Origin of the sequence: Mesorhizobium sp. LHD-90, assembly GCF_030929505.1 — a bacterium.
In the GTDB taxonomy this organism is placed as follows: domain Bacteria; phylum Pseudomonadota; class Alphaproteobacteria; order Rhizobiales; family Rhizobiaceae; genus Kumtagia.
Map to the genome: position 1 here is coordinate 111,864 of NZ_JAVFVV010000012.1, position 55,166 is coordinate 167,029.

The 55,166-nt window shown below is 65.0% G+C and carries 59 protein-coding genes and 1 tRNA gene (2 of these 60 cut by a window edge); 25 read left to right on the forward strand and 35 right to left on the reverse strand.

Annotation, left to right across the window (positions count from 1 at the left end; translation table 11 throughout):
- The 4 genes from RB623_RS18250 to mddA form a co-directional block, all read right to left on the reverse strand.
- On the reverse strand, positions 1–347 hold the 5' portion of the coding sequence (locus RB623_RS18250) for a histidine phosphatase family protein (RefSeq protein ID WP_308058336.1). Its footprint begins 241 nt before the window's first position; only the first 347 of its 588 coding nucleotides appear in the window; its start codon is at positions 345–347; its stop codon lies beyond the left edge, outside the window.
- A gap of 28 nt (positions 348–375) precedes the next feature.
- A complete protein-coding gene (fabI, locus tag RB623_RS18255; protein ID WP_308058337.1) occupies positions 376–1,194 on the reverse strand; it encodes an enoyl-ACP reductase FabI in 819 nt (272 codons plus the stop codon).
- A 128-nt stretch (positions 1,195–1,322) separates the two neighbouring features.
- Positions 1,323–2,126, reverse strand: coding sequence for a class I SAM-dependent methyltransferase (locus RB623_RS18260; protein ID WP_308058338.1), 804 nt, complete (start codon positions 2,124–2,126; stop codon positions 1,323–1,325).
- 95 nt (positions 2,127–2,221) lie between these two features.
- Positions 2,222–2,953, reverse strand: a complete 732-nt coding sequence (gene mddA / locus RB623_RS18265) for a methanethiol S-methyltransferase (RefSeq protein ID WP_308058339.1) — start codon at positions 2,951–2,953, stop codon at positions 2,222–2,224.
- 336 nt (positions 2,954–3,289) lie between these two features.
- Between mddA and RB623_RS18270 the strand changes: the two genes are divergently transcribed.
- Entirely contained in the window at positions 3,290–3,949 is a 660-nt protein-coding gene (locus tag RB623_RS18270) for a TetR/AcrR family transcriptional regulator (protein WP_308058340.1), read from the forward strand.
- 46 nt (positions 3,950–3,995) lie between these two features.
- Here RB623_RS18270 and RB623_RS18275 read toward each other — a convergent pair whose 3' ends face one another.
- Both RB623_RS18275 and RB623_RS18280 read right to left on the reverse strand, forming a co-directional pair.
- A complete protein-coding gene (locus RB623_RS18275) occupies positions 3,996–4,925 on the reverse strand; it encodes a DnaJ C-terminal domain-containing protein (RefSeq protein WP_308058341.1) in 930 nt (309 codons plus the stop codon).
- Between the two features lie 111 nt (positions 4,926–5,036).
- Positions 5,037–5,486, reverse strand: coding sequence for an RT0821/Lpp0805 family surface protein (locus RB623_RS18280; RefSeq protein ID WP_308058342.1), 450 nt, complete (start codon positions 5,484–5,486; stop codon positions 5,037–5,039).
- A 50-nt stretch (positions 5,487–5,536) separates the two neighbouring features.
- On the opposite strand from RB623_RS18280, the gene pdxH reads away from it, so the two are divergent.
- Complete coding sequence (gene pdxH / locus RB623_RS18285) at positions 5,537–6,151, forward strand: pyridoxamine 5'-phosphate oxidase (RefSeq protein ID WP_308058343.1); 615 nt, start codon at positions 5,537–5,539, stop codon at positions 6,149–6,151.
- Between the two features lie 52 nt (positions 6,152–6,203).
- Here pdxH and RB623_RS18290 read toward each other — a convergent pair whose 3' ends face one another.
- The 3 genes from RB623_RS18290 to RB623_RS18300 all read right to left on the reverse strand — a co-directional run bounded on the left by RB623_RS18290 (position 6,204) and on the right by RB623_RS18300 (position 9,844).
- Positions 6,204–7,145: an adenylate/guanylate cyclase domain-containing protein gene (locus RB623_RS18290; RefSeq protein WP_308058345.1), complete on the reverse strand. Its 942-nt coding sequence runs from the start codon at positions 7,143–7,145 to the stop codon at positions 6,204–6,206.
- 154 nt (positions 7,146–7,299) lie between these two features.
- A complete protein-coding gene (locus RB623_RS18295) occupies positions 7,300–8,055 on the reverse strand; it encodes a crotonase/enoyl-CoA hydratase family protein (RefSeq protein ID WP_308058346.1) in 756 nt (251 codons plus the stop codon).
- Between the two features lie 16 nt (positions 8,056–8,071).
- Entirely contained in the window at positions 8,072–9,844 is a 1,773-nt protein-coding gene (locus RB623_RS18300) for an acyl-CoA dehydrogenase (RefSeq protein ID WP_308058347.1), read from the reverse strand.
- Positions 9,845–9,991: 147 nt separating this feature from the next.
- On the opposite strand from RB623_RS18300, the gene RB623_RS18305 reads away from it, so the two are divergent.
- Positions 9,992–10,216, forward strand: coding sequence for a hypothetical protein (locus RB623_RS18305; protein WP_308058348.1), 225 nt, complete (start codon positions 9,992–9,994; stop codon positions 10,214–10,216).
- Positions 10,217–10,235: 19 nt separating this feature from the next.
- Here RB623_RS18305 and purD read toward each other — a convergent pair whose 3' ends face one another.
- Entirely contained in the window at positions 10,236–11,510 is a 1,275-nt protein-coding gene (gene purD, locus RB623_RS18310) for a phosphoribosylamine--glycine ligase (protein ID WP_308058349.1), read from the reverse strand.
- Positions 11,511–11,771: 261 nt separating this feature from the next.
- On the opposite strand from purD, the gene ubiA reads away from it, so the two are divergent.
- Entirely contained in the window at positions 11,772–12,764 is a 993-nt protein-coding gene (gene ubiA / locus RB623_RS18315; protein WP_308058350.1) for a 4-hydroxybenzoate octaprenyltransferase, read from the forward strand.
- A gap of 341 nt (positions 12,765–13,105) precedes the next feature.
- On the opposite strand, the gene RB623_RS18320 is transcribed toward ubiA, so the two are convergent.
- From RB623_RS18320 to RB623_RS18330, 3 genes are all read right to left on the reverse strand, one after another.
- A complete protein-coding gene (locus tag RB623_RS18320) occupies positions 13,106–13,672 on the reverse strand; it encodes a DUF6101 family protein (protein ID WP_308058351.1) in 567 nt (188 codons plus the stop codon).
- Positions 13,673–14,058: 386 nt separating this feature from the next.
- Positions 14,059–15,483: an FAD-binding oxidoreductase gene (locus RB623_RS18325; protein WP_308058352.1), complete on the reverse strand. Its 1,425-nt coding sequence runs from the start codon at positions 15,481–15,483 to the stop codon at positions 14,059–14,061.
- 4 nt (positions 15,484–15,487) lie between these two features.
- Positions 15,488–16,456 (reverse strand): L-threonylcarbamoyladenylate synthase, encoded by a 969-nt coding sequence (locus RB623_RS18330; protein ID WP_308058353.1) that lies wholly within the window; start codon positions 16,454–16,456, stop codon positions 15,488–15,490.
- 151 nt (positions 16,457–16,607) lie between these two features.
- Here RB623_RS18330 and RB623_RS18335 point away from each other — a divergent pair, with 151 nt between their 5' ends.
- Entirely contained in the window at positions 16,608–17,102 is a 495-nt protein-coding gene (locus tag RB623_RS18335; RefSeq protein WP_308058354.1) for a hypothetical protein, read from the forward strand.
- A gap of 93 nt (positions 17,103–17,195) precedes the next feature.
- On the opposite strand, the gene RB623_RS18340 is transcribed toward RB623_RS18335, so the two are convergent.
- The 5 genes from RB623_RS18340 to RB623_RS18360 all read right to left on the reverse strand — a co-directional run bounded on the left by RB623_RS18340 (position 17,196) and on the right by RB623_RS18360 (position 22,597).
- Complete coding sequence (locus tag RB623_RS18340; protein ID WP_308058355.1) at positions 17,196–20,075, reverse strand: glycine--tRNA ligase subunit beta; 2,880 nt, start codon at positions 20,073–20,075, stop codon at positions 17,196–17,198.
- 10 nt (positions 20,076–20,085) lie between these two features.
- Positions 20,086–20,517 (reverse strand): endonuclease domain-containing protein, encoded by a 432-nt coding sequence (locus RB623_RS18345; protein ID WP_308058356.1) that lies wholly within the window; start codon positions 20,515–20,517, stop codon positions 20,086–20,088.
- The gene (locus tag RB623_RS18350) at positions 20,517–21,587 is read right to left on the reverse strand and encodes a glycine--tRNA ligase subunit alpha (protein ID WP_374121704.1); all 1,071 of its coding nucleotides are present in this window, start codon (positions 21,585–21,587) and stop codon (positions 20,517–20,519) included. The genes RB623_RS18345 and RB623_RS18350 overlap by 1 nt, the downstream gene beginning before the upstream one ends.
- 105 nt (positions 21,588–21,692) lie before the next feature.
- Positions 21,693–22,154, reverse strand: a complete 462-nt coding sequence (locus tag RB623_RS18355; protein ID WP_308058358.1) for an RES family NAD+ phosphorylase — start codon at positions 22,152–22,154, stop codon at positions 21,693–21,695.
- Complete coding sequence (locus RB623_RS18360) at positions 22,154–22,597, reverse strand: antitoxin Xre-like helix-turn-helix domain-containing protein (RefSeq protein WP_308058359.1); 444 nt, start codon at positions 22,595–22,597, stop codon at positions 22,154–22,156. Before RB623_RS18360 ends, RB623_RS18355 begins: the two co-directional genes overlap by 1 nt.
- Positions 22,598–22,721: 124 nt before the next feature.
- Between RB623_RS18360 and RB623_RS18365 the strand changes: the two genes are divergently transcribed.
- Positions 22,722–22,797 (forward strand) — tRNA-Cys (locus RB623_RS18365).
- Between the two features lie 157 nt (positions 22,798–22,954).
- Here RB623_RS18365 and RB623_RS18370 read toward each other — a convergent pair.
- Both RB623_RS18370 and RB623_RS18375 read right to left on the reverse strand, forming a co-directional pair.
- The gene (locus tag RB623_RS18370; RefSeq protein ID WP_308058360.1) at positions 22,955–24,733 is read right to left on the reverse strand and encodes a tetratricopeptide repeat protein; all 1,779 of its coding nucleotides are present in this window, start codon (positions 24,731–24,733) and stop codon (positions 22,955–22,957) included.
- A gap of 124 nt (positions 24,734–24,857) precedes the next feature.
- Positions 24,858–25,871 carry a polyprenyl synthetase family protein gene (locus RB623_RS18375; RefSeq protein ID WP_308058361.1) on the reverse strand — a complete coding sequence of 338 codons (1,014 nt, stop codon included), beginning with the start codon at positions 25,869–25,871 and terminating at the stop codon, positions 24,858–24,860.
- Between the two features lie 239 nt (positions 25,872–26,110).
- On the opposite strand from RB623_RS18375, the gene RB623_RS18380 reads away from it, so the two are divergent.
- The 10 genes from RB623_RS18380 to moaB all read left to right on the forward strand — a co-directional run bounded on the left by RB623_RS18380 (position 26,111) and on the right by moaB (position 34,830).
- Complete coding sequence (locus tag RB623_RS18380; protein ID WP_308058362.1) at positions 26,111–27,085, forward strand: C4-dicarboxylate TRAP transporter substrate-binding protein; 975 nt, start codon at positions 26,111–26,113, stop codon at positions 27,083–27,085.
- 103 nt (positions 27,086–27,188) lie between these two features.
- On the forward strand, positions 27,189–27,701 hold the full coding sequence (locus tag RB623_RS18385) for a TRAP transporter small permease (protein WP_308058363.1): 513 nt from the start codon (positions 27,189–27,191) through the stop codon (positions 27,699–27,701).
- A complete protein-coding gene (locus RB623_RS18390) occupies positions 27,698–29,011 on the forward strand; it encodes a TRAP transporter large permease (RefSeq protein WP_308058364.1) in 1,314 nt (437 codons plus the stop codon). The genes RB623_RS18385 and RB623_RS18390 overlap by 4 nt, the downstream gene beginning before the upstream one ends.
- Positions 29,012–29,161: 150 nt before the next feature.
- Positions 29,162–30,802 (forward strand): alpha/beta-hydrolase family protein, encoded by a 1,641-nt coding sequence (locus tag RB623_RS18395; protein ID WP_308058365.1) that lies wholly within the window; start codon positions 29,162–29,164, stop codon positions 30,800–30,802.
- A 62-nt stretch (positions 30,803–30,864) separates the two neighbouring features.
- On the forward strand, positions 30,865–31,089 hold the full coding sequence (locus RB623_RS18400; RefSeq protein ID WP_308058366.1) for a DUF2007 domain-containing protein: 225 nt from the start codon (positions 30,865–30,867) through the stop codon (positions 31,087–31,089).
- A gap of 26 nt (positions 31,090–31,115) precedes the next feature.
- On the forward strand, positions 31,116–31,934 hold the full coding sequence (locus RB623_RS18405; RefSeq protein WP_374121699.1) for a tRNA1(Val) (adenine(37)-N6)-methyltransferase: 819 nt from the start codon (positions 31,116–31,118) through the stop codon (positions 31,932–31,934).
- A gap of 75 nt (positions 31,935–32,009) precedes the next feature.
- Positions 32,010–32,879: a S49 family peptidase gene (locus RB623_RS18410; RefSeq protein ID WP_308058367.1), complete on the forward strand. Its 870-nt coding sequence runs from the start codon at positions 32,010–32,012 to the stop codon at positions 32,877–32,879.
- 81 nt (positions 32,880–32,960) lie between these two features.
- Positions 32,961–33,146 (forward strand): hypothetical protein, encoded by a 186-nt coding sequence (locus RB623_RS18415; RefSeq protein WP_308058368.1) that lies wholly within the window; start codon positions 32,961–32,963, stop codon positions 33,144–33,146.
- A gap of 9 nt (positions 33,147–33,155) precedes the next feature.
- A complete protein-coding gene (locus RB623_RS18420) occupies positions 33,156–34,055 on the forward strand; it encodes a 4-(cytidine 5'-diphospho)-2-C-methyl-D-erythritol kinase (protein WP_308058369.1) in 900 nt (299 codons plus the stop codon).
- Between the two features lie 229 nt (positions 34,056–34,284).
- Complete coding sequence (gene moaB / locus RB623_RS18425; protein WP_308058370.1) at positions 34,285–34,830, forward strand: molybdenum cofactor biosynthesis protein B; 546 nt, start codon at positions 34,285–34,287, stop codon at positions 34,828–34,830.
- A gap of 24 nt (positions 34,831–34,854) precedes the next feature.
- On the opposite strand, the gene RB623_RS18430 is transcribed toward moaB, so the two are convergent.
- Positions 34,855–36,255, reverse strand: coding sequence for an alpha/beta fold hydrolase (locus RB623_RS18430; protein ID WP_308058371.1), 1,401 nt, complete (start codon positions 36,253–36,255; stop codon positions 34,855–34,857).
- A gap of 134 nt (positions 36,256–36,389) precedes the next feature.
- Positions 36,390–36,902: a glycosyltransferase gene (locus RB623_RS18435; RefSeq protein ID WP_308058372.1), complete on the reverse strand. Its 513-nt coding sequence runs from the start codon at positions 36,900–36,902 to the stop codon at positions 36,390–36,392.
- A 251-nt stretch (positions 36,903–37,153) separates the two neighbouring features.
- Between RB623_RS18435 and RB623_RS18440 the strand changes: the two genes are divergently transcribed.
- Positions 37,154–38,308, forward strand: coding sequence for a PA0069 family radical SAM protein (locus tag RB623_RS18440; RefSeq protein ID WP_308058373.1), 1,155 nt, complete (start codon positions 37,154–37,156; stop codon positions 38,306–38,308).
- A 216-nt stretch (positions 38,309–38,524) separates the two neighbouring features.
- Entirely contained in the window at positions 38,525–39,211 is a 687-nt protein-coding gene (locus RB623_RS18445; RefSeq protein WP_308058374.1) for a ribonuclease HII, read from the forward strand.
- 130 nt (positions 39,212–39,341) lie between these two features.
- Here RB623_RS18445 and RB623_RS18450 read toward each other — a convergent pair whose 3' ends face one another.
- From RB623_RS18450 to RB623_RS18475, 6 genes are all read right to left on the reverse strand, one after another.
- Positions 39,342–39,821 carry a F0F1 ATP synthase subunit B gene (locus RB623_RS18450; RefSeq protein ID WP_308058375.1) on the reverse strand — a complete coding sequence of 160 codons (480 nt, stop codon included), beginning with the start codon at positions 39,819–39,821 and terminating at the stop codon, positions 39,342–39,344.
- A 10-nt stretch (positions 39,822–39,831) separates the two neighbouring features.
- Complete coding sequence (locus RB623_RS18455; RefSeq protein ID WP_308058377.1) at positions 39,832–40,473, reverse strand: F0F1 ATP synthase subunit B; 642 nt, start codon at positions 40,471–40,473, stop codon at positions 39,832–39,834.
- A gap of 88 nt (positions 40,474–40,561) precedes the next feature.
- Positions 40,562–40,786, reverse strand: a complete 225-nt coding sequence (locus RB623_RS18460; RefSeq protein WP_091918644.1) for a F0F1 ATP synthase subunit C — start codon at positions 40,784–40,786, stop codon at positions 40,562–40,564.
- Between the two features lie 71 nt (positions 40,787–40,857).
- Positions 40,858–41,607 (reverse strand): F0F1 ATP synthase subunit A, encoded by a 750-nt coding sequence (locus RB623_RS18465; protein WP_308058378.1) that lies wholly within the window; start codon positions 41,605–41,607, stop codon positions 40,858–40,860.
- A gap of 39 nt (positions 41,608–41,646) precedes the next feature.
- On the reverse strand, positions 41,647–42,054 hold the full coding sequence (locus RB623_RS18470) for an AtpZ/AtpI family protein (RefSeq protein WP_308058379.1): 408 nt from the start codon (positions 42,052–42,054) through the stop codon (positions 41,647–41,649).
- A gap of 235 nt (positions 42,055–42,289) precedes the next feature.
- Positions 42,290–43,384 carry a cell wall hydrolase gene (locus RB623_RS18475; protein WP_308058452.1) on the reverse strand — a complete coding sequence of 365 codons (1,095 nt, stop codon included), beginning with the start codon at positions 43,382–43,384 and terminating at the stop codon, positions 42,290–42,292.
- A gap of 388 nt (positions 43,385–43,772) precedes the next feature.
- Here RB623_RS18475 and RB623_RS18480 point away from each other — a divergent pair, with 388 nt between their 5' ends.
- On the forward strand, positions 43,773–44,096 hold the full coding sequence (locus RB623_RS18480) for a type II toxin-antitoxin system RelE/ParE family toxin (RefSeq protein ID WP_308058380.1): 324 nt from the start codon (positions 43,773–43,775) through the stop codon (positions 44,094–44,096).
- Positions 44,089–44,391, forward strand: coding sequence for a helix-turn-helix domain-containing protein (locus RB623_RS18485; RefSeq protein ID WP_308058381.1), 303 nt, complete (start codon positions 44,089–44,091; stop codon positions 44,389–44,391). Before RB623_RS18480 ends, RB623_RS18485 begins: the two co-directional genes overlap by 8 nt.
- A 76-nt stretch (positions 44,392–44,467) precedes the next feature.
- On the opposite strand, the gene der is transcribed toward RB623_RS18485, so the two are convergent.
- A complete protein-coding gene (gene der / locus RB623_RS18490) occupies positions 44,468–45,901 on the reverse strand; it encodes a ribosome biogenesis GTPase Der (RefSeq protein ID WP_308058382.1) in 1,434 nt (477 codons plus the stop codon).
- A 2-nt stretch (positions 45,902–45,903) separates the two neighbouring features.
- A complete protein-coding gene (locus RB623_RS18495; protein ID WP_308058384.1) occupies positions 45,904–46,569 on the reverse strand; it encodes a tetratricopeptide repeat protein in 666 nt (221 codons plus the stop codon).
- 197 nt (positions 46,570–46,766) lie between these two features.
- Between RB623_RS18495 and RB623_RS18500 the strand changes: the two genes are divergently transcribed.
- Positions 46,767–47,774 (forward strand): polysaccharide deacetylase, encoded by a 1,008-nt coding sequence (locus tag RB623_RS18500; RefSeq protein ID WP_308058385.1) that lies wholly within the window; start codon positions 46,767–46,769, stop codon positions 47,772–47,774.
- A 39-nt stretch (positions 47,775–47,813) separates the two neighbouring features.
- On the opposite strand, the gene sbmA is transcribed toward RB623_RS18500, so the two are convergent.
- A complete protein-coding gene (gene sbmA, locus RB623_RS18505) occupies positions 47,814–49,088 on the reverse strand; it encodes a peptide antibiotic transporter SbmA (protein WP_308058387.1) in 1,275 nt (424 codons plus the stop codon).
- Between the two features lie 214 nt (positions 49,089–49,302).
- The gene (locus tag RB623_RS18510; protein WP_308058388.1) at positions 49,303–49,506 is read right to left on the reverse strand and encodes a hypothetical protein; all 204 of its coding nucleotides are present in this window, start codon (positions 49,504–49,506) and stop codon (positions 49,303–49,305) included.
- Positions 49,507–49,606: 100 nt separating this feature from the next.
- On the opposite strand from RB623_RS18510, the gene RB623_RS18515 reads away from it, so the two are divergent.
- Both RB623_RS18515 and RB623_RS18520 read left to right on the forward strand, forming a co-directional pair.
- Complete coding sequence (locus RB623_RS18515) at positions 49,607–50,518, forward strand: LysR substrate-binding domain-containing protein (protein WP_308058389.1); 912 nt, start codon at positions 49,607–49,609, stop codon at positions 50,516–50,518.
- A 292-nt stretch (positions 50,519–50,810) separates the two neighbouring features.
- Positions 50,811–52,067, forward strand: a complete 1,257-nt coding sequence (locus RB623_RS18520) for an aminopeptidase (RefSeq protein ID WP_308058390.1) — start codon at positions 50,811–50,813, stop codon at positions 52,065–52,067.
- Positions 52,068–52,145: 78 nt separating this feature from the next.
- Here the strand turns inward: RB623_RS18520 and RB623_RS18525 are convergent, their stop codons facing one another.
- From RB623_RS18525 to RB623_RS18535, 3 genes are all read right to left on the reverse strand, one after another.
- On the reverse strand, positions 52,146–52,640 hold the full coding sequence (locus RB623_RS18525; protein ID WP_308058391.1) for a GNAT family N-acetyltransferase: 495 nt from the start codon (positions 52,638–52,640) through the stop codon (positions 52,146–52,148).
- Positions 52,640–52,924 carry a DUF1778 domain-containing protein gene (locus tag RB623_RS18530; protein ID WP_308058392.1) on the reverse strand — a complete coding sequence of 95 codons (285 nt, stop codon included), beginning with the start codon at positions 52,922–52,924 and terminating at the stop codon, positions 52,640–52,642. The genes RB623_RS18525 and RB623_RS18530 overlap by 1 nt, the downstream gene beginning before the upstream one ends.
- A 183-nt stretch (positions 52,925–53,107) precedes the next feature.
- Complete coding sequence (locus RB623_RS18535) at positions 53,108–53,596, reverse strand: winged helix DNA-binding protein (RefSeq protein ID WP_308058393.1); 489 nt, start codon at positions 53,594–53,596, stop codon at positions 53,108–53,110.
- A 46-nt stretch (positions 53,597–53,642) separates the two neighbouring features.
- Between RB623_RS18535 and RB623_RS18540 the strand changes: the two genes are divergently transcribed.
- A complete protein-coding gene (locus RB623_RS18540; RefSeq protein ID WP_308058394.1) occupies positions 53,643–54,929 on the forward strand; it encodes a nucleotide disphospho-sugar-binding domain-containing protein in 1,287 nt (428 codons plus the stop codon).
- 34 nt (positions 54,930–54,963) lie between these two features.
- Positions 54,964–55,166 carry the start of a guanitoxin biosynthesis pre-guanitoxin forming N-methyltransferase GntF gene (gntF, locus tag RB623_RS18545; RefSeq protein WP_308058395.1) on the forward strand. The gene runs 1,117 nt beyond the window's last position, so the window shows 203 of its 1,320 coding nt (coding positions 1–203); it begins with the start codon at positions 54,964–54,966; the stop codon falls past the right edge of the window.

The following is a 55,166-nucleotide window of genomic DNA, read 5'->3' on the forward strand; positions in this document are numbered from 1 at the left end:
TTCCGTGCGGCGGTGACGCCAGGCTCGACGGCTTCCAGCTCGAGGAAGGTATAACCCTGCCAGTCGCCGAAACTGACCTCGACCAGGCGCGGGTCGGTGCGGTAGCCGCCGGCGGGCAAGCCCATGGCGACGCGCACGCGCTCCATGGTCTCGCGGGTGCGGCGCATCGGGCTGGCGACGAAATCGAAATCCGAGGGCTCGGCAATCAGCTCACGCAGCTTTTCGCCGTTGCGGTCGGCCTGCCGGCGCCCGGTCTCGGTGATGTCGTTCTCGGCCTGCCCCTGAAGGCGGCCTTCGCGGTTCCAGGCGGTCTGTCCGTGCCGGACGAAATAGATCAGCGGATACATGCAGGAAGCCGCGACTGGCAGTTGCCGCTCACTCCTTGACGACGCTGATGTCGGGGGCGTCGACGGCCTTCATACCGACGACGTGGTAGCCGGAATCGACGTGGTGCACCTCGCCGGTGACGCCACGCGACAGGTCGGACAGGAAATAGAGGCCTGAATCGCCGACTTCCTCGGGAGTCACCGTGCGCTTCAGCGGCGCGTTATACTCGTTCCACTTCAAGATGTAGCGGAAGTCGCCGATGCCGGACGCGGCGAGCGTCTTGATCGGCCCGGCGGAGATGGCGTTGACGCGAATATTCTTGCCGCCGAGATCGACGGCGAGATAACGCACGCTGGCCTCGAGCGCCGCCTTGGCGACGCCCATGACGTTATAATGCGGCATCACCTTTTCGGCGCCGTAATAGGTCAGCGTCAGCAGCGAGCCGCCGTCCGGCATCATGGCCTCGGCGCGCTTGGCGACATCGGTGAAGGAGAACACCGAGATTTCCATGGTGCGGCCGAAATTGGCGCGCGTGGTGTCGACGTAACGGCCGTCGAGTTCTTCCTTGTCGGAGAAGGCGATGGCGTGGACGACGAAGTCGATCTTGCCCCACAGTTTCGCCACCTCGGCGAAGACGGCGTCGAGCGTCGCCGGCTCGGTCACGTCGCAATGGCCCACCACATGCGCGCCGAGTTCCTGGGCCAGCGGCTCGACGCGCTTCTTGAAGGCGTCGCCCTGATAGGTGAGCGCGATCTCGGCGCCCTGGTCGGCGCAGGCCTTGGCGATGCCATAGGCGATCGAGCGATTGTTGGCGACGCCCATGATCAGGCCGCGCTTGCCGGCCATCAGGCCCTGTCCACCCGCCATCGAAGACACTCCGAAATGGTTGTGTCCGCCCTATCGCACAGGCAAAACGCCGCATCAAGCGCGGAGGAATGGCGGGTTCGATTTAGCCACCGGCTGCTTATCGCCGAGGAATTCGCGTCTTCAGGCTGTCATTCGGGCCAGCGCGCCTTTACCGCCCATGCCCGTGCAACCAGGCTAATGGGACGATCCGTTCCGAGCATTTGCGCCAGTTGTTGCTTCAGCGCGGCTTGCCGCTCCGGCGGCTGGCTGGTGCAATAGCCCGGCGCCGGTCCGGCGCCCAGCGTGAACGGCAGCCAGAACGCCTCGAAATCGGGGAACACCGTCTCGATCTCCAGCGAATCAATGACCGGTGAAACCAGACCCGCCGCTTGACATATCCCCGCTAGCCCGTCGGGGGTGCAGAAAGGAAAACGCCTGCCCTCGTCCAGCGCGCCGGCACTTTCGTCGACCGCGGCCGCCGCTTTCCAGAAAGCGTCGATGAAACCCATCCCTCCGCCGGGATAGTCCCAGACGTAGAAAGCCAGCAACCCACCCGGCTTCAAGACCCGGCGCATCTCTGCCAATGCCGCCTGCATGTCAGGTACGAAATTCAGGACCAGCGCCGAGGCGGCAACATCGAAGCTCGCGTCGCCGGCGGGGAGATCCTGCGCGCTCGCCTTCTCGAAGCGGACGCGCTCGTCGCGGACCACCGCGCGCGCATGCGCCAAAAAACCTTCCGACGGGTCGACCGACAGTATCGATCGCGGCGCGCATCGGGCGAGGATCGCGGTCGTTAGCGCGCCTGTGCCGCAGCCCAGGTCGAGCCAGGCTGCATGGCGCGGCGGCGCCAGCCAATCGAGAAAATTGTCGGCGATCTGCCGGCTCCAGCGACCCATATAGAAGTCGTAGTTCTGTCCGATGCTCCACGTGTCGAATTCAGCGGACTTGTTCATCTCTTTCTCCTCGACAGCCCGGGCCGGCTGCGACGGACACCGAGGCGATCCCAAGCATCTGGTGAAGGATCGTATCGTGTCCGGGTCGTTTGGAATCAGGCTGCTCTGCGCCAGGGGATGAGCATCCCCACCTGTTTGCGATAGGCGCGATACTGATCGCCGAACAGGGCGAGGAGATCCCGCTCCTCGAGGAAGATGCCGAGCAGGATGTAGCTGGTGGTGGCGACCGAGAACAGAAGATGGCCCCGTGTCATCGACGGCGTCGCCCAGAACGCGAGCAGAAAGCCGACATAGAGCGGGTGCCGGACCCATCTGTAGAAAAGCGGCGTCCTGAAAACCGGAGCCGGCAACTCCTTCCTGCGCAGGCCGGCAAAAACCTGTCGCAACCCGAACAGTTCGAAATGGTTGATCAGAAAGGTGCTGACCAGCAGAATTGCCCAGCCCAGCCAGAACACGCCGCTGATGACCGTGACCCAGAACGGGTCCTCGACCGTCCAGACCGGTTCCGGCATCGGTCGCCATTGCCAGTAAAGCAGCAGCAGGACGAGGCTGGCCAGCAGCACATAGGTGCTGCGTTCCGCCGCCTCCGGCACAAGCCGCGTCCACCACCGCTTGAACGCCGGCCGCGCCATGATGCTGTGTTGTGCGGCGAAGAGACTGAGCAGCAGCACGTTGACGATCAGCGACTCGATTGGACTTCCCACAGCGCCGGAATCGATCGACTTCGGCACGACCAGATTGCCGACGAAACCGATCGCGTAGAGGAACGAACCCAGAAAGATGAAGTACGCAGCAACGCCGTAGACGAGGGTAAACACGCCAGCCATTGTCTTCTCCAACATATGGATTTCGGTCGATCGACCGATTTGTGTTAAAAACCACATCCATGTGGAAGAGTCAACTTTGTCGATTGTTTGACGGACCTGTGGGCCGAAGAGCGGGGCAACGGCTCGACTGGCGGTGCGCCGATGGAAAAGTGCGCCTCGCGCTCGGGCGAGGTGCTTGCTTCATCCCAACCCTCGTGGATCGCCTCGCCGAACGAGGACCAGAATGGACACATGGTCGATGGGAAATGCTCTGGCTATGGTGGCAAATCTCGAGTCGTCGACAGGAGATGTCATGACCCGCCGACAGCGTGTCCGACCGCGCAACGGTGACACCGCATGAAAGACGATCCGCGCGAATCCCCCGCCGAGCCTGTGTCCAGGGCAAGACGGGACACCCGCGCCGACCTGCTGGCGGCGGCGGAGACTTGCCTGCGGCGGGACGGTTATGCGGAACTGTCGACGCGCCGCGTCGCCGAGGAAGCCGGCGTTGCGCTCAGCCAGATCCACTATCATTTCGGTTCGAAGGAACGCCTGATCCTGTCCCTGCTCGACTATCTGAACGAGCGGCTGCTGAAGCGCCAGGCTGCGGCCTTCGCTGCGCAGATGCCGCTGTGGCGACGTTGGGAGCGCGCCTGCGATTTTCTGGACGAGGATCTTGCGTCCGGCTACGTCCGTGTCCTGCACGAGATGATCGCGGCAAGCTGGTCGAGCCCGGAAATCGCCAAGGCGGTGCGCCGCGACCTGCGCGGCTGGTTCGAGTTGCTGGCGGGCTTGGCCGAGGAAGCGGCCGAGCGTTTCGGCAGCCTTGGCCAGTTTTCTCCAGCCGAAGTGGCCAGCCTCGTCAGCGCGGCGTTCCTTGGCAGCGAGACGATGATTTTGCTGGATATCGAGAGCCGGCACGTGCCCGTAAGGCAAGCGCTTCGTCGATTCGGCGAGACGATCCGGCAGATGGAGGAGGCCGCCATTGTGCAGGCCTCCTCAACGATGAGGACCTGAGCTTCGCCCTGCCCACCAGACCTGACCGAAGCTCGAACTCGCCGGGTCAGCTCCGGCGCTTGCGCGCAAAAGCCTCCAGTTCGGGATCCGGCGTTTCGGGAAGCATGACGCGCAGGTGCACATAGAGATCGGCGTGGCCGCCGGTCTTGACCGGCAGCCCCCTGCCCTTCAGCCGCAGCACCTTGTCCGAACTCGACCAGGGCGGCACGGTTACAGCGACCTTGCCGGTCGGCGTCTCCACCGCGACCTTCTCGCCCAGCACAGCGTCCTCCAGCGGCACGGGCTGGTCGACATGCAGGTCGCGGCCTTCGATGCGGTAACGCGGGTGTTTTCGGATATGGATCTTGACCAGCGCGTCGCCGGCGCCACCCGGCCCCTGCGCGCCCTGGCCCTTGAGCCGGATCGTCTGCCCCTCCTCGACATAGGCCGGCATCTTCACCGCCAGCTTGCGGCCGTCGGGGAAGATGGCGCTCACCTTGGCAGCCGTGGCGATCTCCTCGACGCTGACGTCGAGCGCGGCGTTCAAATCCTCGCCGGCCGGGGGCTGGCGCATGCCGGCGCGGCCACCGCCGGGAAAACCCTGTCCGCCGCCCGGAAAACCGCCCTGGCCGAAAATCTCGCTGAAGATGTCGGCGGCGTCGCCGCCGCCAGTACGGAACTCGAAACGCGAGCCGCCCGGTCCCTGCTGGCCACCGCGCCGGAAGCCCGCGAACGGATCTCCGCCGGCGTGTCCTTCAAATCCCTGGAACTTCGGCTTGCCTTCGGCGTCGATCTCGCCGCGGTCGTAGGCCGCGCGATTCTTCTCGTCGCCGACGATGTCGTAGGCCTGGGTCGCTGCGTTGAAACGCTCCTTGGCCTTCGGATCGTCGGGATTCTGATCCGGATGGTATTTCTTGGCCAGCTTCCGATAAGCCGACTTTATGTCCTTGGCCGTCGCGGTTTTCGCAACGCCCAGCACCTCGTAGGGATCGCGCATTCTTGACTGTCCGCGGCATGGGGTCGATGTTCGCCCCTTATATGCGCCGCACTAGGAACAAATTCCAGAGGGCGCGACAAAAGAAGAGACCAGATGGAATGGCCCCGGCCGTCAGGGCGCGCCGAACCGCTCCATGCGCCAGACGCCCGGCGCCACCATGCAGGCCTGGCCGTCATAGAGCGCGACGCCGTCGAAACTTTCGCGCGACGTTGTGAAGCGCCGGCAGAGCACGCCCGCCGCCTTCTCCTCGACCAGGCTGGAGATCGCCCCGCGCGAGCCGGTGTCGGCATTGGCCCAGGGCAGCGGCGCGCCCTGCAGCGATTCGAGATCGGCCGAGGACACCGCGTTGCGGATCGTCGCCTCGTCGGAAATCTGCTCGCCGGTTCCGGCAACGGGAGCGGCATCGCCGACCGAGCCGGTGAGAATCGTCGGATCGGTCTCGGCCTTGGACAGGCTGAAACCGCCCGCCCCGCAGCCAGCGAGCAACAGACCGGCAACGATGGCCGCAAGCCAGCCGGCGCCATGCGCCGGACACGAAGAGATGACGACTGAGGCTTGCACGCCTCTCAACAATCGGCAATCTCCCTGCCGGCATGGAATGGAGGCGCACAATGAGCCAGGACCAGTTAAGAAGCGGTGACTTCACCGAAAGCACCGAACCGTTCCGGCTGTTCGCCGAATGGCTGGAGGACGCGACCAAGAGCGAGGTCAACGACCCCAACGGCGTGGCGCTGGCCACCGTCGACGCCGACGGCATGCCGGATGTGCGCATGGTGCTGCTGAAGGGTTTTGATGAGCGTGGCTTCGTCTTCTACACCAATTTCGAGAGCGCCAAGGGCCGCGAGATCCTTGGCAGCATGAAGGCGGCGATGTGTTTCCACTGGAAGTCGCTGCGCCGGCAGGTCCGCGTTCGCGGCCCGGTCGAGATCGTGACCGATGCGGAAGCCGACGAGTATTACGCCACCCGCCCGCGCGGCAGCCGCATCGGCGCGTGGGCGTCAAAACAGTCGCGGCCGCTGGAAGGCCGCTTCGCGCTGGAAAAGGCGGTGGCCGAATACACGGCAAAGTATGCGATCGGGAACATACCCCGTCCGAAATACTGGTCGGGGTTCCGCATCTTGCCGGCATCGATCGAATTCTGGCACGACCGGCCGTTCCGACTGCACGACCGGGTGGTTTTTTCCCGCGACGGCGAGGGATGGGCGAAGACCCGGCTCTATCCGTGAAAGCGCCGCCCGTTCGTGGGGCGGCGCGGCGGTCGATCCGGTCCCGGAGGGGCTATGCGCTTCTGCGCATCAGCCAGCGCGCGGCGGCGGCGATGGCGAAAGCCAGCAGCGGCCAGATCGCCCAGAACTCGCCCTCCCACGACGCAAGGTTTATGCCGGTGATGAACAGGCCCATGACAAGCAGGACGGCATGGGTGCGGCCGAAACGCGTGGTGCGGCGGGCCCAGTCGAGGCCGGCGATCAACGCGAAGACCAGAAGCGGCCAGCGCGCCCAGAACACCTGCGGCGAGGCGATAAGGTTGATCGCGACCAACGCGGCGCCGATCAGCACCAGCGTTGCCTGCTTGCGGTCGAGGTGAAACCCCAGCACGCTCAATCCCGACCCGCGAACAGGCTCTGCCATGGCGGCCATCGGCCGCGCCGCATCTTCGGCCGCCTGCCGGCCCCAGTTCGCCGCCTGCGCGGCGGCCGGTTCACCGATGCGCACGGCATAGCTCGGGATCGCCTCGTCGATGTTCTTGACCGACAGGTTGCCGAGGAATTCGAAGCCGACCGGCATCTTGTTGCGCACCTGGTCGTAGACGGTGTTGGAGATCAGGATGCCGCCGGGTTTTGCCTCGGCCTGCAGGCGCGCGGCGATGTTGACGCCGTCGCCGTAGATGTCGCTGCCGTCGACGATGACGTCGCCGAGATTGATGCCTATGCGGAAGAACATGCGCGCGCCGTCGGGACGCTCGGCATTGTGGGTGGCGAGTTCGTTCTGGACATCGACCGCCGCCCTGACCGCCGCGACCACGCTCGCGAACTCGGCGATGACGCCGTCGCCCCAGGTGTTGACCACGCGGCCGCCATGCGAGGCGATAAGCCGCGCCATGGCGTCGCGATAGGTTTTCAGGGTCGCGAAGGTGCCTTCCTCGTCGGCCTCCATCAGCCGCGAAAAGCCCTGCACGTCTGCGGAAAAGACGGTGGTCAGCTTGCGGTTGGCGGTCTCCATCGCCTCTTTTCCCTCTACCGGCATCGACAACGCCCCATCCGACACTCCGCACAGCCCCTACCAAGGTAGGCGTTGACGCAGCGTCATTCAACGGTTGTCCGACAGTTCGGCATTTCGCGCGAAGCCTGTGCACCTACCCCAGGGAATACGGCGGTCAGGCCGGCTTCTTGCGCGACAGGAAAGCGGCGAAGGCGTTGCGCGCCTCGTCCGATTTCAGCCGGGCGCGAAAATGCTCGCCCTCCTCGCGGATGCGGGCGACGACCGCGTCGCGCGGCCCGCGCATCAGGTCGCGCGCGATCTTCAGCGCCTCCGGCGGCTTTGCGGCGATCTTTTCCGCCATGCCGAGCGTCTCGGCCTCGAGCCGATCCTCCGGCACGACCGCGTGGATCAGCCCCGCGGCGAGCGCGCGTTCGGCAGGCAGCGGTTCGCCCAGCCCAAGCAGGGCGAAGGCGCGCTGGTGGCCGAGCAGTTCCGGCGCAAGCAGGCTGGACGCGGCTTCCGGCACCAGCCCAAGGTCGACGAAGGGCGTATGAAAGGCGGTGCGGGCCGTTGCAATCGTAATGTCGCAATGCAGGTTCAGCGTCGCGCCGATGCCGACGGCGATGCCATCGACGCCGGAAACCATCGGTTTTTGCACCTGTGCCAGGGCGAGCAGGAAATCCCAGACCTCCGTGCCGCCCTCGCCGCCCATCGCCACCGCCATGAAGTCGGCGAGGTCGTTGCCGGCCGAGAACGCGCCGGGCACGCCGAGGAAGACATGGACCCGCACCGCCGGATCGGCGTCGCCCGCGGCCAATGCCGCCGCCATGGCCGCGTACATGGCGCGGGTGATGGCGTTCTTCTTGTCGGGCCGGTTCATGCGGATGATCTGCACCGCGCCGCGCCGCTCGATCAGGATATGGTCGCTCATCAAAATTTCCTCCGACTCAGGCGAAAAGCGCTTCTGCGGCGGCCGCGAGACTGTCGCCGCCGTCGACTGTGCGCTCGCGCAGCGCGCCGGTCTCGTCCGCCAGGTTTTCCGCGAAGAAACGGCAGAGCGCGACGCGCTCGGGCGCGGCGGAAGCGACCGCCGCGCGGGCCAGGAAGGTACCGCCCGAGGCCAGCGCGAACAGTCTCAGGTAGGGCGTCGCGCCGGCCAGCGCCGACTGCGCGCGGCCGTCCGTCTGCATTGCAAGCAGGGCTTCCGTCGCATCGGCGAGGGCGTCGATGGCCGCGTCGAGTTTTTCGGCGCTGCGGCCCAGCCCGGACAGATTGGATTTTCGCAGCGCTTCGACATCCTCGCGCAACTCGGCAATGTAGGCTTGCACATGCTCGCCGCCGGACTGCGGCAGCTTTCGCGTCACCAGGTCGATGGCCTGGATGCCGTTGGTGCCTTCATAAATCGGCGCGATGCGGGCGTCGCGCAGCAGCGCCGCCGCACCCGTCTCTTCGATGAAACCCATGCCGCCATGCACCTGCACGCCGATCGAGGCGACATCGACCCCGATGTCGGTGGAAAACGCCTTCGCCACCGGCGTCAGCAGATTGGCGCGCTCCTGCCAGAAGGCGATCTTGTCGCCGCCGGCCCGCGCCATGTCGATGGCATGGGCGCAGGAATAGCTGATGGCGCGGGCGACGCGGGTAAGCGCCTGCATGGTCAAGAGATTGCGCTGCACGTCGGGATGGTGGACGATCGGCGCCATGCCCTCGCCCTGGTAGGATGGCGCCTTGCCCTGCCGGCGTTCGTTGGCATAGGCCAGCGCCTTCTGGAACGCGGCCTCGGCGATGGCGACGCCCTGCATGCCGACGGCGAGGCGGGCGTTGTTCATCATGGTGAACATGCAGGCGAGGCCCTTGTTCTCCTCGCCGACCAGCCAACCGATAGCGCCCGCCGGCTGTCCCTCGACGAAACCGTCGCCGAAGATCATGGTGCAGGTCGGCGAACCGTGGATGCCGAGCTTGTGTTCGATCGAGGAACAGAACACGTCGTTGCGCGCGCCCAGCGACCCGTCCCCGTTCACCAAAAACTTCGGCACCAGAAACAGCGAGATGCCGCGCGTGCCGGCCGGCGCGTCGGGCAGCCGCGCCAGCACGAGGTGCACGATGTTGTCGGTGAAATCGTGCTCGCCATAGGTGATGAAGATCTTCTGGCCGAAGATGCGGTAGGTGCCGTCGCCGGCGCGCTCGCCGCGGGCGCGCAGGGCGGCAAGGTCCGAGCCGGCCTGCGGCTCGGTGAGGTTCATCGTCCCCATCCACTCGCCCGACACCAGCTTTTCCAGGTATTTGGCCTGCAACTCGGCCGAGGCATGCTTGTGCAGCGCCTCGACGGCGCCCATGGTGAGCGTCGGGCCGATGCCGAAGGCCAGCGAGCCGGAATTCCACATCTCGATCGCCGCGACCGCCAGCATCGCCGGCAGCCCCTGCCCGCCGAACTCGGCCGGTCCCGACAGCGCGTTCCACCCGCCGTCGATCCAACGGCGGTAAAGATTCTTCCAGCCATCGGGCATGCGCACCGAAGAGCCTTCCAGCACCGCGCCCTGGCGGTCGCCGACGGTGCGCAGCGGCGCGACCTCATCCGTCGCGAAACGGCCGGCTTCGGTCAGCACGGCGTCGGTGAGATCTTCTGTAAGGTCGCCCAAAGCGCCTGTTTCGAGCGCCGCCTTCAGGCCGGCAACGTGCTTCAGGGTGAATGCGATTTCCTCGACCGGCGCACGGTACATGGGCGGTTCCTCCTTGCGGGATGCACTGTGCGCTCCCGCGCCTTCCGATAGGTTCTCTTGACGTACACGTCAATTATGGTGTCTCGGCAGGATCGACATTCCGCGCTAAGAAGACCTCACGCCGATTGTCCAACGAGGCCGCGAAAAATGCTTGCCAGACCCGAGACCCGCCGCTGCATCGAATGCGGTCTGCCTTACAACATGCCCGGCTTCAGCTATTACCATGGCGATGTCGAGAACGGCGCGGCCTACTGGTCGGACCGCGGCATATTGTGCTCGCCGGCATGCTCGCTGACGCATTTCAAGCGGCGCGAGGCCGAGGGGACGTTGCCGTCAGCGCCGGCGGCGAGCCCGTTGGAGTTCGGGCGGTAGTGCGCCAAGCGAGTGACGCTCACGCCCCCTTCTCCCGCTCGACGGCGCGAAAACCGATGTCGCGGCGGCAAAATCCTTGCGGCCAGTCGATCGCGTCTACGCCGGCATAGGCGCGCGCCTGCGCCTCGGTGACTGTCTTGCCGGTCGCGGTGACGTTGAGCACGCGGCCGCCGTTGGCGACGAGTTTCCCATCCTTCTCGGCGGTGCCCGCGTGAAATATCTCGACGCCTTCCGGCACACGGTCCAGTCCGGAAATCGCGCTGCCGCGCTCCGGCATGCCGGGATAGCCATTCGCCGCCATCACCACCGTCAGGGCGGCGTCGTCGCGCCAGCGGGCCGACATGTGCGAAAGCTGGCCGTCCGCCGCTGCGGACAAAAGGACGAGCAGATCGTCCTTCAGCCGCATCATCAGCACCTGGCATTCCGGATCACCGAAACGGACATTGTATTCGATCAGCTTCGGCCCCTCGGCGGTGATCATCAGGCCGGCGAACAGCACGCCGGAAAACGGCGCGCCGAGTTCGGCCATGCCGCGCATGGTCGGCTCGACGATCTCGCGCATGGTGCGCTCAATCATTTCCGGCGTCATCACCGGCGCCGGCGAATAGGCGCCCATGCCGCCGGTGTTCGGCCCGGTGTCGCCCTCGCCGACGCGCTTGTGATCCTGCGCCGTGCCGAACGGCAGGGCGGTCACGCCGTCGCAAAGGCAGAAAAAGCTTGCTTCCTCGCCGGTCAAAAACTCCTCGACGACGACCTCGGCGCCCGCGGCGCCAAAACTGCCGTCAAAGCAGGCGGCCACCGCTTCAAGAGCCTCCTCGACCGTCATCGCCACCGTCACACCCTTGCCGGCGGCGAGCCCGTCGGCCTTGACGACGATGGGCGCGCCCTGTTTTCGCACATAGGCGGCTGCTTGCGCGGCGTCGGTGAAGCGGCCGTACGCAGCGGTCGGGATGTTTTTCCGCGCGCACAGATCCTTGGTGAAGCCTTTCGAGCCCTCCAGCCGCGCCGCCGCTTGCGACGGGCCGAAGACACGGATGCCAGCGGCGCGCAGGTCGTCGGCGAGCCCGACGACCAGCGGCGCTTCCGGCCCGACGACGACGAGATCAATGGCCTTGTCCTTGCTGAAGGCGGCAACCGCGGCGTGGTCGCCAATGTCGAGCGGCACGATCTCGGCTTCTTTCGCGATGCCTGGATTGCCCGGCGCTGCATAAAGTCTCGTCAGCATCGGCGAGGCGGCGAGCTTCCACGCCAGCGCATGCTCGCGGCCGCCGGAGCCTATCAAAAGAACGTTCATGCGCGAGGTTCCCGATTTCCGTTCGTCGGAACCCGCTAACGCCTCGGGATGGGCGCGGCAAGGCGTCAAATTGTGCTACATGCCGACCGTCACTATGAAATCGAAGCGAGGATAGGCCATGGCGCATGTCAGGAAGGGGCACCTCGTGCCCTCGCCGGAATGGTGGAAACACCTGCGCCGGGTCAAACGCCGGTTCTGGAAGGCGCACCGACGCGCCGAAAGGGGCCTGGCGGCGCGGGACACGGGAGCTTGAGGAAAAGCATGGAAACCATCCAGTCCCGTTCCGGCCAGGGCCGGGTCGCCGATGCGCCGAGCCGCCATTGGGTCTACCGGCTGCTGCCGCGCGGGCTTTGGCCCTACGCGCAACTGGCGCGCTGGGACCGGCCGATCGGCTGGCAGTTGCTGCTCTGGCCGTGCTGGTGGTCGGCCGCACTCGCGGCCAGCGCCTATGCGCGGCCGGGCGACACGCTCTTGAGCCTGCTGCCGTCGCCCTGGGTGCTGTTGCTGTTCCTGGCCGGGGCGATCGCCATGCGCGGCGCCGGCTGCACCTACAACGATATCGCAGACGAGGACATCGACGCCAAGGTCGAGCGCACGCGCTCAAGGCCGCTGCCGTCCGGCCAGGTCAGCCGCAAGCAGGCGTGGATTTTCCTCGTAATACAGGCGCTTGTCGGACTAGCCGTGCTGCTGCAGTTCGACGGTTTCGCCGTCCTGGTCGGGCTCTGCTCACTGGTGGTGGTGGTCGCCTACCCGTTCATGAAAAGAATCACCGACTGGCCGCAACTCGTTCTGGGGCTTGCGTTTTCCTGGGGCGCGCTGATGGGCTGGGCGGCCGAGTTCGGCGACCTGGACGGCCCAGCGGTCATGCTCTACATCGGCTCGATAATGTGGGTGATCGGCTACGACACGATCTACGCCCACCAGGACAAGGAGGACGACGCGCTGGTCGGCGTGCGCTCCACCGCGCGGCTTTTCGGAGACAATACAAAGGCTTGGCTGACCGGCCTCTATGCCGGGGCACTGGCCTGTTTTGCGCTGGCCTTCGCCGCGGCCGAAGCGCCGCTGCCTGCATTGGCCGGGCTGGTCGCCGCCGGCGCGCACATGGCGCGGCAGGTAAAAGTGCTCGACATAAACGATCCCACCCAGTGCCTGGCGCTGTTCAAGTCGAACAACATCGTCGGCTTGCTGATCTTCCTCGGCCTGATCGGCGGCGGGGTGTGGATCGCGCTCAAACCGGCGGTGGCACCGTATTGAATTATCGCGACTATTCAATTACTTAACGGAATGCGCGAGGCTGTGGACGGCGGCATTGCGGCTGCCGGCGCGGCGTGCCGATGGACATCCGCAGGCGACGCTTCTGCATTCCGTGAAGTCCGGAAGATTCAGCCATTTCATGGGGTTGGCACGCACCCGCCGCGAAAATCGCGCAACGGGCTTCACGCGAAGCCCCAAAAGTGCGGCGAGACCAGCCTTTCGCGGCGTTTTCACGTCGCGACGGGTCGTTTTGCCTTCGCGGGCTTCACGCAATTGCGATGCCCGCGCGGCCGCAACCGGCGGGCTCCCGGAATTGTACATTGTCCGCTGGTCTCGTCCGTTCAGAACGGGGCGATGATCTCTTCGCCCTCGACCACCAGCCGCAGGCCCAGATTGCCGGTGCGGCGGCGCATGAGGAAGCGCGGGCGGCGCTGGTTGGTCGCGCGGCCCTGGCGGCGGGTCTGCGGCGGCATCGGCCGGATGGCCTTGCCGAGCGAATCCTCCAGCGAACGCGCCACGCCGTCGGCCTCGACCAGCAGCATGGGCAGGCCGTAGGCTTCCGACCACGAGCGCCAGTCGGCGGCGACGTCGTCCAGGTCGTCGGCCACCAGCAACGGCACCGACAGCATCGGGTCGTTGTGCATCAGTTCAAGGGTCACGGTGACGTTGCCGCGGTCGTCCTCGATGGCGCGCGCCGCCACCCCGCGGAAAGCGCGCGCCGGCAGGGCGACCGTCACCGGAAGGCCGCTCCTGTCGAGGATCCGGCGCAGCACCGCGCCGCGATGGTCGATCGTGAAGGTGACATCGCCGAAGTCGTCGCGTGTCGCATAACTCACCACCTGCGGCAGGCGGGAAGGGTCGAGGCGCATGTTGCGTCCCGCCCAGACTGGCTTCAGCCCGGTGCTCATCGATTGCCGTCTCCTGTTACTCCCGAGAGCCGGTGTTCCGGTCTCCCTGTCCCGGTTTGCCCGGGTTCTTTATGGGAGCGACAATAGCGCGGCGGGTTTACCTGCCCGCTTAAGGAATTCGGTTAAATTTTGCTGATCTTTTCGATGGTTAGCGGAATGCAACCGGGTGTAACGAAGCGAATACTAGTCTGTACCGAAGGTTAAGCCCGGGGCGGAACCCGCCCCCGCGCAAGACGTTGTGGCGCAGAGGAGGATTTGCCATGCGCTCGATGCCGCCCCGCCCGTTTCCGGACCCCGACCCCGCGCCCGATCCGGCGCCGTCGCCCGTCCCTCCGACCGGGCCGATCCCGGTGCCGCCGGTCAGGTAAAGCCGCGTTGCGGAAGGTTCAAATGACCTTGCCGGGGTTCATGATGCCGGCCGGGTCGAAGGCGGCCTTGACCCGCCGCATCAGCTCCAGCCCGACGGGCGGCGCGGTCGCCGCCAGCTCGTCGCGCTTCAACTGGCCGATGCCGTGCTCGGCCGAGATCGAGCCGCCGAGGTCGCGCACGATGCCGTGCACGGCCGCGTTCATCGCCCGGTAGAGCGCCATGAAGGACGCCGTGTCGCCGCCAGCCGGCTGCGATACGTTGTAGTGCAGGTTGCCGTCACCCATGTGGCCGAAGCAGACGATTCTGGCGCCCGCGCAGACCCGCTCCACCGCCGGCGCGGCGCGCTCGATGAACACCGGAACCGAAGCCACGGGGATCGAGATGTCGTGCTTGATCGAGCCGCCTTCCGGCTTCTGCGAGTCCGAAATATCCTCGCGCAGCCTCCAGAACGCGGCCTGCTGGGCGAGGCTTTCGGCCACAACCGCGTCGCCGACCAGTTCCTTCTCGATGCCCTCCTCCAGTATCTCCTCGATGGTGGAGCGTGCGTCGTCGGCCGAACGGCCTGACGAAATTTCCATCAGCACATACCAGGGCCAGGGCTCGGCCATCGGGTCGATGGAGCCCGGCAGATGCTTCAGCACGAACTCGACCGGTCGCCGGCCGATCAACTCGAATGCCGTCAGCCCCGCGCCGGCGCGCTCGCTCGCCCGGCCGAAAAGCTCCAGCGCCGCCTGGGGCGAGCGCAGGCCGGCGATCGCCACCTCGCGCCCGCGTGGTTTTGGAAACAGTTTTAGGACGGCCGCCGTGATGACGCCGAGCGTGCCTTCTGCGCCGACGAACAGGTTTTTGAGGTCGTAGCCGGTATTGTCCTTCTTCAGCTTGCGCAGATCGTCGAACACCTCGCCGGTGGGCAGCACCACCTCGACGCCGAGGCAGAGTTCGCGCGCATTGCCATAGGCCAGCACCGCCGTGCCGCCGGCATTGGTGGAAAGATTGCCGCCGATCTCGCAGGAGCCCTGCGAGGCGAGCGACAGCGGGAAAATGCGCTCCGCCCGTTCCGCCGCGTCGTGCAGCGTCTGCAGGATGACGCCGGCCTCGGCGGTGATGGTGTTGGAGAGCGGATCGATCTCGCGGATGCGGTTTAGCCGCGACAGCGACAGCATGACCTGGCCGCCGCTGCGGTCCGGCATGCCGCCGCCGACCAGGCCGGTATTGCCGCCCTGCGGCACGATGGGCGTGCCGGTTTCGGTGGCGAGTTTCAGGATGCGACTGACCTCCTCGACGCGACCGGGGCGCAGCACCAGCGGCGACAGGCCGGGAAAAAGCCCGCGCCGCTCGGTGACGTAGGGAGCGATGTCGGCCTCGGCGCGCAAGGCATGGTTTTCGCCGACGATTTTTACGAACCGGTCGAGCACGGCGGCGAAGGCGGCATCGTCGGGCATCTCGTCAGTCCCTGTGCTCGCCGCGCGGCGCAGCGGCGCGTTTCAACCGGTCGTTGATGGCCTCTCCCAGTCCGTCGAAGGGGATGGGCTCGACGGCGATGGTTTTTGCGCCGTGGCGGTCAAGGTCCTTCAGGAAGGAAAACAGATTGGCGGCGGCCTCGCGCAGGTCGCCGCGCCCGGACAGGTTTTTTGTCGCCACCGCCCGCTCCCATCCTGCGGCGCGGCGGGGCCCGAAGGCCAGCAGCGCCTCGCCGGGCTGCAGCGACGACACGCCGAGGCGCACCGCCGCGCCGGGCGCATAATGCGACAGCATCATGCCCGGCGCCTCGATTGCCGCATTGTCCCTGCGCTCGACCGCCACGCCGATCGCGGCCTCGATCTCTTCGGCGGTGACGCCGCCCGGCCGCAGCAGGCGCAGCCGCCCGTCCTCGACCTTCAAAATCGTGGATTCGACGCCGACCGGCGTCGGGCCGCCATCGACCACCAGGCGGATGCGGTCGCCCAGATCCTCGGCAACCGCCGCCGCCGTGGTGGCGCTGACGCGCCCCGAGCGGTTGGCGCTGGGGGCGGCGAGCGGCCGGCCAAGCCGTTCGATCAGGCCGGAGGCAAAACCGCGCGGCATGCGCAGCGCGATCGTGTCCAGCCCGGCGGTGACCAGCGGATGGATGCCGGCGCTCTCGCGCAGCGGCAGCACCAGCGTCAGCGGGCCCGGCCAGAATTTTTCGGCCAGCCTGGCCGACAGCGGGTCGATATGGGCGATGTCTTCTGCCATGGCGAGGCTCGACACATGGGCGATCAGCGGGTTGAAGCGCGGCCGGCCCTTGGCCTCGAAGATGCGCGCGACCGCCTCGCCATTGGTGGCGTCGCCCGCCAGCCCGTAGACGGTCTCGGTGGGCAGCGCGACCACTTCGCCGGCGGCAAGCAGCGCCAGCGCGTCTTCAAGCGCCTTCGCGGCCGGTTTGACCTCAGCCACCAAACATTAACCCTTCCGCCAAAAAACGCCGGGAAACCCGGCGTCCGCCGCCCGACTGCGCTATTCCTCAACGCCTCGATGCCATTGTGTGGCCGAGCCTGCATCGACTTCGCGCGGTGCAATGTCAACCTTGGTTTTGTGGAGGCTGGCCGTGCGGCTGGGACTAGCGACTTTGGCGATCGTGGCGACGGCTGCCGCAGCGCAGGCGTCATCCATCAAGCATGTGGCGCCGCCGGCGGGCGGTGAATTGCCCTCCGTCCTCAGCCTTGACCCGGCTACCCCGGACATCGTCTACGCACGACCGGCCGAGGCCGACGATACGATCGCCCTGCCGGTCGTCGCCGCGCCCGCACGAAGCGGCGCTCCCGCGACCATGAGGCTGGTCAGCCCCTCGGTGCTCGCCATGCAGGGCGCCGAGCCGCCGGTGACGGGCGAGAAGGTGGCGGCGATCGGCGACGACGCTGCAGGGCATGAACCTATCGTCATCCGCGGCGGCATGGAGGGCGACGCCTCCGCCGCCAGCGCCGCGCCGGTCACCCTGCCGGCGGGCAAGAAGAGCGCGCGCGAGCGCAAGCGCGAAATGCGCAAGCAGGCGGAGACGCCGACGCAGGAGCCAGCGGAGCAGAAATGGGTGGTGGATGAGTAGGGGTGTAGGGGAGTAGGAAGAATATTTTTACCCCGCGCTCGCCTGCAACCGAATTCTTTCCCTATTCCCTTACTCCCCTATTCCCCTACTCCCTTAACCAGCAATTTTCGAAAAATCCGCCACCTGCCCGGTCGCGGCGCGGATGCGCGAAAGCAGCGCCAGGCGGTTGGCACGCACCGCCACGTCCTCGTCGTTCACCAGCACCTTGTCGAAGAAGGTGTCCACCGGAGCGCGCAGCGCGGCGAGCGCCCGCATGGCGGCGGAAAAGTCTTCGTTTTGAATCGCTTCGACGGCTTGCCTCTCAGCCCGATTGATCGCGGTAAACAGGTTTTTTTCGGCGTCTTCCCGGAACAGGGCCGGCTCGACGGCGGCGGCAATGACCGTGCCCTTCTTCTCCTCGGCGGCCAGAATGTTGGCGGCGCGTTTCGTGCCGGCCAGAAGGTTTTTTCCGTCCTCGGTGTCGAGGAAGGTGCCGAGAGCCTCGACGCGGCGGACGATGGTGAGCAGATCGTCGTTCGCCGATTGGCCGATCTCCCCCCTTGTGGGGGAGATGCCCGGCAGGGCAGAGGGGGGCACCGTAGAGTGCCCACTTTCGACGTCGTAAGGCTGAGAAGATTGCGGGACAGCGCCCCCCTCTGTCCTGCCGGACATCTCCCCCACAAGGGGGGAGATTCGCCCACTTCCGCCGCTCGCCAGCACCGCATCAATCAGGTCATGCCGCGCGCCCTTGTCGCGGAGGTATACTTTCAGGCGGTCGTGGAAGAAGGCGAGGAGGTCGGAGCGGACATCCTTGAGCCGCTGAACTTCGCGAATGGAGCCAACTCTTCTAATGCGCTTGGAAATTTCGCGTTCAGTGTCAGGTTCTATCGGGTAGCTCTTTGCCTCCTCAGTAAAGAATCTATCGTCATCGATGATTGTGTTAATGTCCTCTGCAAACAATGCGGCCAGCACTAGAGATACGGGCACTCCAAGATTAATGAGCGGGTAGGGAAGATTGAATTCTTTAGGATTAAAATTTTCCAGTTGAATTCTAGGCGGGCGACCGGCCATTTGGGCAAATATCGAACGGTATGCCTGACGAACAAGCTGGCCCAAACCCAACCGCACCCCATTCTCCACCACGATCCTGGTCACGCCCAGCGCCGATCTCCTCAGCGCATAGGGATCCTTGCTACCCGTCGGCTTCTCGTCGATCGCCCAGAAACCGACCAGCGTGTCGAGCTTGTCGGCGAGTGCCACGGCAATCGACACCGGGTCGGTTGGCACCCGGTCGGACGGGCCTTGCGGCTTGTAATGATCCTCGATCGCGGCGGCGACGGAGGGGTGCTCGCCTTGCAGCAGAGCATATTTGCGGCCCATCGCGCCCTGGAGTTCAGGGAATTCGCCGACGACTTCGGTTTGCAGGTCGGCCTTGGCGAGGACGGCGGCGCGGCGGGCAAGTGCCGCGGTTCCCTCCCCCTTGAGGGGAGGGTGGCCCGAAGGGCCGGGTGGGGTCGCCTCGGCAGTGCTCGACTTATTGGCGGTGCCTTCTGAGGTTACCCCCTCTGGGCTGCCGCCCATCTCCCCCTCAAGGGGGGAGAAAGCCTGCGCCACCACCGGCGCAAGTTCTTCTGCCAGTCTTGCAATGCGCACGACGCGCTCGCCTTGCGTGCCGAGCTTTGCGTGGAAGGTCACGCCAAGATGGTCGAGGCGCGCCATGCGCTGGTCGAGCGGCAGGAGTTTTCCGGAAGAATCCCGCTTCAGTCCGAATTTTTCCGCCGAGGCCTCCAGCCGATCGAGGTCGGGCAGGTCGGCCTGGTCGGTCTTCCAGAAATACAGGGCGTCGGACAGCCGCGCGCGGACGACCTTGCCGTTGCCGTGCGCGATCTCCTCCCCGCCGTCCTTCGCCTCGATGTTGGCGGTGAGGATGAAATGGTTGGAGAGTGCGCCGCTTCTACCCTCCCCTTGAGGGGGAGGGTCGGACCGGAGGTCCGGGGTGGGGTGGCCGCGCTGGACACCGGCGATAGGTTCACCCCCACCCGCGCCTTCGGCGCGACCTCCCCACAAGGGGGAGGTGGGGGCGCAGACAAAGCACTTCTGGTTGGCCCGGATCGTCAGCCGGATGACTTCCGCCGGAATGTCGAGGAAGGCTTCCTCGAATGCACCCATCAGCACGACCGGCCATTCGACCAACCCCGACACCTCCTCAAGCAGGCCGTCGTCCTCGACCAGGTCGAGGCCGTTGGCGAAGGCGAGATTTTTGGCATCGGCGAGGATGATCTCCTTGCGCCGCCCGGCGTCGACGATCACCTTGGCCGCTTCCAGTTTTGCGGCGTAGTCGTCGAAACGGCGCACGGTGATCGCGCCGGGCGCGTGAAAACGATGGCCCCAGGTGGTGTTGCCGGAGCGGATGCCGTCGACCTCGAAATCGACCACGACGGGTTCCTCGGTCTCCGGCCCAAAAGTGCAGACGATAGATTGCAAGGGCCGCACCCAGCGCAGCGCTTCGCCGCCGCGCCCTTCGGTCTTGCCGTAGCGAAATCCTTTCGGCCCGGAGGCCGGCCCCCAGCGCATGGATTTCGGCCACGGAAACGTCTTGATCACCTCGGGCATCAGCGCGGCGATGATCTCCTCCGCCGCCCGGCCCGGCTTGACGATGCGGGCGACGTAAAAATCGCCCTTCTTCGGATCGGACTGAATCTCGGCCTGCGAGATGTCGGAAAGCCCCGCCGAGCGCAGAAAACCCTGGACCGCCTGTTCGGGCGCTTTTGTGCTTGGGCCTTTGCGCTCCTCGCGCACGTCCTTCGACTTTGCGGTGAGGCCGCGCACGTCCAGCGTCAGGCGGCGCGGCGTCCAGTATTCGCGCGCCGCCTCGTAGGTCAGGCCGGCCTCGACCAGACCGTCGGTCACCATCTTGCGCAGATCGCCCGCCGCCTTGCGTTGCATGCGGGCGGGGATCTCTTCCGAGCGAAGTTCAAGCAGAAGGTCGGGCATTGCGGGCTCCTTACCCTCCCCTCGATGGGGAGGGTCGGCGCGTCAGCGCCGGGGTGGGGTGTCTCATAGTTTCGGCGCCTAGCGCGCGTTTCTGACTTTCGATCGCCAGATCAATCGCGCGCAGCACGGAATTCATGTCGGTCATGACATCGTGGTTGGAGAAGCGGATAACGCGATATCCCTCATTCTCCAACCAGTCGCTCCTTCGAAGGTCTCGTTCGGTCCGCGCCGGCTTGTCATGAATTAAGCCATCGACTTCGATCAGCAACTTCAGTCGCAGGGAACCGAAATCGGCCCGATAAGGCCCTATCGCAACCTGCCTGCGGAAATGAGTACCTTCCAAGGGTATGCGGTAGAGATTGTTCCACAACGCCTGCTCGGCGTCGGTCTCCGCCCGTTTCCCGCGCGCCGCCTGTCGCTTGAAGCGGTCGAGCTTGGACATCAGGCCGAGGCGCCCACACCCCCACCCGCCGCTTCGCGGCGACCTCCCCCCTCCAGGGGGAGGTAAGAAGCCCCGCCTGCCTCGGTCAGCAGAAACGCCTCGCCGCAGGCTTTGGCCAGGTTGCGCACGCGCAGGATATAACTCTGGCGCTCGGTGACGGAGATCACGCCACGCGCGTCGAGCAGGTTGAAGACGTGGCTGGCCTTGATCGCCTGGTCGTAGGCGGGAAGCACCATGCGGTGCCTGTTTACCCTCCCCTCGAGGGAGAGGGTCGGCGCGTCAGCGCCGGGGTGGGGTGAAGCGTCGTCACCCCCACCCGCGCCTTCGGCGCGACCTCCCCCCTCAAGGGGGAGGGTCGGCGCGCCGGCCTTCAGCAGCGCCTGGCACTCCTTTTCCGCGTCGTCGAAATGGCGCAGCAGCATGGCGGTATCGGCGTGCTCGAAATTGTGGCGCGAATATTCCTGCTCGGCCTGGAGGAAAACGTCGCCATAGGTGACTTTTTCGTCGCCTTCGCGGCCATTGAAGTTCAGGTCGTAGACGTTGTCGACGCCCTGCACATACATGGCCAGCCGCTCCAGCCCGTAGGTCAACTCGCCCGAGACCGGCGCGCATTCGATGCCGCAGACCTGCTGGAAATAGGTGAATTGCGAGACCTCCATGCCGTCGCACCAGCATTCCCAGCCGAGCCCCCAGGCGCCGAGCGTCGGGCTTTCCCAGTCGTCCTCGACAAAACGGATGTCGTGCAGCAGCGGATCGACGCCGATCGCTTCCAGCGAGCCGAGATACAGTTCCTGGAGGTTCGGCGGGTTGGGCTTCAGGATTACCTGGTACTGGTAATAGTGCTGGAGCCGGTTCGGGTTCTCGCCGTAGCGACCGTCCTTGGGCCGGCGCGAGGGCTGCACATAGGCCGCGTTCCAGCGCTTCGGCCCAAGCGCGCGCAGCGTCGTCGCGGGGTGGAAGGTGCCGGCGCCGACCTCCATGTCGTAGGGCTGCAAAACCACGCAGCCATAGGCCGCCCAGTAATTGTGCAGCGTGAGAATCAGCCCCTGGAACGAGCGGCTGGGATGCATGTGGTCGGGCAAAGCGGTGGACAACGGAGCCTCGTCGGCGGGCTGGAAAAGGTGGCCCCGTCCTAGAGTTCCCCGCAGAGAGCGTCAAGTTTGACGCCGGCCTTGTCAAAGCAGGCGGGCGTCCAATTCGAATGACTCGATCCTCTCTATCGTGATCGCCGTCGCTGCCGGGTGGCGGTGGTTGATGATCAGGTTCTGGTCCGGGCTGTCGGCGATAGGAACAATCGCCGAAGGAACGAACAGAATTGCAGCCTCCAGCCCGGCCAGCCATTCGTCGCCTATGCGCTGCGTTTCCGCTTCTCTCCGTCGCCAATCTTGCGGAAGACTATCCAGAGTGCGGCGCGCGGACGGAACATCGTCCGGCACATCATATGCCACCATCGCCAGCAGCGGCAGAAGTGTCAGGTCTTCAACGTGAACGAGCTTTTCCAGCACGCAAAGCGATGGCGAGGTGGCAGCGTAGGTCACCGGACGTCCGACCGTATTCCATCGTCCGTCGAAGCGCAGGCCGTAGCCGCCGTCGAACGCTTGCGCGAATTGCAAGGTCGAAAGCCGCCACAGTCGCATCAGGCGGCGGCACCCCAGGCGATCTTCCCGAGGATGGTTTCGATGACGCGCGCGCCGGCCTCGGTCTGCGCCACCGTCAGCGGCGCTTCGCCGCCCAGTTCGACCAATTCCTTACGCAGCCAGCGGTTCGCCTTGCCGGCATCGGCGAACGTCTCTTCCGCGAGCGACTGGATGCGCACCAGCCGGACGGCGCGATCGGATTCCTCGACCGTCAACGGCTGGTTCTTTTCGGCGCGGTGCCTGCGCGTGCGCTGCGGGATGACGAAACGCTCGATCTCCTGCTCGCTGAGACCAGCCGCCGAAAGACCTTTCAAGGCGGACAGCGGAAGCCGCCGCCGGACCGCCAAGGCCAGATCGGCCTGCGAGCGCACGTCCGTTCCAAGCACGGTCAGTCCACCGAGCTTGCGCGCAACTTCCTCAACCACTGCATTCGACGCGACCATGACTTGCCTCCGGCAATCTGCCAAAAAATATAAGGCACCTTGCCGATCGTGCAAGTCGCGATCCCCATTATTGCAGGGTTGCCCTGGCGGTTGCGTTACGCCTGATATAGGGGACCGGCGAGAGGGCCCGGTGGCGAAATGGGAACGCTGCGGTCTGCAAAACCGTCATGGAACCGGTTCGACTCCGGTCCGGGCCTCCAGAACAATCGGCCTTAGAGCACGTTTAGTCGGCTTCCAGCGTCCCAAGGCAAGGGGTCTCTCCTCCCTCGGAAAAGTTGCCCAGGCGGAGTACGGTCGAATGAGAGGTATTTCGGCCGAACTCGGCTGCTGAAGCCCGGCGGAACCGGCCCTTCTGGCCTATCCCTTTTTGTCCGGATCCGCCGCCTTCGGCGCCGGCTGAGCAGGCGCTTCCAAGGCGGTCTTGCCCTCCAGTGGCGGCAGGCCTTCCTTCAGCTTCTTCTGTACCGAAAGCAATATGTCCGGCTCCGGCTTCAGGTCGCGGGCGTGGCTCCACTGGAAGGTAGCCTCCAGCTTGCGGCCGACACGCCAGTAGGCGTCGCCGAGATGGTCGTTGAGCACCGGATCGTCGGGCTTCAGCGACACGGCGCGCTCAAGCTCCACCACCGCCTCGTCGAAACGCTTGAGCCGGTAATAGGCCCAGCCGAGGGAGTCGACGATGTAGCCGTCGCTGGGGCGCAGATCGACGGCCTTGCGGATCAGGTCGAGGCCTTCGTTCAGGTTGATGTTCATATCGACCCAAGAATAGCCGAGATAGTTCATCACCTGCGGCTGGTCGGGGAACAGCTCCAGCGCCTTGCGGAAGTTCGGCTCGGCTTTCGGCCACTGCTTCAGCCGCTCATAGGAGATGCCGCGCTGGTAGAAGACGTTCCAGTTGGCATTGGTCGGCTCGTTCAGCCGCGCCACGGCGCGGTCGTAGTTTTCGGCCGCCGATTTGTAGTCCTCCTTGGAGGCATAGACGCCGCCCAGCGCCAGATAGGCGCGCATGTCGTCGGGCTCGGCGTCGATCAGCTTCTTGAGCCGGCCGATCGCCTCTTCGTGGCGCTTCAAGTCGGCGAGGTTGAGACAAAGCTGCAGCTCCGCCGCGCGCTTCAGCGGCGACGTCGCCGGAATCCGCTCATAGAGCGAGATCGCCTGTTCGGAATCCTCCTGCTGCTCGGCCACCGAGGCCAGTTGCAGCAGCACCGCGTCGCTGTCGGGGCGCAGCACCAGCGCAAGCTGCAAATAGAGTTTCACGAAGGGCTCGCCGCCGCCGCGGTTGAGCGCGGCTCCCAGGTCGAGCAGCACCTCGCTGGCGCCGTCGGCCGGCGTCGACACGATCGGCTCGACCTTTTCGCCCTTCTCGATCTTCGCCCTCAGCGCCACCAGCGGCAGGCGGCCGGCTGCGAATTCGTCGGCCTTACCCAGAACCTCCAGCGCCTTGTCCTTGTCGCCGCTGCGAGCCAGGAAGCTTGCGTAGGCCTCCGCGGACCGCAGCCAGGTCTCGGGCGCCGCACTGCCGGCCGCGACATTGTCGAAGGTCGCCTGATAGGCCTCGGCCGCCTGGTCGTTCAGCCCGGCATATTCGGCGATCAGCGCCTGGTGGTAAGAAGCGAAAAGCTCGAACCATTCCGGCCCGTCCAGCTTCTCCAGATCGGCGACGGCTTCGGCGCCATCCTTCTGGCCGGCCTTCGTCCAGGCGGTCATCAGCCCGGTGATCAGCCGGTCGAGGTCGGATTCCAGCGCCAGCTTCAGCAAGGTGCCGGCCTCGCGAAAATCCTTCTTGCGGATGGCGTCGACCGCCAGCGTGACCCGCGAGAAGCGCTCGACCTCCGGCACGGTCTTCAGCTTTTCGGCAAACGGCAGCGCCTCGTCAAAGCGGCCGGTGGAGACCAGCGCCAGCATCAGGCTCTGCTGGAGTTGCTGGTTGCCGGGATCGAAATCCAGCGCGCGCCGGTAATAGTCGATTGCGCTGCCCATGTCGTTGTCGACCTCGGCGACACGCGCCGCGAGGTAGGCTCCCGTAAAGGAACCGATGGCGACAGGCTGGGCCGGGCGATTGGCCAGCGCCGGCGGGCCGACAAGGATCGCCGCGGTGAGCGCCGACACGCTTGCCAGCCAGACGAGACGTTTCCGCATTGCAGTCCTTTCAGGCACGGCGCGCCGCTCGGGATGAATCATCGACCCCTTAAGCGCAGAAGCATGGCCTTTTTGCGGTCCGGGTTCAATCCGCGGAGAATGGCGACGATTCCCGCAGCCGCGATCAGACCACGCGACTTATGCAGAAATCGATAACGTCGAGCAGCGCCGCCTTCTGCGGCGTGGCGTCGAGCGGCGCCAGCGCGTCGCGGGCGATGCCGCCGAAATGGCGGGCGCGGACGATCGTATCGGCGATCGCGCCGTGGCGCGTCATCAGCTTCAGCGCCTTGTCCAGCGCCTCGTCGTCGGCGACGTTGTCCTCGATCGCCTGTTTCCAGAAGGCGCGCTCGGCCGCCGTGCCGCGGCGATAGCAGAGGATCACCGGCAGCGTGACCTTGCCCTCGCGGAAATCGTCGCCGACATTCTTGCCGAGCTTCTTGGAATCCCCGCCATAGTCGAGCGCGTCGTCGATCAACTGGAAGGCGAGCCCGAGATTCATGCCGTAGGAGCGCAGCGCCGCACGGTCGGTGCGGGTCGCCCCGGCAACGACCGGGCCGACTTCCGCGGCAGCCGAGAACAGCGCCGCGGTCTTGGCCTTGATCACCGAAAAATACTCGTCCTCGGTGGTCTCGAGGTTCTTGGCGGCGGCAAGCTGCATCACCTCGCCCTCGGCGATGATCGAGGCGGCGGTCGACAGGATGTCGAGGGCGTCCAGCGAGCCCACTTCGACCATCATGCGGAACGCCTGGCCGAGCAGGAAATCACCGACCAGCACGCTCGCCTGGTTGCCCCAGATCATGCGCGCCGTCTTCCTGCCGCGTCGCAGGTCGCTCTCGTCAACGACGTCGTCGTGCAGCAGCGTCGCCGTGTGCATGAACTCGACGCTGGTGGCGAGTTTCACATGCGCGTCGCCCGAATAGCCGAACATCTGGGCGGCGGCGAGCGTCAGCATCGGCCGCAGGCGCTTGCCGCCCGACGAGATCAGGTGGTTGGCGATCTCCGGGATCATCTCCACGTCCGATCCCGCCTTGGACAGGATCAGCTTGTTGACCTCGGCCATGTCGGCCGAAGTGAGATCGATCAAATCCTTGATCGAGGCTTCGCGCTTTCCGTCTTCCAGGTTGAGTACGACACCCAAAACAGCACTCCCGTCGCCGGCCGGCCGCGCCCAACGGCCTTTTGTCCCACCCCGATTTAGTGCGGCAAGCGGGCCGAACTCAAGTGGCGAATTGGCGCGGCCGGGGTCTGCCCGGCCGCGCCTGCGTCAAAATAATGCGGCCACGCATCTTGACGGGAGGCCATCATTGTTCTCTTGTGATTATCTCATTCATAGGTGAATGTTTCTCCGGTCGCCGATCGGATTTGGGAGGTCCTATCTTGATACGTGTCGTCGCAGCCGCCATTGCGGCCGTCATTTCCGTTTGCGCAAGCGCATCCGCGCAGGACTACAGCCTGCGTTTCTCCACCTCGCAGGTGAATCCGAACGAGCCCATCGTGCGGGCCATGAACACCTTCGCCGAGCGCGTCCAGGAGCGCTCGGGCGGCCGCATCGCCATCACGGTGATGACGGGCGACCAACTCGGGCCGCAGAAGAAGGTGAACGAGATGGTGATGAGCGGCGCCAGCCTGCTCAGCGCCACCGACTACGGCCAGCTCGGCCAGTTCCTGCCCGATCTCTCCGTTCTCGCCGGGCCCTACGTCTATCCGAGCCTGGAGGCCAGCGACCGGCTGTTCGCCTCCGACGTCTACAAGGAACTCTCCGGCAAGCTCGAGGCGCAGGGTCTCAAGATCTTCATGCCGAACGGCCTGTTCGGCTACCGGCACGTGGTCGCCGACAAGCCGGTGCGCAAGCCCGCCGACCTCGAAGGCGTGACCATCCGCGTCCCGTCCTCGCCGATCATGCTCGCGACCTTCCGCGGCTTCGGGGCGCGGCCGACCGAGCTGCCCTGGGGCGACGTCTACAACGCGTTGCAGACCGGCGTGGTCGATGCGGCGGAGGCGCCGTTCGGCTCGATCGTCGGCGCCAAGATCAACGAGGTGCGAAAAGTCATCTCCAAGACGAACCACCAGGCGATGTTCACCGCCTGGGTCACGTCCGCCAGCTTCTTCAACGGCCTGCCGGAGGATCTTCAGACGATCTTCATGGAGGAAGGCCAGAAGATCGCCGGCGAGCTGACCAAGATGACGCTCGAAACCGACGACGGTTATGCCAAGCAGCTCGCCGACTCCGGCGTGGAGATCGTCGAGGACGTCGACGTGCCGGCCTTCATGGAAGCCTCGCGCGCCGCTTATGCGTCGGTCCCCAACCTGACGCCCGGCATCTACGACCGTGTCCAGGAAGCCATGAAGTAGGGTTCTTTTGGGAGGCCCGCTCGCCGGCCCCCGCCAGACCTCGCACAGAGAGCTAAAGCCGTCCACGGGCGGCTGACAGCCGCTATCGAACACAGGAAGGCCCATGGCTCTCCAGCCAGAATCCCGCAAACAGGCGTCCCTGCTCAGCCTGGAACGCGCCGACGAGGCCGTCGGCGTCGTCGCGCTGCTCGCCATCGTCGGCTCCATCCTGTGGGGCGTGGTCAGCCGCTACGTCTTCCCGCAGCCGGCCGCCTGGACCTACGAGGTCGCCGTCATCGCCTTCGCCTATCTCGTCTTCTTCGGCGCAGTGGCCGGCGTGCGGCTCGGCACGCATGCGGCGATCGAAGGATTGGTGGCGGCTCTTCCCGCCGGCGGGCAAAAGGCGATCGCCTGGTTCAACTACCTGCTGCTTGCTGCCTTCTTCTTCGCCATGGCGCTGCTTTTCGCCTGGCAGGCATGGACCGCGCGCAACGTGCACACCATCGCGCTCGACCTGTCGCGGGGCCTGATCTATGCGCCGCTGGCGATCGCCTCGCTCGGCATGCTCGCTCAACACCTCGCCGTCATGCGCCCGTGGGTGCCCAGGACGCTCCAGCATGCGGATTCGCTGATATGACCTTGCTGCATCTCGCCGGGCCGGCCGCGCTGGTCGTGCTGCTGTTCCTGCTGTCGGTGCCCATCACCTGGGCGATGGCGATCGGCGCGCTGTCCTTCTTCCTGCTCAACATGGACATGATCCCGCTGTCCAATTTCGCGCAGGAATTCGCGGAGGGCAGCCAGTCCATCTCCCTTCTGGCGCTGCCGCTGTTCGTGCTCGCCGGCTGCATAATGAACGCCTCCGGCATCACCCGGCGGCTGCTCAACCTCGCCGACGTGCTGGTCGGCCACATGACCGGGGCGCTGGCGCAGATGTGCACGGTGCTCGGCACGCTGCTCGGCGGCCTCACGGCTTCCGCCAACGCCGACGCCGCGATGCTCGCCAAGACGCTAGGCATCGAGATGGCCGAGCGCGGCTATAGCCGCGCCTTCGCCGCCGTCATCACCTCGTCGGCCGCTATCATCACCAGCCTCATCCCGCCCTCGATCGGCCTGATCGTCTACGGTTTTCTCGCCGAGACCTCTATCGGAAGGCTGTTCGCGGCGGGCGTGGTGCCGGGGCTGCTGCTTGCCGCCGGCCTGATGGTTACGACGTACTTCATCGCAAAAAAGCGCGGCTACAAGGCGCTGCGCGACAAGCGGGCGACGCGCGCCGAGGGCTGGCAGGCGCTGGTCGACGGGCTGTGGGCGCTCTCCATTCCCATCGTCATCTTCGCGGGCACGCGCTACGGCCTGTTCACCACCACCGAGGCTGGCGCCGTGGTGGTGGTCTACGTACTGTTCGTCGCCATCTTCGGCTATCGCGAATTCACCATCCGCCAGATCCCGGAAGTGCTGGCGGAAGCCGTGCGCGATTCCGCCGCCGTCATGATCATGATCTGCGCGGCCGCCGCCTTCGGCTTCTATCTCGCCTGGGAGCAAGTGCCGCAGGCGATGTCCGGCTGGCTCGGCGGCATCACCGACAACCCGCTGCTGATGCTGCTGCTCATCAATATCGCGCTGATCATCATCGGCACGGCGATCGAGGGGTCGGCGGCCCTCATCATCCTGACGCCCATGCTGCTGCCGATCATCGACGGCGTCGGCATCGACCGCGTGCATTTCGGCGTCGTCTTCATCGCCAACCTCACCATCGCCGGCATCACGCCGCCGGTCGGCGGGCTGATGTACATCTCCTCCATGGTGATGCGCGTGCCGATGATGGCCTATGCACGCGAAGTGCTGCCCTATCTCGCCATGATGGCGGTACTGCTGGTCATCCTCTCCGCCGTGCCGGGCCTGTCGCTCTGGCTGCCGAACCTGGTTTACGGAACCACGGCCGTCCAGTAGCGGCACGCCGTTCATGTCGGCGGCCATCGGCGTCATGGTCGAAGCCGTTTTGCTGGCACATTAGCAATCGGTTCGCGCCAGCCGAAGCCGATTGCCAAGCCTGTTCGCACATGGCACTCCAGCATCGGGATGCGAGCGGAGAAGCCCACGATGCGACAGGCGTTGTTCCGGTTCGGGCGGTCGTTTTCGGCCGCCGGGCTGCTGCTCGGCACGCTGTTCTTCGCGGCGTCGCTGACGCCCAGCCTCGTCCCGCGCTCGTTCCTGCTGCAGGGCGTGCTGTCCGGCTGCTCGCTCGCCGCCGGCTATGGCATAGGCGTCTTCCTGCGTTGGCTGTGGTCCTGGCTGGAACTGCCGAAATTTCCGCCACGGGTGGATCTCGCCATCAAGCTCGTCGTGGCCGCTATTTTTGCCGTCGTCGCGGTGCGATTCCTGTGGAAAGCCGCGGAGTGGCAAAACTCCATCCGCTCGCTGATGGGCATGGAGCCTGTCGATACCGCGCATCCGTTCAAGGTCGGATTGATCGCTCTCGCAGTGTTCGTTGTACTCATCGGCATCGCGCGGTTGTTCAACCTTGTGTTCGGTTTCCTGTCGCGGCGCATCGGCGGTTTCGCCTCGCGGCCGGTCGCCAACATCGTCGGCGCCGTCATCGCCGTCTCGCTGTTCTGGACAATCGTCGACGGCGTGCTGCTCAAGGCCGGACTTCGTGTCGCCGATTCCTCGTTCCGGACCATGGACGCGCTTGTGGAAGATGCCAGCGCCCGGCCGACCGACCCGAACAAGACAGGCAGCGAAGTCTCGCTGATCGACTGGGAGGGGATCGGCCGCGCGGGCCGCGCCTTCGTCGCTCAAGGTCCGACAGGGGACGAGATCAAGACCTTTCTCGGCCGCGATGCCGCTGAGCCGCTCCGCGTCTATGCCGGACTGAATTCGGCGGAAACGCCGGAGGAACGCGCAAAACTGGCGCTGGCGGAACTGAAGCGCGTCGGCGGCTTCGATCGCTCGGTGCTGATCGTCATCACGCCGACCGGCACAGGCTGGGTCGATCCACAGGCCATGAACACGGTCGAGTACCTGCACGGCGGCGACGTGGCGAGCGTCGCCATCCAGTATTCCTACCTGGCAAGCTGGCTGTCGCTGCTGGTCGAGCCGGAATACGGCAACGAGGCGGCGCGGGCGCTGTTCACGGAGGTCTACGGCTACTGGACGACGCTGCCCAGGGACAAGCGGCCCCGGCTCTATCTCTATGGTCTCAGCCTCGGCGCGCTGAATTCGCAGCGCTCCGCCGACCTGTTCGACGTGCTCGGCGACCCGTTGCAGGGCGCGCTGTGGAGCGGGCCGCCCTTCCCCAGCAGCATGTGGAACTCTGTCACGCGGCGGCGCGAGCCGGGCTCGCCGGCCTGGCTGCCGCGCTTCGGCAACGGCTCGGTGGTGCGCTTCACCGCGCAGAAGGATGCGCTCGACATTCCGGGCGCTGAATGGGGGCCGTTGCGGATCGTCTACCTGCAATATGCCAGCGACGCGATCACCTTCTTCGAGCCCGCTTCCGCCTATAGCGAACCGGCCTGGATGGTGGGGCAACGCGGGCCGGACGTCTCGTCCGAACTGCATTGGTATCCGCTGGTCACCTTCTTCCAGTTGCTGCTCGACGTGATGACGGCGACGACGACGCCCATGGGCTACGGGCATGTCTACGCGCCGCAGCATTACATCGACGCCTGGGTGGAGGTGACCGACGTGCAGGGGTGGACGCCGGAGGAGATCGAGCGTCTGAAGCGGCATTTCGATCGATAGGCGCGCGAGACCATCCGGACTTTGCGATTTACAGCCGCGCCGTTACCTGCGACTCTTCGGCCATGATCGAGCTCATCCGCACCAACGACGCCGTGGTCCTCTCCTTCGCGCAATCGCTGCTGCGCGACGCCGGCATAGAATGCCTGGTCGCCGACCAAAACATGAGCGTGCTCGACGGCTCGATCGGCATTCTGCCGCGCCGCATCCTTGTCGCGGACGACGACGCCGAACAGGCGCGGCGGATCTTTTCCGACGCCGGCATCGGCAACGAGATGCGCGAGCGGTGAGCCATGCCGCGGCCGCGGAGCGTGCGTTGAGCCGCAAGGCCCCGGACGACGGAGGTCTCGACGCACCCTCCCCCGACAATCCGAACGCAACAGTCGACGCCTTCCATCGCGGCGGCTTTTGCCTCGTGCAGCCGAAGAAGGGCGGACATCGGGCCGGCATGGACGCGCTGGTGCTGGCAGCCGCCGTGCCCGGCGATTTCTCCGGACGAGCGGTGGATTTCGGCGCTGGCGCCGGCGCGGTCGGTTTTGCGGTCGCAACCCGTTGCCCGAATGCCTCCGTGCTCCTGGTCGAACGTTCGCCGGAAATGGCCGATTATGCGGAGCGCTCGCTGGCGCATCCGAAAAATGCCGCGCTGGCATCGCGGGTCTCGCTTCTGGTCGCCGACGTTGCGCGTGCCGGCAGGGCGCGCGCCGCCGCCGGCCTTGCCGACCGCTCCGCCGACTTCGTGCTGATGAACCCGCCCTTCAACGAGAGCCGCGACCGCGCCACGCCGAATCCGCTGCGGCGGGATGCGCATGTCGCCGGCGAGACGATGTTCGAGGACTGGCTCCGCAGCGCCGCCGCAGTGCTGAGACCGAAGGGCAGGGTCGCGCTGATCGCCCGGCCGGCTTCGCTGGCAAAAATCCTTTCGGCGATGGAGGGCCGCTTCGGCGGCGCCGAGATCGTGCCGGTCCATCCCGACGCCGAAAGCCCCGCCATCCGCATCGTGGTGCGCGCCACGCGCGGCGCGCGGGGTGACGTGTCGCTGCACGCCCCTTTGTTCCTGCACGAGCAGGCCGACAACCGCTTCACGCCGCTTGCGGAGGCGATAAATGCTGGCGAAGCCTCGCTTTTCATGGACTGACGCCGGTTGTGCTTGCGCGGCGCGCGCCAATGCCTACATGCGTTGCAGAGACACAAGAGACGGAGTCCATCCACCGTGAAGTCGTTGCTGCGCCGCCTGCTGCCGAAATCGATGCGGTCGGATGGCGTGACGATCCCCGTCGTGCGCCTGCACGGCACGATCATGGCCGGCGGCGGCCAGTTCCGCCAGAACCTGTCGTTGGCATCCACAGCCGGGCTTCTTGAAAAAGCCTTCGCGTTCAAGGATACACCGGCAATAGCGATCTCGATCAACTCACCGGGCGGCTCTCCGGTCCAGTCGCGGCTGATCTACCAGCGCATCCGCGATCTCGCGGAAGAGAAGAACAAGAAGGTGCTGGTGTTCGTCGAGGACGTGGCGGCCTCGGGCGGCTACATGATCGCGGTGGCCGGCGACGAGATCATCGCCGACCCGTCTTCCATCGTCGGCTCGATCGGCGTGGTATCCGCTTCTTTCGGCTTTCCCGAACTGATGCAGAAGATCGGCGTCGAGCGCCGCGTCTACACCGCGGGGCGCAACAAGGCGCTGCTCGATCCCTTCCAGCCGGAGAAAACTGAGGACGTCGAGCGGTTGAAGGCTTTGCAGCTTGAAATCCACGAGACCTTCATCGATCTCGTCAAGGACCGGCGTGGCGACAGGCTCTCGGACGACCCGGACCTGTTCACCGGCCTGTTCTGGACGGGCAAGAAGGGCCTTTCGCTCGGGCTGGTCGACGCGATCGGCGACATGCGCGGGACGCTGAAGGACCGTTTCGGCGACAAGACACAACTGAAACTGATCACCCAGCCGCGCGGGCTTTTCGGCCGCCGGCTGGGTGTTTTCGGATCGAGCGCCGGGATTCCAATTGCCGACATCGCAAGCTCGGCCGTCGAGGGCTTGCTCGACGCGGCGGAGGCGCGCGCGCTGTGGAGCCGCTACGGGCTTTGAACCGCCGGCGTTTTGCCGCTATGATGGTCGGATGCCGACCTGAATGGTTTTCCGACCGTTCGATGCAGGGAGGGTAATGTCATGCCGCAGCTCATCTTTTTCGCCATCGTCGGCATCGTGGCCTATTTCGGCTACCGCCATTTCGTGCGCGAGGCCGAGCGCGTGACCGCAAAGATCAGGCGGCATGAGCAGCAGGCAAAGACCCGCGCCAACGGCACGCTGGTGTTCGACCCCAAGACCGGCGAATATCGCCCGGCAAAGGACTGACGGTCCATCATGGCGGATGCAGCAACGGCCGTCGCCGAGGCGGCGCCGGCCAAGATCAACCTTGCCCTGCATGTCGTCGGCCGGCGAAGCGACGGCTATCACCGTATCGAGAGTTTTTCCGTTTTCACCGCCTTCGGCGACCGGATCGCGGTCGGCCCGGCGCCACGCGACCTGTTCACCGTTTCGGGACCCTTTGCGCATGAAATCCCCGACAGCGCCGAAAATCTCGCCGTGCGGGCGCGCGACGTCTTGCGAAAGGCAGCCGGAGCGGCGGCCGCCTCCCCGGCGCTGATCTTTCTGGAAAAGAACATACCCCCCTCCTCCGGTGTCGGCGGCGGCTCGAGCGATGCAGCCGCCGTGCTGAGGGCGCTGCTGCGTTTCTGGAAACTCGACATAAGCGCCGAAGCGCTGTCACGCATCGGGCTGACGCTGGGAGCCGACGTGCCGATGTGCCTGCATGCCAGGCCGCTGATTGCACGCGGTATCGGCGATGTGATCGAGCCGGTCGAAAAATTCCCCTCGCTGGCGCTGGTGCTGGTCAATCCGCGCGTCGCCGTCGGCACGCCGCAGGTCTTTGCGGCCCTGGAGAAACGCGAAAACCCGCCGCTTCCGCCTCTGCCCAAAAGCCCGGATACGGCCCGCCTCGTCGATTGGCTGACAGCGACCCGCAACGATCTGATGGCGCCGGCCAAAAACCTCGCGCCGGCGATCGGCGAGGTGCTCGAGACGCTGAATGGCGCGGGCGCCGCCTTTGCCCGGATGTCGGGGTCCGGCGCGACCTGCTTCGGCCTGTTCAAGGACAGGGTTTCGGCCGAGCGCGCCGCCGGTGCGATTGCCAAGGCGCGGCCGGACTGGTTCGTCGTGGCGACGGAGACGACGGCTTCGGCTTTTCCTGGAGAGGAGCATTGAGGATGGCGCTCCTTCGCGCCCCCCTCTGTCCTGCCGGACATCTCCCCCACAAGGGGGGAGATCGGCCGTCTGCTTGGGTTTCGCCAATCGCAAACGTTGCAGAAGAGGCGGCATCGGCGCCGCTGCCAATCTCTCCCCTTGTGGGGGAGATGTCCGGCAGGACAGAGGGGGGCAACGTAGAGCGCCGCTCTCCAGTGCCAATGCCGTCGTCCAGTTGAGCGAGGCATCAATGGCCACCGAACCCAGACCTTTCATCCCTGTCGGCATCGCCGTGCTCACCGTCTCCGACACGCGCACGCTGGCAGACGACAGATCAGGCCAGACGCTGGCCGACCGCATCGTCGAGGCCGGCCATGTGCTCGCCGACCGCTCCATCGTCACCGACGACAAGGAAAAAATCCGCGAAAAAGTGCTCGCCTGGTCGCGCGAAGACAAGATCGACGTGGTGATAACCACCGGCGGCACCGGCTTTACGGGCCGCGACGTGACGCCGGAGGCGCTGGAGCCTATCTTCGAAAAGCGCATGGACGGCTTTTCCGAAGTCTTCCACCGTATCTCCTACGACAAGATCGGCACCTCGACGATCCAGAGCAGGGCGACCGGCGGTGTGGTCAACGCCACATTCGTCTTCGTGCTGCCCGGCTCGCCCGGCGCCTGCCGCGACGCCTGGGACGGCATTTTGAAAGCGCAACTCGACTACCGGCACATGCCCTGTAATTTCGTGGAGATCATGCCGCGCCTCGATGAGCATTTGAAGCGCGGCGTGAGTGCATAAAGCGGCTCGGACGACGTAGCCCTTTCATGCTCCGGCAACAAACCGGGCGATTTCCTCGAAGAGAACAGGCCAGGCCTTCTCCTGTGGCAGGGTCATGTGGTTGCCGCTTTCCAGCACGACGAATTCGGCCCCTGGAATCCTGGCAGCGAGCCGGCGGCCCTGATCGAACGGCTGGACGCCGTCGTCGCGCGCGTGGATCACAAGTGTCGACACGCGCACCTTCTCCAGCAGATCGGAAACATCGAAGCTATCGAACGCGGCCCTCAGCAGCGCAGCGTTTTCCGGCGATGTTGTCAGCCGCTGCAGATTGACCAGCGAATCCATCTGCTCGCGGCTGCCGTCGGGAATGAACATGGCAGCGAAGGCATTGATGAAGGGACTGCCGCGCTTGGCCCAGCCGTGGCGGATCAGTGTGATGATCGCCTCCGCCTGCTCCCGTTCGCTCTGCGTGCCTCTCACCAGCCGCCCTTGCGCAAAACCGCCCTGCAGAACCAGGCGGCTGACGCGGTTAGGATGGCGCGCGCTGTAAGCAATGGCGATCGGCGCGCCCTGCGAAGTGCCGTAGAGCGCAAACCGGTCGAGACCCGCAGCGTCGACGACTGCCTCAAGGTCATCGACAAAACGCTCCAGCGAACAATCCGTCAGTGTCCAGTCGGACAGGCCATTTCCACGCTGATCGTAGCGGACCAGATGAAAACGCCTGTTCAGCATGTCGAGGGACGGACGCCAGATCGGGCTCTGCCAGTCATGTTCCAAATGGGTGAGCCAATGGCCGGCCTTCACCAGTGGATAGCCGCTGCCGCTCGTCGCATAGGCGATGGACGTGCCATCGGCCGAGCGGCAGAGCGCCACGCGCTGGCGGCTGGTTTCGACAGGACCGTGCAAAAGCGCGGTCGACTGCGGCGGCGCCTCCTCCTCGATCGAACCGACGAAACGGAAACCACGGCGCGGCACGGTCCTGATCCAGGCCTGGCGCTTGCCATCGTCACCGATGGCGCTGCGGGCCGCGCTGATGCGGGCGGCAATCGCCGAATCCGAGACGATCCGGTTTTGCCAGACACCCCTGATGAGTTCGTCCTGCGAGACGACCCGCTCGCGGTTCTGCACCAGAAGCAGAAGAAGATCGAAGACCTGCGGCTCGACCGGCCGCTGCCGGCCGTCCACCCAAAGTTCGCGGGTTTCCTGTTCCAATCCGCACTGACCGAACCGATAGCGCATGGCCGTTTCTACACCGGCGCGCGGTGGAATAGGAGGGCACCGGTTGCGGCAAAGCAAAAGGCAAGAGAAAGACAAGGAAACCTTCAGGCGCCGGTCAAGCGAAGCGCCAGCCGGACGGTTAGCCTCGGCACGCTGAGCTGGGGTGACCACCATGACCGCCTTTGCCGAATCGCCTATCCGTCGCAGGGCCGACGGATCGATCGACACGGATTTTTACGCGCACCGCGCCCAAAACCTTCGCCGCGCAGCCATCCGCAACGAACCCGCGCGCTGGGCCGCCTGGCTCCGCCGCTGGACGCGCGTTGCCACAGATTGCGACAGCGCTTTCAGGAGGGCTGTCCTCACCCGCGCCGCGGTTCGGCGACCCTGATCTGCGCATCCAGCCGCCGCGAGGCCAGGCCGCGTGCGATCGCCTCGGCACTTTTGGCGGATTTGGCCAGCGCCATCGCCTGGCCCTTGCGGATGACCAGCCCTTCGGCCAACGCCGTCGGTGACGAGAACATGCGCGAAAACAGCGGTCTGCGGTCTTCGCGGCTGCGCGAGAAACGGGCCGGCATCGACTGCTTTGCGATATGGCCGATGACCGCCTCGGTCCAGCCGTCGACCAATCGGGCACCGGGCTCCAACATCAGCAGCCACTCGCCCTTGGCCTGCCTTACGCCGGCGGCGACACCGCCTTCGGCCACATAATGGCAGCCGGCGTGCTCGGCGACGTAGTGCGTCTGGTCGGTCGAGCCATGGTCGCAGACGATCACATCGCGCACGATGCCCTCGACCGCCGCGCCGACCAGCGAGGCCAGAGTGCGGGCAAGCGCCTCCTCGTCGTTCCTGGTCTCGATCAGCACCGTCAGCATTCGTAGCCGAATAGCGAGTTGCGTCGCGAAAGGCCAGCATTGCGGTGCAACCGGTTGTTTTGCAATGCCCGCCGACTGCGCAAGTCTGAACGCTGAGTGGCAGGACATGGCGGGAGTGAAAAGCGCAGAGCCGCTTCCACGCGAAAACGGAAATCGAAAAGTTCTTGATTTGTTCCGTTCCAGCGGATAGGAATAGTTTCATGAACGCTCCGATTCGACATAACGCAGAAACGCCATGGCAGCGCGCGAAAATGGAACAGATCGTGCGCGCAGACATTGCCGCCTTTGGAAGCGGCAGGTCCGAAATGGCCAATGCGATGATCGAGGATAGCGGCGTGCGGGTCGACGGGGACCGCCGGCGCGGACGCGGCGCGGGGGTCAATCCGTCCGGCCGGTTCGAGCCGGTGAGCCGTCACGTCTTCGATGACGGCTGGGAATCGCTGGAAGAGCTTCCACCCTTCAAGACCGAGGTGCAGGTGGAAAAACCGCGCACCATCATCACCCGCAACACCTCGCCGGATATCTCCTTCGACCGCTCGATCAATCCCTATCGCGGCTGCGAGCACGGCTGCGTCTACTGCTTTGCGCGGCCGACGCACAGTTTCATGGGCCTGTCGCCGGGGCTGGATTTCGAGTCGAAGCTGTTCGCCAAGCCGGACGCCGCAAGGCTGCTCGACAAGGAGCTCTCCAAGGAAGGCTATCAGCCGCGCACCATCGCCATCGGCACAAACACCGACCCCTACCAGCCGATCGAGAAGAAATACCGCATCATGCGCGAGGTCCTGGAAGTGCTGGAGGCGCGCGGCCATCCGGTCGGAATCGTGACCAAGTCAGCGCTGGTGACCCGCGACATCGACATTCTTTCGCGCATGGCGGAAAGGGGCCTTGCCAAGGTGGCGCTGTCAGTGACCAGCCTCGACCGCATGCTGGCGCGCACCATGGAGCCACGCGCCTCGACGCCGACCAAGCGGCTGGAGGCGATGCGCATGCTGAGCGACGCCGGCATTCCGGCTTCGGTCATGGTTGCGCCGATCGTGCCAGGCCTCAACGACCACGAGATCGAGCGCATCCTCGATTCGGCGGCTAATGCCGGTGCGCGCGAGGCGGGCTACGTCATCCTGCGGCTGCCGCTGGAAGTCAGCCCGATCTTCAAGGACTGGCTGCTGCGCCACTATCCGGACCGCTACCGCCATGTGATGTCGCTGATCCGTTCGATGCGCGACGGCAAGGATTACGATTCCGAATGGGGCAAGCGCATGAAGGGCTCCGGCCCCTATGCCTGGCAGATCGGCCGCCGCTTCGAGATCGCCGCGAAAAAACTCGGCCTCAACCAGGAGCGGACGCGGCTGCGCACCGACCTGTTCAAGGGAAACGAGGGGAGGACAGAGCAATTGATGCTTTTGTAGGGGAGTAAGGGAGTAGGGGAATAAGGGAGTATAACGGGTTACGGCCCAGTTTCGCGGAAGCCAGTTCTTCCCCTACTCCCCTACTCCCCTACTCCCCTACTCCCCTACTCCCCTTCCGTCAGGCCGCCCCGCCTGACGGAGCGCCTTCCCCGCCCCCGCCCCGACGGCCGGGAAGGCCTTGCGGAGAATCGGAACGGATGCGAGTCTCGCCGCCTCATGGCTCGTTCGTCTTCCGATTCTCCGCCCCTCTTCGACCTCACGGTTAAGCCGGACTTCTCGTTCGAGCGCAAGGCGATGAAACGCGGGCTGTGGCCGCTGGCCGGCCTCGACGAGGCGGGCCGCGGGCCGCTCGCCGGCCCGGTAGTCGCCGCCGCCGTCATCCTGAACCCGAAGCGCATTCCCGACGGGCTGGACGATTCGAAACGGCTGACGGCCGAAGCGCGCGAGACGCTGTTCTCGGCGATCCTCGGCACGGCGATAGGCGTGTCGGTCGCTTCGGTTAGTGCGACCGGCATCGACCGCATCAACATTTTGCGCGCCAGCCTGGAGGCGATGCGTCGCGCGTTCTGCGGTCTGCATGTCAAGCCCCTGCACGCGCTGGTCGACGGCCGCGACGTGCCGCCGGGATTGGCCTGCGGCGCCGAGGCGCTGGTCAAGGGCGACCAGCGCTCGCAATCGATCGCCGCCGCGTCGATCGTGGCAAAGGTCATGCGCGACCGCATGATGGAGAATTGCGGCCGGCTGCATGCCCGCTACGGCTTCGAGAGCCACATGGGCTACGCCACCCAGCGCCACCGCGACGCCATCGGCATGCACGGCGCTTTGCCACGCCTTCACCGCGTCACGTTCGCGCCGTTCCGGATCGAAACGGAGACGGCGGTCGAAATGCTGATCGAGGCGTAGCGAGGGCCTGTTTGTCCGACTTGGCCTGCTTTCTCGCCAAACTGGAAAAACGAAACCTTGCCCGACTGCCATGGAATCAAAAAAGCCGCCGGAGTGCGGCGGCTTTTCGAAACTGGGGCGATGAAGCCGGTCAGTTCAGCCGGCTCTTCAGCGCAGCGAGCGAGGACTTGAACAGGTCGCCGCCGATCTTGGCGTCGACCTTGGCGGCCAGCACCGTGCGGGCCGCCTCGACGGCGATGTCCACCGCCTTGGCGCGGACCTCGTTGACGGCGTCGCGCTCGGCCTGGCCGATCTTCTGCTCGGCCAGCGCGGTGCGCCGCGTCACATAATCCTCGGTCTTCTGCTTGGCGTCGGCGACCAGCAGGCTGGCTTCGCGCTTGGCGTGCTCGACGATGTCGGCCGCGTCCTTTTCGGCCTCCTTGCGCTTGCGCTGGTATTCGGCCAGCAACTGCTGGGCCTCCTCGCGCAGGCGGCGGGCCTCTTCCAGTTCGGCCTTGATCTTGTCGGCACGGGCGTCGAGCGACCTGCCGATGGTGCCCGGCACCTTCAGGTAGAAGACGATGGCGAGGAAGATGATGAGGGCTACGAAAGCCCAGAATGTCGCATCCATGGTCGCCTCCTCAGCCTCTCGCCGCCTTGACGGCAGCCGCGACGGCGGCCTTGTCGGCGCCGCCGACAAGTGAACGCACGATCTCGGCGGCCGTGTCCTCGGCGATGGTTCCGACCTCGTTCATGGCTTTCGCCTTGATCGAGGCAATGTTGGCTTCGGCCGCCGCGAGCTTCTCCTCGAGGGTGGCCTCGACGCGCTTGCGTTCCGCGTCCGCATCGGCGCGGGCGCCGTCGCGGGCCTTCTGGCCGATCGCGTTGGCGTTGCCTTTCGCCTCCGCCAGTTCCTGCTCGTAGGCGGCGACGGCCGCGTCGGCCTCGCCCTTCATGCGCGCGGCCTGCTCGAGATCCTGGGCGATACGATCGCTGCGCACCTCGAGAATGCCGCCGATGCGCGGCAGCACGACCTTCTTCAGGAACAGGTAGAACAGCCCGAAGGTGATCGCCAGCCAGAGTATCTGCGAGGGAAAGCTCGATGGGTCGAACGGCGGGAAAACGCCGCCGCCATGCTCGGCGCCCTGCTCGGTATGACCTTCGAGAGCCGGATGGGCTTCGCCCACGGGATGCGCTTCACCCTCCGGACGCGTTCCGCCCTGCGTATGAGCTTCGCCTTCCGCCGGGGCGGTTTCCTGAGCGTAGCCAGGTGTCACAAACATCTTCGTCCCCTGTCCCACGGTCCGTTGATTGTCAACCGACCATCGGCCGGCCGCTCCATGCGGCCGGCATCCACTTCACCGACAAAAATCAGGTGAACAGGAGCAGGAGGGCGACGAGCAGCGAGAAGATGCCCAGCGCTTCCGTCACGGCGAAGCCGAAGATCAGGCGGCCAAACTGGCCGTCGGCGGCCGACGGGTTGCGCAGCGCGCCCGCCAGATAGTTGCCGAAGATGGTGCCGAGGCCGATACCGGCGCCGCCCATGCCGAGGCAGGCAATACCCGCGCCGATCGCCTTTGCTGCATCTACTTCCATATCAAGCTCCTTGTGGATCAAAATCCGGTTGAGAAATTCCACGATGGCGGCACCGCGCCGCCGAACCGTTCTTAGTGGCCGGGGTGCAATGCGTCGTTGAGATACATGCAGGTCAGCACGGCGAAGACGTAGGCCTGCAGGAACGCCACCAGAAACTCGAGCGCCGTGATGGCGACCGTCATGGCCAAGGGCAGGATCGCGCCGGCGACGCCGACCGCTCCGAGCCCGCTCAGCGAGGTGACAAAACCCGCGAACACTTTCAGCGTGATGTGGCCGGCGAGCATGTTGGCGAAAAGACGGACGGAAAGGCTGATCGGCCGCGACAGGAACGAGATCACCTCGATCAGCACCACCAGCGGCACCAGGATGCCGGGCACCCCCTGCGGCACGAACAGTTTCAGGAAGCCGAAGCCGTGCTTCATGAAGCCGTAGACCACCACCGTGCCGATGACCAGCAGCGCCAGTGCGAAGGTGACGATGATGTGGCTGGTGACGGTGAAGAAATACGGGAACAGGCCGAGCAGGTTCGCGACCAGCACGAACATGAACAGCGAGAACACCATCGGGAAAAACTTCATCCCGTGCGAGCCGGCGGCGTCGCGCAGCATGTTGGCGACGAATTCGTAGGACATCTCCGACAGCGACTGCAGGCGGCTCGGGATCAGGCCGCGGCTCGACGTGGTGAGATAGAGGAAAGCACCGGTGGCAGCGACGGTCGCCACCATGAACAGCGACGAGTTGGTGAAGGAGAAATCCATGCCGCCGATCTCGATCGGAATCAGCTTCGCGATCTGGAACTGATGGATCGGATCGTTGGCCATTCGGCCCCCCTCGTTCGCGGCGCGACGCGCCAGTCAATCTCAATTCCTGTCGCCGTCCTCGGGGCGTTTGGACGCCCTGATGCCGGCATCGGCAATCATTCCCGCCGACCGCATCACATTGAGGACGCCGGCTCCGAACCCGAGCAGCAGGAACACGATCAGCCCCCAAGGCGACGTACCCGCCAACCGGTCGATCAGCCAGCCAAGGCCAGCCCCGACCGCCACTCCGGCGATGAATTCGCTCGACAGCTTCAGCGCCTGGCCATAGCCGGTCACGCTCGACTGCCTGGCTTTGTCTTCCCCGTTGCTCTCGCCGTGGCCTTTCGACGCCAGCGATGCCTCGAGTTTCTGCCTCCGGCGCTCCAGATCCAGATCCGCAGCGCTCGGCCGGCCGCCGTCTCCGGGTCCGGTTTTTCCGGTTTTGTCCGGCGTTTTTCCGCCAGCCACCGCAACCCCCTCGCCCGAACGGGACCGTCCGTCCGTCCGCTTCAAAGTCGCCGGCAACATAGTTAGAGGGCCTGCCCCCGTCAAGCCACGTAGCGACCCGGCGGAAGATGTATTTTCGCTTTAAAATTCAAGTGTTTATGGAAGTGCGACATCCTGACCCGCGTCTGCCGGCGCCGACTCAGGCGCCGCGCCCGCAACAGGCGCCCGTGGCCGGCACCGTCAACGGACCGATCGGTCAGCTCCAGCCGCCGCCATAGGTGCGGTAGAAGATGTGCAGGCCGATCTGGGTCATGCGCTTCATGGCGCGCGCCCAGCCGGGGCTGACATACTGCGCGTAGTAGTGGGTCGACGAGCCCACCTCGGGGATGAAAATCTTGCCGGCCGTCACCGCCATGGCGGTCTCCTCGGCGCGGCGATAATGCCACGGGCTGTCGACGCGATCCTTGATGCCGTCGCAGGCGAAAGAGAACTGGCAGCGGTTCTTCCAGTTGTCGTTCTGGTAGACGACGCCGCAGATCGACTTGGGATAGGTGGGATTGCGCACCCGGTTGAGCACCACCTGCGCGACGGCGGCCTGGCCGCGCGACGATTCGCCCCGCGCCTCGAAATAGATGGCGTTGGCCAGGCATTTCTGCTCCTCCGCCGAGAAAACCGAGGCCGGCAGCGGATTGCTCATCCAGGCGTGATCGCCCTTGGCGACTGGCGGTACGAAGCGGCCCTTGTCGAGCTCGTCCTGCAGCAGCGCCTCGAACGGCGAGGCCCGCGCATAGTCCGGCTTCGGCGGTGCGTAGGCGGTCGCGAGCACGTCGGCCTTCTCGCTGGTGACGAGGGCGGCGAGATAGGCAGGCACGGCGGGATCGGGTTTCTTCTCCTTCTTAACATAGAAGGCGGTGGCGATCTCGATCTCCTTGCCTTTTATGTCCGGCTTGGCGAACGCCATCTTCAGGTCCGGCTCGAGCGCCGGCCGCAAGAACATCGAGGTGCGCTCGAGGATAGAACCGGCGTTGAAGAATTTCGGCGGCGCCACCGGCGCCACGTTGACGATGCGGCCCCTCTTGTCGGCGCGGGCGATGCGGTCCTCGTCGGGGGTCGCCGGAGCGCCGCCCTTGCCGCGGAAGGCGACCGCGCCGATGCCCGGCGCCGTCATACCGCCGCCGGAGATCGACCCGGTGGCGATGTCGCCGTCGGCGAAAGGCAACTCGGCCGCATGCACCGATCCCGCCACGGATTTTTCGATATAGCCGGCCCAGCGTGCCGATGGCGCTTCGGCGCCGGAAACCATACTGCCTATGTCCTGATAGGCGGCGGTCGTCGGAAAGCCGATCCACATGCCGAGGCCAACGACCACAGAAGGAAGCAGCGCGGCTCTGGGCTTCAGGACGAAAATCAGCAGCCGCCAGACGATATCCAGCAGCAAGGCTGCCAGGTTCCGTCCTATGATTGTGCAGACGGAACCGACCCGCACGCCGAGACGGAGCAGCTTTTCGGGGGAGGATATTTCGAAGGCGCGGGCAACGGAAAACCGTTGCGACACAAGATGTCGAAACAAGGATGACTCTCCAGGACGCAACAGCAACCCACTGGAGAGCGAGAGTGAAGCATTAACCTTGATGAGGGGTTAACGGACCTGTTGTGGCGGCAATGAGGCTAATCATGATTGTTGCGCCAATGGCGTATTTTCCATTGCCTCTGCATTTCGATACGTCTACGATGCGTGCGTGGAAATCGTTCGCACCAGGCGCTATCTGAAAGACATCAAGCGCCTCGCGCTGACCGATCTGGAGATCAGGACGCTTGAGCAGGAAATCGCCGCCAATCCACAGGCGGGCGCTGTCGTCTCGGGCCTCGGCGGTATCCGCAAGATCCGGTTCGGTTTCGGCGGACGCGGCAAACGAGGCGGCGGCCGCGCCATCTACTTCCTGATGCTTGCCGACGACAGGGCGTTCATGCTGTTCGCTTACGCCAAGAACGAACAGGAAGACCTTACGCAAGAGCAACGCCGCGTGGCGCTGGCGCTCATCGAGGAGATCACCAATGGCTAAATCGACGAATTTCGGAGATGCGCTGGTCGAGAGCCTAGAGGAGGTCCGGGCTTGGAAACGCGGTGAAATCGCGTTGGAGACAGTCCGGGTAGACCCGATGCCGGCGGAAAGAATTCGCGCCATTCGAAAGGCCGTCGCCAAGTCCGCCAAGGAGTTCGAGGCGAGGTTCGGCATTCCGGCTGCGACCGTCAACAACTGGGAACAGGGCCGCCGTTCTCCCGATCCGGCCGGTCGCCTGCTTCTCAAGGTGATCGAGAGCGACCCGGAGGCGGTGGAACGCGCAGCCAAGCGCTGACCTGTTGAGGGCTAGCAGACCGCGGGAGGTAGCGTTTCCAACCGTCGAGCTGCGTGACGGAACCTGGATAGCGGCCCTACCGCTTCCTCGCCTTGCCCGCATAAGGATTGTCCGACGCCCGCAGCGCGATGCGGATCGGCACGCCCGGCATGTCGAAGGCGTCGCGAAGACTGTTCGACAGATAGCGCACATAGGATTGCGGCATGGCGTCGGGGCGCGAGCAGGAGACGACGAAACCCGGCGGGCGCGTCTTGGCCTGGGTGATGTATTTGATCTTCAGCCGACGCCCGGCGACGGCCGGCGGCGGGTGATGCGCCAGAATGCCTTCCAGCCAGCGGTTCAGCCGGCCGGTGGAGACGCGGCGGTTCCAGACGCGATGCGTCTCCACCACCTCTTCCATCAGCCTGTCGAGGCCCCTGCCCGTCTCCGCCGAGATCGGCACGGCGCGCAGGCCGCGCGCCTGCGGCAGCAGCCGCTCGGTCTTTTCGCGCAACTCGGCAAGCGTGGCCTGCGGCGTGTCGATCAGGTCCCATTTGTTGAAGGCGATCACCGGCGCCCTGCCCTCGCGGATGATCAGGTCGGCGATCTGCAAGTCCTGCTTCTCGAAGGGGATGGTCGCGTCGAAGACGACGATCACGACTTCGGCGAATTTCAAGGCGCGCAGGCCGTCGGCGACCGACAGTTTTTCGAGCTTCTCCTGCACCTTCGCCTTGCGGCGCATGCCGGCCGTGTCGAACAGCTTTATCTGACGGCCGCGCCAATCCCAGTCGACCGAGATCGAATCGCGGGTGATGCCCGCCTCCGGGCCGGTCAGCAGCCGCTCCTCGCCGATCAGCGCGTTGATCAGCGTCGATTTTCCGGCATTCGGACGGCCGACCACGGCGATGCGCAACGGTTTCGTGTCGTCATAGGCCGGCTCGCTCTCGGCCTCAGCCTCGGAGATATCCTCGCCGACCAGCACGTCGCTTTCGGCCGGCGCATCGTCGTCATCGTGCTCATCGGGAAAGCAACGGTCCTCGCCCAAAGCCTCTACGATGGCGTCGCGCAGGTCCGGCATGCCCTGGCCGTGTTCGGCCGAGATCGGGATCGGCTCGCCCAGCCCCGCCTCCCAGGCCTCCAGCAGGCCGGCCTCCGAGGCGCGCGATTCCGACTTGTTGGCGGCCAGCACCACCGGCTTGCCAGCGCGGCGCACGATATCGGCGAAAGCCTTGTCGTCCGGCAGCAGGCCGGCGCGCGCATCGACCATGAACACCACAAGATCGGCCTCGCGGATGGCGATCTCGGTCTGCTGGCGCATGCGGCCCTGCAAGCTCTCCGGCGCGGCCGTCTCGAAGCCGGCGGTGTCGATCACTTCGAAATTGAGGTCGTAGAGTTTGGCGGGATGGACGCGGCGGTCGCGGGTAACGCCCGGCGTGTCGTCGACCAGCGCCAGCTTCTTGCCGGCCAGGCGGTTGAACAGCGTCGACTTGCCGACATTCGGCCGGCCGATGATGGCAACCTTGAAGCTCATCTCTAGAGCGCGGCGCCGGAGCCGCGGATCAGTTCCGCCATCATCGAAGCGCGCTCACGGGCGTTGCGCGGCGCGGTGTCGTCGCTCGCGATCTGATCGAACAGCGCCAGCGCGTCCTTGGCCTTGCCTTCCTTCCAGGCCGACAGGCCGAGCGCCTCGCGGGCGGAATGGCGCAGCATGTTGGCGTCGTCGGTGAGCACCTCGACACGGGTCGAGACGTCCTGGTAGCTGCCGTTGTCGACGAGGACATAGCCGGCGCGCAGCCGCGCCATGTCGCGGATCGCCCGCGGGATCGCGTTGTCGGCGGCGACCGCGTCGAACTCCTTCACCGCGCCGGCGAAATCGCCCTTGTCGGCGAGCACGGTGGCGGCGCGCATGCGGGCAAGCAGCGGATAGGCGCCATGGCCGTCGGCCTCGAGCGCCTTCAGCGCCGCCAAAGCCTCGTCCTGCTTGCCTTCGCTGGACAGCCTCAGCGCCTGCGAAAAGGCGTCGCCCGAGGTGTTTGCCTTGGACGTCTGCCAGTACTCCCAGCCGACCCAGGCGGCAGTGGCGAGCACGATGGCGAGGGCGATGCCGATGCCGATGGGCCCATAGCGGTCCCACATGGCGCGCGCCTGCGCCTGGCGGTACTCCTGGTTGACTTCGCGGATAAAGCTGTCGTCCGACATGGGTTTTTTGCCGTTTTCGCCACGCGGGCTGTTGAGCCTGCCTTGTAGCGGAAATTTGTCGGCATGGAAGGGGTTTTGGCCGGACGCGGCCATTTGCCGGCGCTTAGGCAATATGCGTTCGTGCGCAACCCGTTCCAATCCGCGCCACAATCGTGGCATAGCGCTGACAAAAATCATCCGCCTGCCCAAGAGTGTCCATGTCCGCGTTGATGCGTCGCGCCCTGTCCGCCCTCGCCTGCCTGGCGCTGTCGCCCGTGGCCGGCGCGGCGCAGGCCGAAAACATTCCGGCAAAGCCGCATCAGGTCGTCATCATCTCGTTCGACAATTCCAATCCAATCGAATTGTGGCAGCGGAGCCGGACGCTGGCGGCGACCACCGGCGCGCGCTTCACCTATTTTCTCTCCTGCGTCTTCCTGCTTTCGCCGGAAACGCGCGGCATCTACCAGGCGCCGGGCCAGAAGGCCGGCCGCTCCAATGTCGGCTTCTCGCCGTCGAAGGAGGACGTGAAGGCGCGGCTCCAGCAAATCTGGCTGGCGCGCGCGGAAGGCCACGAGATCGCCAGCCACGCTTGCGGCCATTTCGACGGCGGCAAGTGGAGCGCGGCCGACTGGCAGCGCGAGCTGACCTCCGCCTCGACCATTTTGCGCGACGCCTGGCGCATCAACAAGCTCACGGGCGAGCCGCAGGGCTGGCGGCATTTCGCCCGGCACGAGATTCTGGGATTCCGCGCGCCCTATCTGTCGGCCGGCAAGCACCTCGACCCCGCACTTGCCGCCGCGGGCTACCGTTACGACGCCAGCGGCGTCTCGCGCGGCCCGGCGGCGCCCGACGAAAAGAAGGGCCTGATGCGCTTCGCCCTGCCGCAGATCCCGGAGGGACCGGCGGGCCGAAAAGTGCTCGCCATGGACTACAATCTGTTCGTCCGCCATTCCGGCGGCTTCGAGCGCAGCGACAACGACGGCGCCTTCGAGGAGCGCGCGCTTGCGGCTTTTCACGCAGCCTTCGACAGGCAATATTCTAGCGACCGCACGCCGCTGCAATTCGGCTTCCACTTTACGCTGATGAACGACGGCGCCTATTGGCGGGCGCTGGAGCGTTTTGCCCGCGACGTCTGCACGCGTGCCGACGTCGACTGCATCAGCTATGCCGACTACGTGGCGCGCCGCGAGAAGCCGGCGCTCGTCGGCGGCGATGTGGGCGGGTGAGGCTGGCGCGCCGACGCTCGTTGAGCCGCCCCGTGTTTCCTATTTGGCGTTCTCTTGGACCGACGCGCCGCGCTGTTGTTGCTCTAGGAAATGCCGGTCTATTTCCGGCAGAGGTCCACCATACAGTGTCGCCTCGAAAGCGCGCAGACGTTTGTAGATAGAGATCAATTCGACGATTGTCGGCCAGGCATTAACCAAATACTGGAACGAGCTTGAAACTTGGCCGAACGCGGTCAATATCTGCTGCCAGATGCCCAAGGTAATCTTTCCAGCGGCGATTGTCGGGATTAGGAGAACACTGATGAAAATCGCATTTACCTGACCAAAGCTAGATCGAACAACATTAAAATACCCGTAATGAAAATAAAGATTGAAGTAGTTTCTTCGAACATTCGCAAACAATTCCCTAGCTGTCTCTGGTCGAGCTCGATCGGCGTGATCTTCACCATAGACTAACTCCTTTCGATATGCCGCCTCCACTCTTTGGTTTTTAAACTCAAGACCCGGAAGTTTGATACCGGCCATCGCAAGCAAAGCAGTTCCGAAGATCGCCCAGAGAAGCGCGGCCACGACAAGCGAATAAGGTATCGAACCAACAACAGGCAACTCGGTGATATGCGCCGACAAACCAGCCAACACAGGAAGAAACGCGATCAATGTTAAAATAGAATCCGCAAACGCAACCCCCAAACCTTCCACTGTTGTCGAAAACCGCATGGTGTCTTCCTGGACACGTTGCGACGCGCCTTCAATGTGACGGAGCCGGTCCCAGTTGGCCATGTAGAATTCATTCATCGCCGTGCGCCAACGAAAGATATAGTGACTGACTACGAAGCGAGTCACCACGAAAATGGCGACGCCAAACATTGCCAGCCACATGAAGACGATGGTTAGGCTGTAGAGTTCACTCGGCGAGACAGAGCCCGGAGTGGTTATCGCTCGCTGAAAAAGGTCAAAGAACGGCCTTCTCCAATTGTTGATCGCAACATAAATCTCGACATCCAGATACGTTGAAAACAATATGAACGCCGACACAAGGATCGACCAGTCCTGCCAAGGATGGGGTGCGAAAAAGCGCCAGAACAAATAGAACGCGGCCAAAAATACTGCAAAATAGATGTAAAACCAGATGAACGGACCGGACCAGAAAATTGGAAGGCCAAGGATTGGATCCACGCCTGCAGGCGCTGGTGGCATACCAAAAGCTGCGCCCAGTTGCTGTCCGCCAAAGAACCAGAACAAAATTCCGAACAGGGTCCAAACGGCCAACGAGATGAAGAACAACTTCGGCCTGGGAAAAAAGGATACAAACACGTCAGCGAAATCCTTGCCGGAGGCGCCAGGGCGCGGTGGATCAGGCCGGCATGAAGTCACACTTCGCCGTCGAAGGAAATGCGCACATGCCGCCGCCGGCCGGCACATTGCCGTGAATCATGGCGATTTTGGCACGCTATCGGAACCAAGCGCTATCAGCGGACCAGGGTGTGTTGAGATTCAGATGATGTCGGCCTGACCTGAATCTCACACCCTAATGCAGCGCCTCAAGCCCCTTCGGCTCCGCCGGCAGCCGGTAGCAGCGATTGAACGGCAGGTCGGCGAGTTCGCGCGGCGACATCGCCGCGATGTCCGGATGCGTCAGCGGATCGCGCCACCAGGTCTGGCTTTCGGAGGGCGCATCCGCCGGCTCGAACAGCACCTGGCCGACCGCTTCGACGATTGAGAGAAACTTCATATTCGCTCTCCTTTTCGTTTCTCGATGATGGTATTTTGGGCCGATCCGTGCTCCTTTCAATCAAGAAAGCCAGCGCCCTTGGATTAGAAAAACTAAACTCATGAAACTCAACACGGTGCATCTGAACGGCCTGCGCGCGGTGGAAGCCGTGGCGCGGCTGGGCTCGCTGCAGAAGGCTGCGGAAGAGCTCGGGGTGTCGCCAAGCGCCGTCAGCCAGCAGGTGGGGCGAACGGAGGCGCAGATCGGCCAGGTGGTTTTCGACCGGACGTCCTCGGGGCTTCAGCCGACCGGTTTTGGAAAAGAGTTCACCGGAAAACTGTCTTCCGGATTCCGCGAACTGGAGGGCGCGGTGGCGATGGCCGAGCGGGCGAAAACCTGCGTGCTCGCCGTCTCGGTCGCGCCGGCATTCGCCTCGAAATGGCTTTTGCCGAGACTTTCCAAGCACTTCACCCTCTATCCCGAAGTGTTTCTGCGGATCGACGCCTCGACAAAACTGGCCGATCTGGACCATTCGGACATCGATATCGCGATCCGGATGGGGGATGGAAAGTGGCCCAGGGTGCGCACCGAGTTGCTGATCGCGCAGGAGATCTTTCCGGTGTGTTCGCCGGCGGTGGCCGAGACGCTGAAGCGGCCCGCCGACCTGGCGAAGACCTGGGAGATCATCGACGAAAGCTCGATGTTTTCATGGAATCAATGGTTTAGCGCAGCAGGCGTCGAGCCGGTCAGGATGCTGCCGGGCGCGAGATTCACCGATCCGATGCTCTGCCTCGATTCGGCGATCGCCGGCCACGGGGTGACCTTGGCTTGGCAATTGCTCGCCGCCGACGCCATGGCTGATGGCAGGCTGGTGGCGCCCTTCGGCGTGCGGGCGACGAGCGGGCTCGGCTACTGGATGGTGACGGCGCAGGCCGAGCGCGAACCGAAAAAAGTCAATCAATTCAAAGCCTGGATACGCGGCGAGATCGCCCAGACCATCAACCAGTTCGGCCCGCTGGTCTGCGCACAATAGGGCGGCAACGGCGCCGCGCGGCACCGTGTGAAGCGCGGAAGATCAAACGTTTTCAACAGGTTATGGCGGAACCACGTGTCCGACCGCGCGATTCGCTTGATTCGAAGGCGTTTTTCGGGCCGATTCCCTTCACGTTTCGGCACTTCGCCTTCACGGCAGGGCCAAAACGCTTCACGCGTGCGTCTTCGTTTTTCACTACCCCGCCGTCGTCACATCGTCGCCGCTTTGCGGTGGCGGGATCGGCCCGGGCGACCTATCTATGCCCAGTCCAATCTCGAAGAAGGTTTTGTCCATGACCTCGCACCCCGGCACGCTTTCCGCCTCGATCGATCCCGAAAAACTCGACCGGCTGGCCGAGGTGGCGGTGAAGGTGGGGCTCCGGCTGCGGCGCGGACAGGATCTGGTGATGACGGCGCCGGTCGCCGCGCTGCCGCTGGTGCGCAAAATCACGGAGCACGCATACAAGGCCGGCGCCGGGCTGGTGACGCCGATCTTTTCGGACGAGGAGATCACGCTCGCGCGCTACCGCAACGCCCCCGACGAGAGTTTCGACCGCGCCCCCAACTGGCTCTACGAGGGCATCGCAAAAGCCTTCGACAACAATGCGGCGCGGCTGGCGATCGTCGGCGAGAACCCGATGCTGCTGTCGGGCGAGGATCCGTCAAAGGTGGCGCGGGCGAACAAGGCCAACTCGATCGCCTACCAGCCGGCGCTGGAAAAGATCGCCGGCTTCGACATCAACTGGAACATCGTCTCCTATCCGAGCCTGTCGTGGGCGAAGCTGATGTTTGCCGACGACAGCGAGGACATCGCCGTGGCGAAACTGGCGGACGCCATCTTTGCGGCGTCGCGGGTGGACGCCGGCGACCCGGTTGCCGCCTGGCGCGACCACAACGCGGCCCTTGCCGAAAAGAGCAAGTGGCTGAACGGCGAGCGCTTCAGCGCGCTGCATTATACCGGGCCGGGCACCGACCTGACGGTGGGCCTGGCCGACGGCCACGAATGGCACGGCGGCGCCTCGACCGCCAAGAACGGCATCACTTGCAATCCCAACATCCCGACCGAGGAAGTGTTCACCACGCCGCACGCGCAGCGCGTCGAAGGATATGTGCGCAGCACAAAACCGCTGTCGCACCAGGGCACGCTGATCGACAACATCGAGGTGCGGTTCGAAAAGGGCCGGATCGTCGAGGCCAAGGCAACGCGCGGCGAGGAAGTGCTGAAAAAAGTGCTGGACACCGACGAGGGCGCGCGGCGGCTGGGCGAAGTGGCGCTGGTGCCGCATTCCTCGCCGATCTCGAAAAGCGGGCTCCTGTTCTACAACACGCTGTTCGACGAGAACGCCGCCAGCCACATCGCGCTCGGCCAGTGCTATTCGAAATGTTTTATCGGCGGCGACACGATCACGCCCGAACAGATCGCGGCGCAGGGCGGCAACAAGAGCCTTATCCACATCGACTGGATGATCGGCTCGGACAAGATCGACATAGACGGTGTGCGCGCCGACGGGTCGAAGGCGCCGGTGATGCGAAAGGGCGAGTGGGTGTAGGGAGGGATGCTCCGAGACGCCGGGCCGCGCTGTCGCGCCGGTTGACCCGATCAAGGCGAGACTGGCGTAAGCCTCATCTCAGTTGGCGGCCGGACGCGCCATCCCCTTGAGGGACAGAACCAGCGTCAGAGGGTTGCCCTGCAGGGACGAAAAGCCGTACCGCAGGTAGAAAGCTCGCGCTTCTTCGGAAATTGCGTGAACGAGCAGACCGCGAATGCCCAGTATCTCCGCGGCCTGCCCCGCGCGAAGAACCGCATCTTGCAAAAGGGCCGTGCCGATGCCTTTGCCTTGCCAGTGGCGGTCCACGGCCAGCCGTCCGAGGATTGCCATCGGGATAGGGTCCGGCATGTTTCTGCGAAAACTGCCGGGCGCAACGGCAAGAGCGAGCGCGCCCGAGGACAGGCAATAGTAGCCGATCACCCTTTCATCGTCGGTCAGCACGTAGGTTCGAGACGCGCCGCCCAGTTGGTTGGTCCAGGCGCGACGACGCAACCATTGATCCAAACTCTCCGTGCCGCTGGAAAACGTCTCGAGATCATGCGCTTCCGCCAGTGGCGCGGGCGCGGAAAACATCAGTCAGCCCAAGGTTTTGGCGCATTCATGAGCCGGGCAAACCCCTCCCCGGCGGGCGGGCTGTCGAGAATCTCCAGATACCGGCGATAGGTGTCTGCATCGACCCTGATCAGGGTCTGGTCGAGAAGCGTATCCTCCGCAGCGCGGTAGGCAGCATCGATCATGAACTCGGACCGGCTCTTTCCACGTATGCCCGCCGCGCGGTCGATGAGGGCGCGCATGTCGTCGCGAACACGCAGATTGATTGCGCGTACGTGTTTCGGATGTGTTGCGCTGTCAGCCATGGCACGCAGTATAGACGATTTTCCAAGATGTCGCGATACACAATGTGTATCGGACACACGTCTAGATCGACACAGACTGCATCCGCGCCGACGGGTCGAAGGCGCCGGTGATGCGCAAGGCCGAGTGGGCGTCGGCGGCCGCCAGCGGAGACGGGCGCCTTTCGGCATGATGACCAGGCTCGATCAGGCTCCGCGCACGGTGCGGGCAAGCCGTGACAGCAGTTCCACCAGCACTTGCTGTTCGTCACCCGACAGGGCGGCAAACCAGCCGGCGATCGCGGCATAGTCTTCGGCGTTGCGATTTTCCCAACCCGGCTGACCCGCCTCCGTCGCCTCCAATCGCCTGACGCGCGCGTCGCGGTCGTCCGAGACGATTTTCAGCATGCCCTTCCGCTCCAGCGCCGAAGCGACCTGCTTGGCATTCTGGTGCGTGGTGGACATGGCGGCGGCGACCTCGCCCAATGTCGGCCGGCCACGCATCCTGACGACGGTCAGCAGGAAGCCCTGCTGGCTGGTCAGCCCTTCTTCCCGGAGGCGCTGGTCGTACAAATAGCGAAGCCGCTGGCCGGTGTAGGAAATCAACCGGAAACAGCGCACGGCATCGGCCGCCGAACCGGCGGCGCGGCTCTCTTCGTCGGTAATGTCGGCAAAGGGCTTGATCGGATCCTGCATTTAGGTAATATATTACATATCTGCTTGTCACGCAAGGAGCGGCGCCATGATCTGTCTCATGCCGAACTGCGCGTTCATCTCCGAAACCTCGCGCATGATCCAGATCTACAAGGCGCTCAAGGACCGAGGGGTCGCGGCGCGGATCGCCACGCATGGCGGCATGCATGAAACGCTGCTGAAAGACGAAGGCATCGACTACGACATTATCGGCCCGCACATGGACGAGGCGCGCAGCCGCCGTTTCCTCCGCGACACGGTGGGCATCGGCGACCCCGGTCAGAGCATGTACGACCCGGACGAAATGCGAACCTATGTGCTCGCCGAGGTGGAGTATTTTCGGTGTCACGAGGTGCAGGCTGTCGTCATCGGCTTCACCCTGACGACGCTCCTGTCGACGCGGATCGCGGACGTGCTGCTCGTTACGCAGCATGCGGGATCATATATTCCCCCGCTCTTCGAAAGGGGGATGTTGCCGGCGCCGTCGCGGCCAGTCCAGCCGTTCTTCAACTATATCCCGCGCAGCCTTGCGCGGTTCCTGATCAACAAGGCGACGAATACCCCGCGGCTCTATCTCAAGGCTTTCGACGCGCTCTGCGCCGAACTCGGCATCGCGCGCATACCGAGCTTTCCCGCCCTTCTGTTGGGCGATCTCTCGCTCGTCACCGAAGCGCCGGAAGTCTACGGTGTCAGCGAGGAGGAGATGCGCGCCTGGCGGCCGTCGGGAAGGGCGTATTGGCCGACGACACGGCTCGAATATACAGGCCCGATCTTCGCCGAATTCGACGCTCTCATCCCGATCGAGGTAGACGAGGCGCTCGGACGCAAGGGGCCAATCGTCTACGTTGCCATCACCTCCGCGCCCGCCGAACTCGTGCGCAGCGTGGTAAAGGAAGTGGCGGGCACAGGCGCCGAGGTGATCGTCGCGGCAACCGTCCACGATCTCTCCGATCTCGCCGGTCCCAGGGTCACGGTGGGCGGCATCCTGCCCAGCCAAAAAATCATGCCAAGGGTCGACCTGCTTGTCTCGGCGGGCGGCCAGGGCAGTTTGCAATGCGCCATGGCGGCCGGCACTCCGGTCATCGGCATCCCGCTGCAGCCCGAGCAGGACGCCAACGTGCATCTGCTGGAACTCAAGGGTGCGGCAAGGCTGCTGCCCGAGCGCGAGATCGGTCGCGGCAGGCTGGCCGTCCTGGTGCGCGAAATGACCACGCAGGAAAGTTACCGAACCTCCGCCCGGACAATCCAGGCGGCCTATGCCGGGCGCAACGGCCCGGCGCTCTCGGCGGACGCGATCGCGCGCCATGTCTGCAATCGGATGCACCAGGCCGGTTGATACCAGCCACCGACAGTGAAGCGAGGATGCCTCCATGCTCGCCAGGAACATTTTCGGATCGATCAGCCTGGCCGGGCAATTCAAGAAGTGGTCGGCCACCATCGTTGCGAATGCGGTTTCGACCTATGCCCTCGATACCGTCTGCACGGCCAGCGGCGCCCTGCTGGTGGCGTCCGGATTGCTCGCGAGCCTCGATTTCCGCTCCGCCGCTGTCATCCTGGCAATTTCATATCTGCT

Bases quoted from the DNA above. Each gene is read 5' to 3' on its own strand.
- pdxH (WP_308058343.1), top strand. From the start codon at position 5,537: ATGAGCCAGGACCAGTTAAGAAGCGGTGACTTCACCGAAAGCACCGAA.
- RB623_RS18305 (WP_308058348.1), top strand. From the start codon at position 9,992: ATGCTTGCCAGACCCGAGACCCGCCGCTGCATCGAATGCGGTCTGCCT.
- RB623_RS18440 (WP_308058373.1), top strand. From the start codon at position 37,154: ATGGAACAGATCGTGCGCGCAGACATTGCCGCCTTTGGAAGCGGCAGG.
- RB623_RS18535 (WP_308058393.1), bottom strand. From the start codon at position 53,596: ATGCAGGATCCGATCAAGCCCTTTGCCGACATTACCGACGAAGAGAGC.
- RB623_RS18325 (WP_308058352.1), bottom strand. From the start codon at position 15,483: ATGCCCGACGATGCCGCCTTCGCCGCCGTGCTCGACCGGTTCGTAAAA.
- RB623_RS18340 (WP_308058355.1), bottom strand. From the start codon at position 20,075: ATGCCCGACCTTCTGCTTGAACTTCGCTCGGAAGAGATCCCCGCCCGC.
- RB623_RS18435 (WP_308058372.1), bottom strand. From the start codon at position 36,902: ATGCTGACGGTGCTGATCGAGACCAGGAACGACGAGGAGGCGCTTGCC.
- RB623_RS18260 (WP_308058338.1), bottom strand. From the start codon at position 2,126: ATGAACAAGTCCGCTGAATTCGACACGTGGAGCATCGGACAGAACTAC.
- RB623_RS18275 (WP_308058341.1), bottom strand. From the start codon at position 4,925: ATGCGCGATCCCTACGAGGTGCTGGGCGTTGCGAAAACCGCGACGGCC.
- RB623_RS18360 (WP_308058359.1), bottom strand. From the start codon at position 22,597: ATGGTCGCGTCGAATGCAGTGGTTGAGGAAGTTGCGCGCAAGCTCGGT.
- RB623_RS18500 (WP_308058385.1), top strand. From the start codon at position 46,767: ATGTCCGCGTTGATGCGTCGCGCCCTGTCCGCCCTCGCCTGCCTGGCG.
- RB623_RS18355 (WP_308058358.1), bottom strand. From the start codon at position 22,154: ATGCGACTGTGGCGGCTTTCGACCTTGCAATTCGCGCAAGCGTTCGAC.
- RB623_RS18345 (WP_308058356.1), bottom strand. From the start codon at position 20,517: ATGTCCAAGCTCGACCGCTTCAAGCGACAGGCGGCGCGCGGGAAACGG.
- RB623_RS18465 (WP_308058378.1), bottom strand. From the start codon at position 41,607: ATGGCCAACGATCCGATCCATCAGTTCCAGATCGCGAAGCTGATTCCG.
- RB623_RS18445 (WP_308058374.1), top strand. From the start codon at position 38,525: ATGGCTCGTTCGTCTTCCGATTCTCCGCCCCTCTTCGACCTCACGGTT.
- RB623_RS18455 (WP_308058377.1), bottom strand. From the start codon at position 40,473: ATGTTTGTGACACCTGGCTACGCTCAGGAAACCGCCCCGGCGGAAGGC.
- RB623_RS18485 (WP_308058381.1), top strand. From the start codon at position 44,089: ATGGCTAAATCGACGAATTTCGGAGATGCGCTGGTCGAGAGCCTAGAG.
- RB623_RS18450 (WP_308058375.1), bottom strand. From the start codon at position 39,821: ATGGATGCGACATTCTGGGCTTTCGTAGCCCTCATCATCTTCCTCGCC.
- RB623_RS18350 (WP_374121704.1), bottom strand. From the start codon at position 21,587: ATGCATCCCAGCCGCTCGTTCCAGGGGCTGATTCTCACGCTGCACAAT.
- RB623_RS18270 (WP_308058340.1), top strand. From the start codon at position 3,290: ATGAAAGACGATCCGCGCGAATCCCCCGCCGAGCCTGTGTCCAGGGCA.
- RB623_RS18370 (WP_308058360.1), bottom strand. From the start codon at position 24,733: ATGCGGAAACGTCTCGTCTGGCTGGCAAGCGTGTCGGCGCTCACCGCG.
- RB623_RS18525 (WP_308058391.1), bottom strand. From the start codon at position 52,640: ATGTTTTCCGCGCCCGCGCCACTGGCGGAAGCGCATGATCTCGAGACG.
- ubiA (WP_308058350.1), top strand. From the start codon at position 11,772: ATGGAAACCATCCAGTCCCGTTCCGGCCAGGGCCGGGTCGCCGATGCG.
- purD (WP_308058349.1), bottom strand. From the start codon at position 11,510: ATGAACGTTCTTTTGATAGGCTCCGGCGGCCGCGAGCATGCGCTGGCG.
- RB623_RS18300 (WP_308058347.1), bottom strand. From the start codon at position 9,844: ATGTACCGTGCGCCGGTCGAGGAAATCGCATTCACCCTGAAGCACGTT.
- RB623_RS18510 (WP_308058388.1), bottom strand. From the start codon at position 49,506: ATGAAGTTTCTCTCAATCGTCGAAGCGGTCGGCCAGGTGCTGTTCGAG.
- der (WP_308058382.1), bottom strand. From the start codon at position 45,901: ATGAGCTTCAAGGTTGCCATCATCGGCCGGCCGAATGTCGGCAAGTCG.
- RB623_RS18395 (WP_308058365.1), top strand. From the start codon at position 29,162: ATGCGACAGGCGTTGTTCCGGTTCGGGCGGTCGTTTTCGGCCGCCGGG.
- RB623_RS18320 (WP_308058351.1), bottom strand. From the start codon at position 13,672: ATGAGCACCGGGCTGAAGCCAGTCTGGGCGGGACGCAACATGCGCCTC.
- RB623_RS18390 (WP_308058364.1), top strand. From the start codon at position 27,698: ATGACCTTGCTGCATCTCGCCGGGCCGGCCGCGCTGGTCGTGCTGCTG.
- RB623_RS18295 (WP_308058346.1), bottom strand. From the start codon at position 8,055: ATGAGCGACCATATCCTGATCGAGCGGCGCGGCGCGGTGCAGATCATC.
- RB623_RS18460 (WP_091918644.1), bottom strand. From the start codon at position 40,786: ATGGAAGTAGATGCAGCAAAGGCGATCGGCGCGGGTATTGCCTGCCTC.
- RB623_RS18520 (WP_308058390.1), top strand. From the start codon at position 50,811: ATGACCTCGCACCCCGGCACGCTTTCCGCCTCGATCGATCCCGAAAAA.
- RB623_RS18540 (WP_308058394.1), top strand. From the start codon at position 53,643: ATGATCTGTCTCATGCCGAACTGCGCGTTCATCTCCGAAACCTCGCGC.
- RB623_RS18290 (WP_308058345.1), bottom strand. From the start codon at position 7,145: ATGGAGACCGCCAACCGCAAGCTGACCACCGTCTTTTCCGCAGACGTG.
- RB623_RS18385 (WP_308058363.1), top strand. From the start codon at position 27,189: ATGGCTCTCCAGCCAGAATCCCGCAAACAGGCGTCCCTGCTCAGCCTG.
- mddA (WP_308058339.1), bottom strand. From the start codon at position 2,953: ATGGCTGGCGTGTTTACCCTCGTCTACGGCGTTGCTGCGTACTTCATC.
- moaB (WP_308058370.1), top strand. From the start codon at position 34,285: ATGGCCACCGAACCCAGACCTTTCATCCCTGTCGGCATCGCCGTGCTC.
- RB623_RS18530 (WP_308058392.1), bottom strand. From the start codon at position 52,924: ATGGCTGACAGCGCAACACATCCGAAACACGTACGCGCAATCAATCTG.
- RB623_RS18400 (WP_308058366.1), top strand. From the start codon at position 30,865: ATGATCGAGCTCATCCGCACCAACGACGCCGTGGTCCTCTCCTTCGCG.
- RB623_RS18415 (WP_308058368.1), top strand. From the start codon at position 32,961: ATGCCGCAGCTCATCTTTTTCGCCATCGTCGGCATCGTGGCCTATTTC.
- RB623_RS18495 (WP_308058384.1), bottom strand. From the start codon at position 46,569: ATGTCGGACGACAGCTTTATCCGCGAAGTCAACCAGGAGTACCGCCAG.
- fabI (WP_308058337.1), bottom strand. From the start codon at position 1,194: ATGGCGGGTGGACAGGGCCTGATGGCCGGCAAGCGCGGCCTGATCATG.
- RB623_RS18515 (WP_308058389.1), top strand. From the start codon at position 49,607: ATGAAACTCAACACGGTGCATCTGAACGGCCTGCGCGCGGTGGAAGCC.
- RB623_RS18420 (WP_308058369.1), top strand. From the start codon at position 33,156: ATGGCGGATGCAGCAACGGCCGTCGCCGAGGCGGCGCCGGCCAAGATC.
- RB623_RS18475 (WP_308058452.1), bottom strand. From the start codon at position 43,384: ATGTGGATCGGCTTTCCGACGACCGCCGCCTATCAGGACATAGGCAGT.